50 protein-coding genes and 3 pseudogenes (2 of these 53 cut by a window edge) are annotated in these 57671 nt (G+C 36.2%); 40 read left to right on the forward strand and 13 right to left on the reverse strand.

Going from position 1 to position 57671, the window contains the following annotated elements; genetic code table 11:
* From CLO1100_RS06720 to CLO1100_RS20195, 27 genes are all read left to right on the forward strand, one after another.
* Window positions 1-115 carry the 3' portion of a hypothetical protein gene (locus CLO1100_RS06720; protein ID WP_014312999.1) on the forward strand. Its footprint begins 566 nt before the window's first position, so only the last 115 of its 681 coding nucleotides appear in the window; its start codon lies beyond the left edge, outside the window; the stop codon is at window positions 113-115.
* Between the two features lie 13 nt (window positions 116-128).
* A complete protein-coding gene (locus CLO1100_RS06725) occupies window positions 129-1295 on the forward strand; it encodes a hypothetical protein (RefSeq protein WP_014313000.1) in 1167 nt (388 codons plus the stop codon).
* Window positions 1296-1299: 4 nt separating this feature from the next.
* Entirely contained in the window at window positions 1300-2787 is a 1488-nt protein-coding gene (locus CLO1100_RS06730) for an ATPase (RefSeq protein ID WP_014313001.1), read from the forward strand.
* Window positions 2784-3755: a hypothetical protein gene (locus CLO1100_RS06735; RefSeq protein ID WP_014313002.1), complete on the forward strand. Its 972-nt coding sequence runs from the start codon at window positions 2784-2786 to the stop codon at window positions 3753-3755. The genes CLO1100_RS06730 and CLO1100_RS06735 overlap by 4 nt, the downstream gene beginning before the upstream one ends.
* Before the next feature lie 16 nt (window positions 3756-3771).
* Window positions 3772-4656, forward strand: coding sequence for a hypothetical protein (locus CLO1100_RS06740; RefSeq protein WP_014313003.1), 885 nt, complete (start codon window positions 3772-3774; stop codon window positions 4654-4656).
* Window positions 4657-4804: 148 nt separating this feature from the next.
* Entirely contained in the window at window positions 4805-4972 is a 168-nt protein-coding gene (locus CLO1100_RS20715) for a hypothetical protein (protein WP_014313004.1), read from the forward strand.
* A 14-nt stretch (window positions 4973-4986) separates the two neighbouring features.
* Window positions 4987-5145, forward strand: coding sequence for a hypothetical protein (locus tag CLO1100_RS20720; RefSeq protein WP_014313005.1), 159 nt, complete (start codon window positions 4987-4989; stop codon window positions 5143-5145).
* 76 nt (window positions 5146-5221) lie between these two features.
* Window positions 5222-5638, forward strand: coding sequence for a hypothetical protein (locus CLO1100_RS06745; RefSeq protein ID WP_014313006.1), 417 nt, complete (start codon window positions 5222-5224; stop codon window positions 5636-5638).
* Complete coding sequence (locus CLO1100_RS06750; protein ID WP_014313007.1) at window positions 5635-6126, forward strand: hypothetical protein; 492 nt, start codon at window positions 5635-5637, stop codon at window positions 6124-6126. Before CLO1100_RS06745 ends, CLO1100_RS06750 begins: the two co-directional genes overlap by 4 nt.
* Window positions 6127-6340: 214 nt before the next feature.
* Window positions 6341-6448 (forward strand): putative holin-like toxin, encoded by a 108-nt coding sequence (locus CLO1100_RS20995; protein WP_014313008.1) that lies wholly within the window; start codon window positions 6341-6343, stop codon window positions 6446-6448.
* Between the two features lie 181 nt (window positions 6449-6629).
* Window positions 6630-8072, forward strand: a complete 1443-nt coding sequence (locus CLO1100_RS06755; RefSeq protein ID WP_014313009.1) for an S-layer homology domain-containing protein — start codon at window positions 6630-6632, stop codon at window positions 8070-8072.
* 20 nt (window positions 8073-8092) lie between these two features.
* Window positions 8093-13366, forward strand: a complete 5274-nt coding sequence (locus CLO1100_RS06760; RefSeq protein ID WP_014313010.1) for a hypothetical protein — start codon at window positions 8093-8095, stop codon at window positions 13364-13366.
* 28 nt (window positions 13367-13394) lie between these two features.
* A complete protein-coding gene (locus tag CLO1100_RS06765; protein WP_014313011.1) occupies window positions 13395-13637 on the forward strand; it encodes an AbrB/MazE/SpoVT family DNA-binding domain-containing protein in 243 nt (80 codons plus the stop codon).
* Window positions 13638-13714: 77 nt separating this feature from the next.
* Window positions 13715-14458 carry a hypothetical protein gene (locus CLO1100_RS06770; protein ID WP_014313012.1) on the forward strand — a complete coding sequence of 248 codons (744 nt, stop codon included), beginning with the start codon at window positions 13715-13717 and terminating at the stop codon, window positions 14456-14458.
* A gap of 2 nt (window positions 14459-14460) precedes the next feature.
* Entirely contained in the window at window positions 14461-16293 is a 1833-nt protein-coding gene (locus tag CLO1100_RS06775) for an ATP-binding protein (protein ID WP_014313013.1), read from the forward strand.
* A gap of 12 nt (window positions 16294-16305) precedes the next feature.
* Window positions 16306-17238: a M23 family metallopeptidase gene (locus CLO1100_RS06780; protein ID WP_014313014.1), complete on the forward strand. Its 933-nt coding sequence runs from the start codon at window positions 16306-16308 to the stop codon at window positions 17236-17238.
* Window positions 17239-17249: 11 nt separating this feature from the next.
* On the forward strand, window positions 17250-17432 hold the full coding sequence (locus CLO1100_RS06785) for a hypothetical protein (protein WP_014313015.1): 183 nt from the start codon (window positions 17250-17252) through the stop codon (window positions 17430-17432).
* Entirely contained in the window at window positions 17407-18537 is a 1131-nt protein-coding gene (locus CLO1100_RS06790; RefSeq protein ID WP_014313016.1) for a hypothetical protein, read from the forward strand. Before CLO1100_RS06785 ends, CLO1100_RS06790 begins: the two co-directional genes overlap by 26 nt.
* A gap of 77 nt (window positions 18538-18614) precedes the next feature.
* The gene (locus CLO1100_RS19965; protein ID WP_014313017.1) at window positions 18615-19322 is read left to right on the forward strand and encodes a helix-turn-helix domain-containing protein; all 708 of its coding nucleotides are present in this window, start codon (window positions 18615-18617) and stop codon (window positions 19320-19322) included.
* A 213-nt stretch (window positions 19323-19535) separates the two neighbouring features.
* Window positions 19536-22493: an RCC1 domain-containing protein, alpha-tubulin suppressor gene (locus tag CLO1100_RS06800; protein ID WP_014313018.1), complete on the forward strand. Its 2958-nt coding sequence runs from the start codon at window positions 19536-19538 to the stop codon at window positions 22491-22493.
* A 35-nt stretch (window positions 22494-22528) separates the two neighbouring features.
* Window positions 22529-23398, forward strand: a complete 870-nt coding sequence (locus CLO1100_RS06805) for a hypothetical protein (protein WP_014313019.1) — start codon at window positions 22529-22531, stop codon at window positions 23396-23398.
* The gene (locus CLO1100_RS06810) at window positions 23395-28869 is read left to right on the forward strand and encodes an RHS repeat-associated core domain-containing protein (RefSeq protein ID WP_014313020.1); all 5475 of its coding nucleotides are present in this window, start codon (window positions 23395-23397) and stop codon (window positions 28867-28869) included. The genes CLO1100_RS06805 and CLO1100_RS06810 overlap by 4 nt, the downstream gene beginning before the upstream one ends.
* Before the next feature lie 15 nt (window positions 28870-28884).
* Window positions 28885-29136 carry a DUF1871 family protein gene (locus tag CLO1100_RS06815; RefSeq protein ID WP_014313021.1) on the forward strand — a complete coding sequence of 84 codons (252 nt, stop codon included), beginning with the start codon at window positions 28885-28887 and terminating at the stop codon, window positions 29134-29136.
* Window positions 29137-29400: 264 nt separating this feature from the next.
* Window positions 29401-29523, forward strand: coding sequence for a hypothetical protein (locus CLO1100_RS21225; protein WP_014313022.1), 123 nt, complete (start codon window positions 29401-29403; stop codon window positions 29521-29523).
* A gap of 1843 nt (window positions 29524-31366) precedes the next feature.
* Window positions 31367-32635, forward strand: a complete 1269-nt coding sequence (locus CLO1100_RS06820; RefSeq protein WP_014313024.1) for a metallophosphoesterase family protein — start codon at window positions 31367-31369, stop codon at window positions 32633-32635.
* Between the two features lie 313 nt (window positions 32636-32948).
* Complete coding sequence (locus tag CLO1100_RS20725) at window positions 32949-33116, forward strand: hypothetical protein (protein WP_187288913.1); 168 nt, start codon at window positions 32949-32951, stop codon at window positions 33114-33116.
* A gap of 265 nt (window positions 33117-33381) precedes the next feature.
* Window positions 33382-33516, forward strand: coding sequence for a cyclic lactone autoinducer peptide (locus CLO1100_RS20195; protein WP_014313025.1), 135 nt, complete (start codon window positions 33382-33384; stop codon window positions 33514-33516).
* 21 nt (window positions 33517-33537) lie between these two features.
* Here CLO1100_RS20195 and CLO1100_RS06825 read toward each other — a convergent pair whose 3' ends face one another.
* The 3 genes from CLO1100_RS06825 to CLO1100_RS06835 all read right to left on the reverse strand — a co-directional run bounded on the left by CLO1100_RS06825 (window position 33538) and on the right by CLO1100_RS06835 (window position 36672).
* Window positions 33538-34824, reverse strand: coding sequence for a GHKL domain-containing protein (locus CLO1100_RS06825; protein ID WP_242836693.1), 1287 nt, complete (start codon window positions 34822-34824; stop codon window positions 33538-33540).
* 14 nt (window positions 34825-34838) lie between these two features.
* Entirely contained in the window at window positions 34839-35552 is a 714-nt protein-coding gene (locus CLO1100_RS06830; protein ID WP_014313027.1) for a LytTR family transcriptional regulator DNA-binding domain-containing protein, read from the reverse strand.
* A 742-nt stretch (window positions 35553-36294) separates the two neighbouring features.
* The gene (locus CLO1100_RS06835) at window positions 36295-36672 is read right to left on the reverse strand and encodes a helix-turn-helix transcriptional regulator (protein ID WP_014313029.1); all 378 of its coding nucleotides are present in this window, start codon (window positions 36670-36672) and stop codon (window positions 36295-36297) included.
* Window positions 36673-36833: 161 nt separating this feature from the next.
* Between CLO1100_RS06835 and CLO1100_RS20730 the strand changes: the two genes are divergently transcribed.
* The 4 genes from CLO1100_RS20730 to CLO1100_RS06845 all read left to right on the forward strand — a co-directional run bounded on the left by CLO1100_RS20730 (window position 36834) and on the right by CLO1100_RS06845 (window position 39721).
* On the forward strand, window positions 36834-36983 hold the full coding sequence (locus tag CLO1100_RS20730) for a hypothetical protein (protein ID WP_187288935.1): 150 nt from the start codon (window positions 36834-36836) through the stop codon (window positions 36981-36983).
* A 16-nt stretch (window positions 36984-36999) separates the two neighbouring features.
* On the forward strand, window positions 37000-37200 hold the full coding sequence (locus tag CLO1100_RS06840; protein ID WP_014313030.1) for a hypothetical protein: 201 nt from the start codon (window positions 37000-37002) through the stop codon (window positions 37198-37200).
* A gap of 620 nt (window positions 37201-37820) precedes the next feature.
* Window positions 37821-37997 (forward strand): hypothetical protein, encoded by a 177-nt coding sequence (locus tag CLO1100_RS20735; RefSeq protein WP_014313031.1) that lies wholly within the window; start codon window positions 37821-37823, stop codon window positions 37995-37997.
* A 77-nt stretch (window positions 37998-38074) separates the two neighbouring features.
* Window positions 38075-39721 carry a recombinase family protein gene (locus tag CLO1100_RS06845; protein WP_014313032.1) on the forward strand — a complete coding sequence of 549 codons (1647 nt, stop codon included), beginning with the start codon at window positions 38075-38077 and terminating at the stop codon, window positions 39719-39721.
* A gap of 22 nt (window positions 39722-39743) precedes the next feature.
* Here the strand turns inward: CLO1100_RS06845 and CLO1100_RS20460 are convergent.
* Window positions 39744-39836: pseudogene (locus tag CLO1100_RS20460) on the reverse strand (manganese catalase family protein); the annotation flags it as partial.
* Window positions 39837-40075: 239 nt separating this feature from the next.
* On the opposite strand from CLO1100_RS20460, the gene CLO1100_RS06850 reads away from it, so the two are divergent.
* The 3 genes from CLO1100_RS06850 (at window position 40076) to CLO1100_RS06855 (ending at window position 44499) form a co-directional block, all read left to right on the forward strand.
* Window positions 40076-42661, forward strand: a complete 2586-nt coding sequence (locus CLO1100_RS06850) for a glycoside hydrolase family 44 protein (protein ID WP_014313033.1) — start codon at window positions 40076-40078, stop codon at window positions 42659-42661.
* A gap of 115 nt (window positions 42662-42776) precedes the next feature.
* On the forward strand, window positions 42777-42905 hold the full coding sequence (locus CLO1100_RS21230; protein ID WP_278244401.1) for a hypothetical protein: 129 nt from the start codon (window positions 42777-42779) through the stop codon (window positions 42903-42905).
* Window positions 42871-44499 (forward strand): recombinase family protein, encoded by a 1629-nt coding sequence (locus CLO1100_RS06855; protein ID WP_014313034.1) that lies wholly within the window; start codon window positions 42871-42873, stop codon window positions 44497-44499. The genes CLO1100_RS21230 and CLO1100_RS06855 overlap by 35 nt, the downstream gene beginning before the upstream one ends.
* 1 nt (window position 44500) lies before the next feature.
* Here the strand turns inward: CLO1100_RS06855 and CLO1100_RS06860 are convergent.
* The 3 genes and pseudogenes from CLO1100_RS06860 to CLO1100_RS06875 form a co-directional block, all read right to left on the reverse strand.
* Window positions 44501-44599: pseudogene (locus tag CLO1100_RS06860) on the reverse strand (manganese catalase family protein); the annotation flags it as partial.
* A gap of 5 nt (window positions 44600-44604) precedes the next feature.
* Window positions 44605-45072: a spore coat protein CotJB gene (locus tag CLO1100_RS20200; RefSeq protein ID WP_014313036.1), complete on the reverse strand. Its 468-nt coding sequence runs from the start codon at window positions 45070-45072 to the stop codon at window positions 44605-44607.
* Window positions 45062-45274: a spore coat associated protein CotJA gene (locus CLO1100_RS06875; RefSeq protein ID WP_014313037.1), complete on the reverse strand. Its 213-nt coding sequence runs from the start codon at window positions 45272-45274 to the stop codon at window positions 45062-45064. Before CLO1100_RS06875 ends, CLO1100_RS20200 begins: the two co-directional genes overlap by 11 nt.
* Window positions 45275-45463: 189 nt before the next feature.
* Here CLO1100_RS06875 and CLO1100_RS06880 point away from each other — a divergent pair, with 189 nt between their 5' ends.
* A complete protein-coding gene (locus tag CLO1100_RS06880) occupies window positions 45464-46402 on the forward strand; it encodes a DUF4825 domain-containing protein (protein WP_014313038.1) in 939 nt (312 codons plus the stop codon).
* A gap of 112 nt (window positions 46403-46514) precedes the next feature.
* Entirely contained in the window at window positions 46515-46931 is a 417-nt protein-coding gene (locus tag CLO1100_RS06885) for a sigma-70 family RNA polymerase sigma factor (RefSeq protein WP_014313039.1), read from the forward strand.
* On the opposite strand, the gene CLO1100_RS06890 is transcribed toward CLO1100_RS06885, so the two are convergent.
* Genes CLO1100_RS06890 through cooS form a run of 4 tightly spaced genes read right to left on the reverse strand, consistent with a single transcriptional unit; the run spans window position 46891 to window position 51410 of the window.
* Complete coding sequence (locus CLO1100_RS06890) at window positions 46891-47661, reverse strand: ABC transporter ATP-binding protein (protein WP_014313040.1); 771 nt, start codon at window positions 47659-47661, stop codon at window positions 46891-46893. The two genes, CLO1100_RS06885 and CLO1100_RS06890, sit on opposite strands and share 41 nt — an antisense overlap.
* The gene (locus CLO1100_RS06895; RefSeq protein ID WP_014313041.1) at window positions 47651-48418 is read right to left on the reverse strand and encodes an ABC transporter permease; all 768 of its coding nucleotides are present in this window, start codon (window positions 48416-48418) and stop codon (window positions 47651-47653) included. The genes CLO1100_RS06890 and CLO1100_RS06895 overlap by 11 nt, the downstream gene beginning before the upstream one ends.
* Window positions 48419-48433: 15 nt before the next feature.
* Window positions 48434-49396: an ABC transporter substrate-binding protein gene (locus CLO1100_RS06900; RefSeq protein WP_014313042.1), complete on the reverse strand. Its 963-nt coding sequence runs from the start codon at window positions 49394-49396 to the stop codon at window positions 48434-48436.
* Between the two features lie 22 nt (window positions 49397-49418).
* A complete protein-coding gene (gene cooS, locus CLO1100_RS06905) occupies window positions 49419-51410 on the reverse strand; it encodes an anaerobic carbon-monoxide dehydrogenase catalytic subunit (RefSeq protein ID WP_014313043.1) in 1992 nt (663 codons plus the stop codon).
* Between the two features lie 203 nt (window positions 51411-51613).
* Here cooS and CLO1100_RS06910 point away from each other — a divergent pair, with 203 nt between their 5' ends.
* From CLO1100_RS06910 to CLO1100_RS21000, 3 genes and pseudogenes are all read left to right on the forward strand, one after another.
* Window positions 51614-51802 (forward strand): hypothetical protein, encoded by a 189-nt coding sequence (locus tag CLO1100_RS06910; protein ID WP_014313044.1) that lies wholly within the window; start codon window positions 51614-51616, stop codon window positions 51800-51802.
* Window positions 51803-51810: 8 nt separating this feature from the next.
* Window positions 51811-53469: a recombinase family protein gene (locus tag CLO1100_RS06915; protein ID WP_014313045.1), complete on the forward strand. Its 1659-nt coding sequence runs from the start codon at window positions 51811-51813 to the stop codon at window positions 53467-53469.
* Window positions 53459-53584: pseudogene (locus tag CLO1100_RS21000) on the forward strand (flagellar biosynthesis protein FliA); the annotation flags it as partial. The gene CLO1100_RS06915 and the pseudogene CLO1100_RS21000, both read left to right, overlap by 11 nt.
* A gap of 107 nt (window positions 53585-53691) precedes the next feature.
* Here the strand turns inward: CLO1100_RS21000 and CLO1100_RS06920 are convergent.
* Window positions 53692-54546 carry an AraC family transcriptional regulator gene (locus tag CLO1100_RS06920; protein WP_014313046.1) on the reverse strand — a complete coding sequence of 285 codons (855 nt, stop codon included), beginning with the start codon at window positions 54544-54546 and terminating at the stop codon, window positions 53692-53694.
* A 121-nt stretch (window positions 54547-54667) separates the two neighbouring features.
* Here CLO1100_RS06920 and CLO1100_RS06925 point away from each other — a divergent pair, with 121 nt between their 5' ends.
* Window positions 54668-56899 (forward strand): beta-L-arabinofuranosidase domain-containing protein, encoded by a 2232-nt coding sequence (locus tag CLO1100_RS06925; protein WP_014313047.1) that lies wholly within the window; start codon window positions 54668-54670, stop codon window positions 56897-56899.
* A gap of 114 nt (window positions 56900-57013) precedes the next feature.
* On the opposite strand, the gene CLO1100_RS06930 is transcribed toward CLO1100_RS06925, so the two are convergent.
* Window positions 57014-57671, reverse strand: the 3' end of a protein-coding gene (locus CLO1100_RS06930) for a recombinase family protein (RefSeq protein ID WP_014313048.1). It continues 914 nt past the right edge of the window; the window shows 658 of its 1572 coding nt (coding positions 915-1572); the start codon falls outside the window, past its right edge — the gene reads right to left on this strand; it ends in the stop codon at window positions 57014-57016.

Genomic DNA, 57671 nt, shown 5'->3' on the forward strand with positions numbered 1-57671 from the left:
ACTTGACGGAACATCCCAAGTGTCTGCAATAGAGATAATATGTACCCGACAGGATACACAGGTACTGGAAAACAGTGTGCTAAGCGGAAAAAAACTAATAGTTGTTTACAGATAGAAGGGAGAGAAAAATGAATACAGTAACATTAATAACCAATGATATTGACTTATACAATGTATTTTCAAATTCAAAACTATTTGATGAAGTAAACATTGCATCCAGCCTTGATGAAAAAATAGAATATGATTACCTTGTAGTTTCAGATAGGCTATACAACATAAATGAGCTGATACAAAGTGTAGAAAGGGGCATCAGGGCAAAGAAAATAACGTATCTGCTAAGTTCGGCAAAGGGCAATCAATCGGGTTATTCCTCATTGACTGCTCTTTTAAAATCCCACGGAATAAGCATACTACCTCCTAAGCTTACTGAAAGTCAGCTGCTATTACGTTTCTGTGAAATAATAAACCTTCAGGAAAGAAAAACCAATAATGTAGTAGTACTATTTGGAGCTGATTCTAAGGTCGGAACAACCTTGACTGCATTGAGTATTGCCGAGAACATGGCAGAGCAGAGTGAAGGAAACATCGCATTTCTGAATATGTCCGGCCATTTGTCATATTCATATGTTGAAAACTGTGAAGGCAAGGGAATGGACAGTATACGGTCAAAGGTTTTTAATAAAATATTGTCAAAGGATGAATTAATGGAATCCATGGTAAAAAGCAGAGAACTTAAAAACCTGTACATTCTTCCTCCATGTAAAACACTGATTGATTTTAAATACTACAAAACAGACCACATTGAGTACGTAATAAACATGGCATCCAAAATCTTTGATGCAGTAATAGTAGACGCAGGCTGGTATCCCCATAATGAACTGTACTTCGGTGCATTGAATTCCACACCCAACAGGTACATGGTAACAACACCCCAGCAGTCAAACTTGGATAACCATAGAATAATTAAACAGCAAGCGTTGGATGAATACGGTATCACCGAGAGAAAAAGCAATGCCGAGAAACGGGATACACCCAATAATATTTTACTGATAGTAAACAAGCAGAGTGATGGTTTAGGTACAAACGTTACAAAAGATTATGACATGGTTTTTGCGGTGTCGCTGCCATATATTCCAAATGCATCCTACCTAACTGACATTCAGAATAAATCACTCAGAGGATTAAGAAAACAATATGATAGACAGCTGGACAAGCTTACAAACGTGATGGCATTACAGATTGAATACAAGCTGCAGCAAAAACAAAAGGCGAAAAGTATATTTAACAGGGGGTGAATAAATGAGTAATGTTATACAGAATCCCGACTACACCAAAATGAAGGAATTCGACTTGGAAGAACTACTGAGCAGGTCCCGTAATAGGAGAAAAAGGAGTTTGGGATACGAAGCTTTAGATAACAATTCAAGGTTCCTTTTACTTTGTTCCAGAATCAAAAAACACATTGATGACGAATGGATCAGAGAGCAGAACCAGAATAACCAGAAGTTACTTTTAGAAAGACACAGAAATGCTATACTTGGCAAACCCACAGAAGTAAATTACCTGAAAGATAGAATCAGGGAATATTTAAAAGCCAACAGGCTTGAAAATGAAGGATATCCTTCATGGTATAAAAACCTGGTGGATGCAATATTTCATGAAAATTGGGGTATAGCCGGTATTGCGGAGTGGATGGACATGCCGGAAAGCTCGTCGGCAAAGATAATAGGTGACAGGATATATTTCTTTATAGACGGTAAACAGGTACTAAAAGAGCAGAGAATAAGCAAAAAAAGGTTTGAACAGTTAAGACAGGCTTTTATGCTCAGTGATGAAACCAAAAGAGCCAATGAAAACTATTCAGAGCTTTATATGTATTCAGGAGAGCGTGTTACCGTTTATACCGGAAAAAGGGTTATTGACAGTCAGTCCGTTATGGTATTCAGAAAGTATGTAGTAAAGGTTCTGACCTTTGAAGAGCAGGCCAGGCGAGGTACTATACCTATCGAATTGGTACCGGCACTGGAAGCACTTGTGAAATGCGGTGTTAAAGTAGCGTTTATCGGCCCTGTTCGTTCAGGTAAATCAACCATGCTGTTAACCTGGCAGTTATATGAAGATCCGGAACTGGAAGGAGTACTAATACAAACCGATCCTGAAATTCGGATACATGAAGTAATGCCAAAGGCTCCTATCATGCCGTTGATTGCAGGAGGAAAGGAGCTCTTTGAGTTATCATCGGAAATATTGAAATCAGATGCAGACTACCTGGTAGTTCAGGAAGTCAGGGATGGCTACACTGCATACATTGCGGTTGAGGCAGCCAATAAAGGAACAAACCGCTTGAAGATAACTGCTCACCTGTCAAATCCGGAAGATTTCTGCTATGACATAGCCAACAAGATTCAAGGAGTGTTTGGAGGTAACATTGACTACCAGATGGTAAGAGTGGCAAACAGCTTTAACTTTCTCTTTGAAATGGTTCAGCTGCCGGGTAAAAGGTCACAAAAAAGACTTAAATCCATATATGAAATCCGTTACGATACTGAAGCCAATATAATAAGCTATCACAAAATTTGTGAATATTATAAAGATACAGACAGCTGGTGCTTTAATTACAGTGTTGGGAAGAAGGTTATGGAGCTTGGCGAGTTTGAAAATCCAAAAGCACTTGAAGTATATCAAAACACGTTGAAGTCACTTACCAAAAAGTATCCAATGCCTGACAAGGTAATAAAGCCTACTTATTCAAAGGTAGCTAGCAAAGAAGGTGAACGTGCGAAATGAAACCCAATATAATCGGGATTTTACTACAACACATTGTACCATGGGGTTGTGTTGGACTTCTTGCTGCCGGACTCTGGTTTATCTTTGGTACTTCAATAGTAAATATGTTCAAAGAAGTACAGCGTTATAGGCAATTGGAGAAAACCGTCAGTGCTACTAAAAAGAAAAGTCAGGGAATAATATTCAGTCATATATACAAGGTTTTGACTGCGACCTTATCAAAAGGAATATCTGACTTAGGGACTTATTCCTTTATGATAGGGAGCGTTTCATTATTTATTTTCAGTTTCCTGACTGCATTAAAGCTGTTCAACTTTATTATAAGTCTTGGTATTGCAATAATAATATCTGCTTCGCCCTATGTGCTGCTGCGACTAAAGCTCAGGTCAGTACAAATTGAAGGTTCCTATGATGCAAATGTACTGGTGCCAAGTATTACAAACGAATATAAGCAGCATTATTTCAATATGATAAATGCCATAGAAAACTGTGCTGTCCGGGAGGATATAGGGAGTTACTCAAGAAAGAATCTGTTCAGACTGTCTCTGGCTTTAAAGGCATATTATTCGGAGGAGGACTTGGACAAAGCAATCGAACGCTTTGTATTCGCATACAATACCGAATGGGCTGTGCTGCTGGGGCTGAATATCAAAATGGCAATCCATAAAGGAATTGCCGTCAGCAGCGGACTTGAAGATATATTGAAAAAGTTGAAGGACAGCAGTGAACAGGTGGAAGTAAGCAAAAGATATAATACTGATGCATTTGCAATAAAATTTTTATTAATTCCTCTATACATCGGAGGAATTTTGTTTTCAATAAGCACATTCGGTTTTACATTGAAAAAATACTTTGAATATCAGTTTTTAAATCCAGTGGGCCTGCGTACAGGGATTATATCGTTTATGGGTATTATAGTGAGCTTTATAGCTCTCAGAATGATTACAAAGCCCAAATACGACATATGAAGGGAGGGAATATATAGTGATAATACTTCCTTATATAGTGATTCTAATAGTGTTCTTTTTTGGAGCTGCAATATATAAGAGATCCTTCAGCTATGAAAGTGCAGGATTCAGGTTTTCAAGAGACGTAACCCGGAGAAGTCTTGATAGGATCACCAAATGGTATAAAAAAGAGTTTGAAAGTGAAGAGACTGATAGAGTACTGAAGCAGGCAGGAATTAAACTGTCTGCTTTTTCTTATCAGCTAATCCGTTATTCATTGCTTGTACTCTGGCTTGCCTATACAACGTATATCCGGTTGAACAGGGGATTAGGAGTAAACATTCATATTTTTCTATGGATAATAACCTTAGTTGTATCAAGACCAAGCCTGAAGTTTTTAAGTTTCAGAAGTCCATTTTCAATGTTATGTGATTTGATGAACAAAAGAAAAAGAGAAAAATGCGATGTTGAGATATTCAGAGTTCTTAGTCAGCTAAAGAATATGGTTATTTCAATGCCAGAAAAAGCACTTTCCTCAGAGTATTTAATAGGTGAAATTACAAAGTATACAAAAACGACTAGGCCATATTTCATGAGAATGTTAGCTTATTGGTACGAAGGAAGGTACAAGGAAGGACAGGAGTATTTTCAAAGCTCTATAGGAACAGAGGCAGCCAGGTCTATAGCCGGACTTATAGGAAAACTTGATTATATTCCACCGGAAGAATTCATATCACAGATTGATTTATATCAGAATCAGGTGGAAGACAAACGTAAAACAGCAGTTAAAAAAGTACGTGAACATCAGGGTAATGTAGTATTCGTGATTGCTATGCTATCAGGAATTGCTATTTTAATAAATTTTCTTGCCGTGGCGGTTGGAATTGATACTATTCCCATGCTCCAGAAGGTATCTTTCTAAGCTGTGCAGGCCAAAGGAGGTGAACATACTTGGATAAAAGGAAAGCAACAATTATAAAGTTTTTATTAGGTTTTGTAGGTGGAGCAATAGCAGTATCAATATACTTTGTAGCAAAATAATTTGCAATTTGGAAAGGAGATCTTCAATAATGAAGGATTTTTTAACATTACTGGCTGGAGTACTTATAGGAGCACTGTTTTTCGTATTAATATGGGGAACAGGCGGAAACGACAATTCGAGTCTGGCCGGTAAATCAAAAAATATTTTTGATAATGTGACAATTGAAATGGCAAATAAGGTCAAGGTGTCACCGTAAGGGGATGAGACGACATGAAAGAGTTTTTAGCTACCATGGCAGGAGTTATACTGGGGGCATTTCTTTTTACAATGATTCTGGGGCCGGGAAATACTACTAAATCCCTAAAATCGGAAACAGGTAATGTGATGAAATATACAGTTAAACAAATGCATGAGGAATTGGTTCCATAATTATCTGCATAAAACAGGGGTATGCAATAAACGTTTTGTTACATACCCCTGTTATTTATGTATTGGAGTGTGAGGTATGAAGAATTTTTTAGCTGGCTTGGCTATCGTAGTTTTACTGATAGTATTTCCATTGCAATCAGTACTGGAAATATCCAATGAGCGAAGAGTCCAAAGGTTCTCAGACATAGTATATGTTGCAGCACAAACAGCAAGATTGGACGGGTATTTTAAACAAACAACAATAGATAAGCTTAAATCAGACTTGATGAAAGAATTTCATGATCTTTCTGATGGAGATATATATATTAACGTAACAACAACCATGAAATACAGGACAAATGAATTTGATGAAAGGGAGGCAATAAACTACGATATCCGGATTCAAATAAGAAAAATAGTTGCAGTTCCGGCATATTGGGGAATATCAGAGAGCGAAAATCAGACTAATGCCAAAAGAGCAGGGTTTGTGTTAAGTGAGGTGTTGGCACCATGAAAGCATTTCTTTTCGGTATAGCAGCCTTCTTTTTTGGTTTGATAGTGTGGCTTTTCTGCCACGACTACAACCTGAACCATATGCACTATAACCAGTTGAGGACAGTAGCTGAAGAAGCATCGGTGGCAGCAGCACTGTTTACAGATAGTCAGGCTGAAAATGAGGGAAATATAGTATTTAATCAGACAGAGGGACATAAGGCCATAAAAGCAGTATTAAAATCAATGCTAAAAACCGATGAAAACCTAAATCCGGTGGAAGGAAGCTATTGGCAGGAACAAATTACATACAAAGCATACTTCTTTGACGATTCCAACACAACATATCCCAAAAGCTTTACCGATTCGGAAACGGGTTTTAAGTTTGAGATTCTGCGACCTTCGGTTGTGGTTACAATAAATGCCGGAAAAGCCAGATACACTATGGCAGGAATTATAGATGATACAGTAAATATCCGAAGTGCTGCACATGAGATTGTGGGGTGGTAAATAAAAAAACATGCAAAAAATCAGTTCCGGGGATACTGAAATAAAATGGGAAAAATCCCTGAAACACTTGAAAATACTTGATTTCAGAAGATTTTTATGGTAAAATATAGATGTAAAGTAAATAAAATCAATCGCCAAGTTTAAGGTGGTTGGATGTAAACAGGGTGGTAGTCATCTCTGAATCTCTTACAAAAGAGAAAGGAGGTGGCATGGTATGAATACTTATGAAGCAGTATCGCTAATGATAATGTTCTCAATGTTTCTCATATCGTTGCTCTCCTTGATTATTGCAATAATCAAGTTATACGAGCGAAAAAAATAATCACCCTGTATTCGCACTACAGAGTGATTAGATTAATAATCTGTTTATAATGTAGAGTGACTGCCACATCTTGTGGACATTCAATCACCTTAATTATATTATACCAAGTTTGATTAAAAAGTAAACCGTAAAACTAATCTTTAATTCAAGTATTTTACATTTATAAAGGAGAATAGAGCGTATGAAAAACAACCTAAGAAAAGCTTTATCAGTTATCTTAGTATTTTCATTTATACTTCTTGGAGTTTTTCCGGCCCTGGCTGATAGTACAGCAGACACAACAACAGCAATGCGCATGAAGCCTCTGTTTGACAAATACAATGGACTGACACAAGCAAGCCTTGATACTGAACTGGTTAAGTATACAGACATTAAAAGTCACTGGGGCAGGAATTTCATATCAAAAATATCTGCACTTGAAATAATATCAGGCTTTCCGGACGGAAGCTTCAGACCTGATGAAAAGCTACTGGGGGGACAGTACATTTTAATGCTCGTAAGAGCAATAGGCTATCGACCGGAAGTACCTGAAGGAGTTCCGTATTACAAGCCCTTCGTTGATATTGCCCTAAAAGAGGGTATTTTGGCAAAAGGCGAAATTTCAGATTATACAAAACCTATTACCCGTGAGCTTGCAGCAAGTCTTGCAAGAAGAACAATAGGAAAATATGAAACTGTTCCAAAGGACTATTTTGTAAAGGGAAGCGACCCATACCCATCCAAGGGTAACAAAGGTTTATTTGACAATGTATATGCAGGCTACCAGAAGCTTAAAATGACAGATTACCCTACTATCACAGGCAACTATCTACAGGATGTAATAGACTGCTACCGTGTAGGGCTTTTAACAGGCAGTAACAACAGATTCAATCCCAAGGGTACTCTTACCAGAGCCGAAGCATCTGTCATAATAATAAAGCTTCTGGATAAGAAAGTAAGGGTAGAAAGCGTTCCTTCAGCCGATGAAAGCTTTAAATGGACAAACAGCAATGCCAACAACGGTGCATATGACAATGAATCCGCAGGCTTCTACGAAAACAAGGAATACACCCTCTATAAAGGAATGTTTCCAATGATGGAGATATGGGAAACAGCACAAACAATGTACAACAACCGTAACATGATAACAGGAGGAAAGATAGACTTTACTTTCAGTGAGAAATACAAAAGCTTTGCAGTAAACTATTTTAATGGTGAGGATCACTTTAAAAAGTATATGAACTATAACTTCAACGGATTAATTTTACCGCAGAACTATGTTGGAATAGCCGTTGAGAAACTTCAAAATAAGAAAGGACAGGATCGGAGTTTATATGATAACTGTAACGGTTGGTTGTACGATATCACAAGCTACGAGGTTGATAAATATAACAAGGACTTAAAGAAATACAGCTATGAACTACTTAAACTCTGGTTTGGGAACGAGTACGAGCAAGCAAAGAAAATACATGACCAATACTTGGGGTATGCCTTGAATGACATCGATTGGAAACATCAAATTTATTTAATTAATGGAAGACAAATTTCTGTGGTTGGTGGTAACGGTGACAGTGGTAATGTTTTTTCGTTTCAGGTTTGGGCTAAAGGGTTCATTACAAAGGATACAATGCTAAAGTTAAATTAAAATTCGAGAAGGTGATTTAATTGAATAACAGATTAGTTAAAATGCTGTGCATGATAATGTGTACAGCTTTTTTTATTGCTTTTTTTCCTACGATTTTCAAGATAGATGCAGCAGGAAGCTATACATCTCTGAAATATGAAAAGGGTGGTATGGAGTTTTTTGACAAGACTATATACGACAGCTATAAAAAGAATAATCAGTTGCCTACACTTCCCAGAGAAGGTGCGGTACCATTTTCAATAAAAAAGGGTACTAATACATATTATCTCAACTACAGGCTGTTCACACAAAAAAACCTTGTAGTATATGGTAACTACAAAAGTGTTCCAGGAAACTATTTTAAATGCGGCTATCAGCTACATAATGATTTAGATAATAAAATGCCTGAAATTGAATATGACGGTGGTTACTTCTTAAAGCCTGAGGGAATCTCCTGCAAGGGAAAGGAGCAGAACCCCGAAACCCATGGAGACAAATGTAAAACGAATAGGGGAGAGTGGAAGTATCTGGGCTTTGATGCAAATGGCGAAGTATTCAGCAATATGTGGATGATAAATGTAGCAACAGTAACTACCTTCAGAGAGCGTAATTGGATAAAGGAGCCTTGGAGTGATAAAAATGAAGTAAACAAAAGGCTTACGGCTAGTACGAGTACATATAACAATGCAGCATATAATGATTCACTGCATTATAATCATCAGACAGTACAAAAGCTAAAAGACTGGATGTACAATACCTTTAATTCAGTAAATAAGTTTTCCGGAATACCGGACGGGAATGGACACTATGACCCAAATGTTTATCAATACCTGTATGTACAGTCTGCTCCGACAATCCAGTATTCCGGTAGCGGAAAGATGTGGCACGTAAGGCCGACTGGCTCTATCTGGTATCAGACGTTTTCAATACCAATACTGAAAAATAACAAGTATGATTTACCGGTAAAGTGCTACGTAACACTCGCTTCTTCCTTGCCAAGTATACCTGAAAGCGGAGAACAAGACAGTCAAAGGGTACGGCTTCAATTCAAAGTTCAAGGAGTTTTGGAAGATGATGAGTATTATAAGGATTCTGTTACCAGAAGTGCATTTTATACGAGACAGGATATAAAAAACTGGGATTTAAACATTGATAAAATCGCAGGCCTGCAGCTGACTGATGAGGAAAAGAAATCAGTTACAGTAGTACCAAAGAGTGCAGCTGATAACCAAGGTACCGCAACTATTACAATAGATATAACTGTAGCAGACATAAAAAAACTGCCAAAGTCAGGAGACAAATATCAATTGGTAGTGGAAGCTACTGCAAAAGTTGCATATAAGGATACACACTCTCAAAAGGCAGAAGGTAATAACAAGTTTCTTACAAACAATTTTAAGGCACTGGTAAAAAAAGAATCCTTAGTAATTGATATACCTACACTTCAAATTCGTAATCACATAGGAGAAACTGCATTTGACGGGGTTCCATTCCGGGATGCAACAGACAGTACCGATATGTCAGCTGTTAAAAGTACCGAGCTATATATTAATGGTGAAGCCGTTGACTATGACAAATTCTTTTCAGGCTCTTACACATTTCCGACCACATCTGATAAAAACGGATACTTCGCCGAGGTTATCTGCAGATACAATCTTGATAAAAGCAAGATTGTATTAACCGGGATACCGGAAGAAAAAAAGCAGGAGATATTGAGTGCTGCCGTGGTCGAATATGTATCAACGGATTATGTATATGTATACCCAACAAAGCCAATTGCACAATTTAAGCTTTCATCAAACTCTTGGAAACAGAACCGGATAATAAATGTTGAAAATACCTCCGTTGACGGGAACATACAACTGGTCCTGGACAAATATCCAATAGTTGAATACAGATGGTCTTACGGTGGCGACACTACTCACCTGTACAAAGGTACAGATAGCGACTTACGAAAGCAACTGCAATATAAAGAACCCGGTTCTTATTCCTTGACTCTTGAGTGCAAGAACACTCTGGGAAAATGGTCTGACCAATATACGGTAGAATTCCAAGTACTTGAGGACATTGCTCCGAATATAGAGCTGAACCTAGCTGACAGCGTAGTAACAAGAAATGATCAAATAAGTGCCTGGCACTATGACGTCAACAGTACAGACGGAGACAGAGTTACTGCTGCCAAGATAGAACTGTGGTATGACAACGACAACAACGGCAGTGTTGACACATTGATTCAGAAATGGAATGGTCTTGGTGATTTCCCCAAATATTCTCCAACACAGCTCGGATACTATAAATTCTTTATATTTGCCCAGGATGAGTTTATTGGAGTAAATGGACAGGATACACTATGTCAGTATGTTACCGAATCGGATAAAAAGTCAGCAAGTCTGGAATGTGATTTTTGGGTAGATAACTATCAACCACTTTCAGATATATATGTTGATGCCCCTATTGCAAGGCCTAACGTAGATTTGTATATCATGAGGGATAAGGAATTAGCACAGGATAAATACGAATACATTACGAGCAACCAAGTGGCAATGGAAAATGCTTTGCTGGGCAGGAATATAATTCCCAACATTAATATATGGGACATGAAAACTTATGAATATTCTACTCCGGCAAGTATATCAAGCAATACCGGAACAAGCTATCCTACAAATGAAATCCCATATACCAGTGCCGGTTACTCTGGAAAGCTGCAAAGGACAAGTGTAACAGATAATGGTGGGTATCATGATTTTGGCCATTATGAAACTCGGATGGAAACCAAGACTATAAGTTCCGGTGGTGGTTATTCTTCCGGACATGGGTATGGTGGTTCAACCCCATCATCGAGCATTTCCTACAGTGATGGGGAAGGCTATACAGGTAGTATGTCTATTCAAAACTATGTATACACAAGTACTCCTTGTGGACATCCCATAAGCCCTACTCATGGAGAAGGATATTTTAACTGGACAAGATCATGGTCGGGATATTCGGGAACCGCATCAAGAACAGTTTCGTACTGGGTTCCCAATATGCAGTGGGTTGCCAATTACATGGGATACTACAGCGGTACTATTTATAAATATGTACGTCAGCCTTACACTGATACGTGGCGAGGGAATAGCAGTAAATACATTCTATATATAAGTGATGGTAATATATCAGAACTTTCAGACTTCAATTCAGCTGCAGCAAAGACCGATGCAAAGGTTATTCTGGCAGGAACATACGACATACAGAAGCAATATCCGGACTGTGCAAAATTTATAGATGCAACAGACAAGACAGTTCAGGAGATTTTGAATGAAGCTCTGGAATACATTTCAGAGGAAACGCCGGAGATTGAACAGATATATCTTCTTCAGAATCAACAGTTTACTCTGAATGTCGGCGAAGATGACCTTGAAAATGATGAGATCATATCAGGCGAAATGCAGTATGTACAGGATAAGGACTATTTTGACAACCCTACAGGACAGGAACCCGATACCCAAACTGATTTCAACTCCGATACAGGATGGAAAGACGTTATAAAAAATTCATTTTCCAATGTAGGAAAGTACCAGATATACAGAAGAGTAAAAGACAAGCCTTCCGGTGCAAATGGAGAGAATTACTCATATTACAGCGGAGCTACAGAGGTTGACATATATATACACAGAAGGCCTATTGCAGATGCCGTACTTGATTGGAAATATGATTCTCAAACAGGAGCATGTAAAACAATCTGGATAGATAAATCCTACGACCTTGACCATAACATATCACGGGCAGATACGGACAAGGGTATTGTAGAAAGAAAAATAATGTTTCGCAAGGACAGTGGAGAATGGCAATACTTTATACCTGATACGCTCACATATGGCTCGTATGACGTAATTTATTACGTAAAGGACATGGAGGGTGCCTGGTCTGATCCCTGGACTTATCATTTTACCTTGGATGATAAACCTCAGTTTACTGCTTCAGCTAGAGCTTATGATTCTGCGTTCACTCTGAAAAGCATCCCGGCGTCAGAATACATTGAAGGGTATAACCTTTGGACAAGGCAGCCCAATCCCGTTCAGCTTGAAATAAATCTGACCCCGACAGTTTTAGATTTACCCTCAACAAAGACAGTTAACTATCAAGAAGGTGTTACGGGTACACAAGCAGGGCAGGATATTAATTGGAAAAACCAGATTCTACAGATTCCGGATATCTACCCGGACGGAATAAGAACTTTTACGATTACTGCCAGAGATAAGCTAACCGGAGCTGAAACACCCAAGACGTTTTCAGTTAATGTGTTTACTCCTATTAATTTGGTGCCTGCTCTTGGAGGAAAGACACTAAATACAAATGTTCAGACAAAAATCTATGCTACAACTACCAGATACCCCTATGTAACAAGGGTTAATATGCAATATGGTACTCCTTATCAGTCCTATACTTTGAATATGACACCAACACCGGATGGAAATATAAAAAGCTGGGCGGTAAATTACACGGTTCCCGACACTGTGCCTGACGGAACATATACCGCACAGTTTACTTCCATCAATCCCAGTGGTAAGGCGGAAACAAAATATGTTACATACAAAGTTAGCAGAAACCGACCTCCGGAGGTAAATATACTGAAAATATCACCGCAGTTCATTTACGAAGGCGATAGTGTTTCAATGACATTTGAAGTAACAGACCCGGACCCGGAACAGGTGCTAACCTCAAAAGTAACAGTGAAAAAAGGTTCAGAGGTTGTATATTCAGCAGAAAATGTCTCTATAGTAACAAACGGAGAAAAGAAAACATTTACAATGAAAACACCCAAGCTAACCGAAACGGGCACATACACAATAAGCATTACCACAACAGACCAGTACTTTGCGCAGGATGAGGATACAACGACTTTTACAGTACATGGGCTTACAATAAAGGGATGTGTAAATCACACACCTACATGGAAAACCAACTGGGACAAATATAACAAACATCTTGCCGACAAGGGAAAAGCCACATATGGAAATGATGCATTTTTTAATGATGAAAAGTATGTGTTAAGTGCAGTTACAACAGACATCAATTCAGGAAGTACTGTTACAGTATCAAATGTAAAGGTAAAAATATTAGAAAGAAGCTACGGCCCGGTTTCACTGGCCAGCCAAACTACCAATACTTTTAAGGGTGAAATGTGGAACGAGGATATGAAGAAAGACCGATGGAAAGGTACATATGCTACCTTCGTTTTTACGGTAACTTATAGTAATGGCACAATCAAAACAGACACTGTAAAAACCTACGTAGTGAATGATGACTATTGGAGAATCAGGATGGCATTTTAAGTTAATTATGAAAAGGAGGACTGTTAGCATGAAATCTACAGGAATAGTAAGAAGGGTTGATGAACTTGGAAGGGTAGTAATACCTAAAGAGACAAGACAAATATTTTCTATTAGCGAAAAAGATTCTTTAGAAATTTTTACAGATGAGGATATGATACTATTAAAAAAATACTCTCCCGGGTGCCTATTTTGCAACAATGTCAAAAATCTTACGGTATACAAGGGTAAGTACATATGTGGAGAGTGCAGGCAGGATTTAAAAACAAAATAATAACAGGTTGTTTTTTTGGTGGCAGAGTTAATAATTCTGTCACCTAATTTTATATCAAAACGAGAGGTGGTTTAAAAATGGATTTAATAACAATTATTTTCCCCATATTAGCTGTAATAGGCGGTGTTATAGCACTGTATGTAATAAACAAGGGTAATGTGAAAACGAAGAATAATTCACCGGTAAGCATTAACAAAGGTGCAAAAGCTTCCAAGAATAAAACAATGGAAGAAATCACTGCACAAGAGTTTGTCAATGTCAGGGACATTACGGACAAGTATTTGTATACCAGAGATGGGTTTGTATTTTCATATATCAGGATATACCCCATATCTCCGGATTTGCTGTCTAGAAGAGAAAAAAGGACATTGACCAGGCAGCTTACAGCGGAACTTTCTGCTGAGACTGATAGATTTGGTTTCCTTGCATTAAGCAGACCCGTTGATATCTCACCTCTGGTGAAGGAATACAGTGAGTTGCTTTCGGATACCAATGATCCGGTACAGAAAGAAATATTAAAAAGTGAAATGCAGGCCATGAGCAACTATGCATTGTCCGGTGAAGTTGTTGAAAGGCAGTTCTATATAAAGATATGGGACAAGTATTCAGAAGGAGTGGAAAACGAACTTCAAAAGAGATGTTTCACGCTATTAGGATATTTTACATCTTCAAACATAAACGGAGAAATCCTGATTGAGGAAGATATAATCCGTCTATCAAACCTTATTACCAATCCAGCATACGTTCACATAGAAAATACAGATGTCAGAGCTTCCATGCCGATTATTGAAAGTCTGGCAGCTGCAGCGAAGGAGGAATAATTATGTCAAGAAAAAATACTGAAGAAATACCCGTAAATGGAGCATTATTAAATAGCATTACGCCTATTGGTATGGAATTTAAGAAGAATACAATAACTGTAGGTGAAAGCATGGGGAGGGTATACGGGATAGTCAAATACCCTCAGTCTGCTGACTACGGCTGGCTGTCAAAACTCACCAATATACCCTCAACAGTAGCCAGTATTACATTTACACCCGTTGATGATTCTATTTTTCTGGAAAGTCTGTCAAATACAATAAAACAAAAACGTGGTGAAGCCGAAAGTGCAAAAGATGCCTTAACAGCCTCTAGGGCAAAACGTGCTGCTGACGATGCTGAAAAAATGATGATACAGGTAGACCAGCATGGTGAGAAAATAGGTGCTATGAGTTTGCTTGTGGCACCGCTGACACGGGATGAGAAGCTTCTCAAAAAGGCATGTCAGAAGGTAGAGAGTGCAATAGCCGTTGCCAAGTGTAAAGGTAGGCTTTTGTCCAGTCTCCAGAAGGAGAGCTTCAAGCAATTATCACCTTTTTATACATCTAACGAAAAGATAGAGCAGATTACTCAAAGAATACTGCCTCTATCCAGTTTCATAGGTGGCTTTCCATTTGCATCTACAGGACTCAATGATGGTCGAGGGTATTATTTTGCAAAGGATGCATCAGGGGGATTGGTTGTTGTAGACCCGTGGATGCGTGGAGGCGATAGAACCAATTCAAACATGGTAATAATGGGTGTCGGCGGAGTCGGCAAAAGTACTGCTATAAAACATATTATCATGGCAGAGTATATGCGTGGAACTAAGATAATCATTATTGATCCGGAATCAGAGTATAAGGAACTTACACGAAACCTGCAGGGTGACTGGCTCAACTGCGGCGGGGGCATCAAAGGGAGGATAAATCCGTTGCAGATAAAGCTGGTTCCCAAAGACGATGAGGATGAAGACGGCGAAAGGCTATACAAGGATGAAGGAAATGGCATGGGTGCGTTGGCCCTTCATATGAAAAGCCTGGAGATATTCTTTAAACTATACAAACCTTCATTTACCGACAAGCATATGGCACTGATAAAAATGTGTCTTATTGAAATGTACGAAAAATTCGGAATAACCTGGGATACAGACGTAACCAATCTCAAAAATGAAGATTATCCTATATTCACTGATCTGAATGAAATCATCGAAGAGAAAAAAACCAGGGAGCTAGACCCAAATCTGAAATCTTTATACGTAGATATATCATTACTTTTGCATGACCTTATTTTTGGATCTGATCAATTCCTATGGAACGGACACACAAGCATAAGTACCCAAACCAGATGCGTATGCTTGGATACACATGATCTTCAGGATACATCGGACAATATAAAAAGTACTCAATATTTTACAATCCTTCAATGGGCCTGGGAACAAATGACCAGAGACAGGGACGAAAGAGTCCTTCTGATTTCAGATGAAGCCTATCTGATGATTGACCACAGAGTGCCGCAGTCACTGATATTCCTTAGAAATGCCGTAAAAAGAGCCAGAAAGTACGAAGCAGCCATTGCAATAATCTCACATTCAGTAGTAGATTTTCTTGACCCAAGTGTCAAAATGTATGGTCAGGCATTGCTTGATATACCCTGCATAAAAATCTTGATGGGAACCGACGGTAAAAACCTTCAGGAAACCAAGGAACTATACAAACTTACGGAGGCCGAAGAAGAACTTTTGGCAGCCAAGCGAAGAAAAGTAGCACTACTAATCATTGGCTCAAAACGCCTTCAGATAGAATTTGATTTGCCGGAATATAAGATGAAATATTTCGGGAAAGCGGGAGGAAAGTAGAGGTGAGCTATATTGGCCATAAATCCTGCACTTATAAAAGCAGCAGTACAGGTGGTAGCGAGTGAAAAAGGGCGAAAGGGACTTGTGGTTGCCATATTCGTACCAATAGGTATATTAATGCTGATAATATGCTTTATTTTCTACATACTTACTTCACCGTTTCAATTTCTTACTGACAAATATAGTTTATCTGCTGATGAGCAGACTGCAATACAAAATGCCCAAACAGATTACGGATTTTATTTGATGCCGGAAAATAAAGTATTGGACAGGGGAGGCATATGCACATATCCCACTGAAGGAACAACCGGAAGCAGGGGATTCAGCCCTACACCTGTACATCATCCTGTTCTCGGAATCTCAAGACCACATTGGGGACAGGACTTTAATACGGATTGGCATTCAAATGTATACGCTATTGCCGATGGTCAGGTGTACAACATGGGTGTAAATGATGAAGCCGGAATGTTTTTAGTCCTGTATCATGACGTAAACGGAAAACAATTCTTTACTCGGTATCTTCATTTGTCAGCTATACATGTACAGCAGAACGGCCGGGTAAGACAGGGAGATGCAGTTGCTTCAGAAGGCGGTGAACCGGGAAAGGATATGTATCCCGGAACATCAACGGGACACCATTTGCACTTTGAAGTAAGAGAAGGTAGTACTTACGGTAGTGCCGTACCAGTAGACCCCAAATTGTACATAGACCCTGTACCTATTGAAATATCCTGTTTGTCCGGTAAAGGCAATATAAAAGTCAATATCACAGGGGGTAGAGATAGGGGATACGAGGTAAGCAATGATGGTGGTATAACTTGGATTGGTACATTTGAAAAGACATATACTTTCAGTAACCTTAATTCCGGCAGCTACAGTGTGGTGGCCAGAGATTGGTCGTATCAGGATAATATTTCAAAGGTGTCCGTTGTAATCGTAAATTAGGGGGGAGAAACTTGAAAAATAGCACAAGCAAAGTGTTTGAGCTGCTGTTCTACGCAGCACTCAGCATAATTTTTATAGTCCTGTATTTTATAAATAAGCCGTATGACAATAAGCCGGTACACGTAGATAGTCCGGCAAAAACAACAATAGAAAGTCAGGTGAGTCCATATGATGCTGTACCTATGCAGCCATAACAATGTCAATCTCTTTGATTGGCTCAATGAATCCAGTCTGGTAGATCAGCCCTTCATGCTAAAGAAAATATCTTCAACCCAGTTGGATTTATCCGCATTTGCTAAAAAAGAAGCAATAAGCATTAACTACTATAAATACCTTGCAATAGATTTAAGTACAGTTGTAAACGATAGCGAAACTTTTAAGCTTGCAATACAAAGTATTCATATAATGAACCCAAAGATAAAGTTTCTTTATGTTGATATAGGGAATAAGACCAGTGTATTGCAGGAGGTTCTTAAAACTTTTGGAGATGTACCGGTTATAACAGAAAATCCGGAAGAAGATATGTCACGGTTCAAAACACAGGTAACAGCCGGATTACAATACACACAGGAGTTCTTAGATACCGAAAAAGAAAGGCAGGATAACGCAAAAATTGCTTCAAATACTACATCACGAATAAACGAAGATTCCAAGAAACGAGAAGCTAAAAAAGAATACATATTCAAAAATCAGAAAGTCATGGTGGCTGTAATAAATGCTTACCAGAGAGCAGGAGCAACAACACTCAGTATAAATATGGCTGCGTATCTCAATTCTATTGGTGCAACAGTATCATGGGTGGAATTAAGTGAACTGGGGCATCTGGATAAGATAATAAACTCTACACCCGGTTTTACAGCCGTAACAGAAACCCGTTTTGAACGTGAGGGTGTAGTGTATTTTAAAGGTGAGATACCTGAAGAAGTAAACTTTGTAATAAATGATATGAGCAGGGTTATCCAAGATGAGAGTAGTGAAGGGGCGTTAGAATTTGCAAAGAACTGCAATATAGTAATACTCTGTGGGACAAGCAAGCCATATGAGCTGCAGGAGATAAAGGAAAAGATAGAGCTGCTTCAAAAGTATGGTTGCCACAAAATAAATCTTTCCCTGTCATTTACACCGGAGAAGGAAAAAGCTCACTTGGCTGATTTATTCGGAAACAAGCATGTCAGCGTATATTTTAACGAATACACTCCTGATATGTTCGCAGAGGATGTAAATAGTGAAGTATTCCAAAGAATACTTCAGGAATATATCACAGAGAAAACAAATGATAATATGGTTAAACTTTTTTAAATTTATCAAGGCTCCATGATTATAACGGTCATGGGGCCTTAACAATTACTACAGAAAAAATGGAGGCTTATATAAATATGTACATGAATGAGGCTTTTGACAGTATTTGTTTTAAAGGAAGTATCGTATCCCAAAGTGCAAGGTTCGTATATCTTTGTCTGTGCAAACATGCAGATAATACTAATCAAACCTGTTTTCCATCCCTGAACAGAATCGCTCAGATAGTGGGCAAATCACTCTCAACAATCAAGAGGGCCATGAGAGAGCTGTGCAAATACGGAGCAGTTGAAAGGACTCCACGATTCAGGAAGGACGGAGGTCAAACCTCAAATTTATACAAAATAGTTCCTTGTAATTTTGAAGAAGTGACAAAAAGTGAAGATGAAAATACGGTGGGGCAAGACCAAATTGAAATGTGTGAGACACTTCATGATGATATTTCTTATTCAGTACCTGAAGTTAATGAACCGGCTCGTGCATGTACGACATATATAGATAAAAATGAGCAGGAGAACAGAGAGCAAAAGGACGATGAAAACAATTCCTGTAAAGAACCAGAGGCAAATACTATTGATAACATGGGACATGTACATATTTTCAATGAAACTACAGAAAACACTTCCAACGGCTTTAAACTAAGTAAATATATAAATAGTACAAAAAACAGAGTGTCATATTGGTTTGAGTTCCTTAATCAAAAATTTAACAGCGCTAATTTAATTATTTTTAAGAAAAATGAACCGGGGGGAGGTCATGAGCGCCCCCCCAGGAACTTATCCATTTAACTAGGGTTACTGAAAAAGAAAGTATGTATATTTATGCAGGTAATAGTTATCATAACCTTAAAAAACATATACAATGCTAAAATCATAGTTAAAAAATACTAATCTTATAAAAATTAATAGAATAATATTATCTTATATAAATTGACATAAATTACAAATAAATGTTACAATGGAAAACATTATCTTTGTTATTATCTTGAAGGGAGTATTTTTATGTCAAAAAGGGTAAGGTATTTATCGGCTTTATTATTAATTTTCTTTGTAATTCAAACTAATTTATTTACGGTAGTTTATGCAAATCAAACAAATAATGTAGTTATGGAAGTTTCTGTTCCAATTCTATCACTTTCAACAATTAATGTTACAGATACAAGTGTTGAATTGGTATGGACTACTAAAAATAATAGTATTACTGAAGTATCATACGATATTTATCGGAATGAAAGCATTATAAAATCAATCGAAAGTTTTACATATACTGATTTGGACTTGGTTCCGGATACAACCTATCAGTATAAAATTAAGGCTAAAAATAAAGATGGAATAATAGTTGCGGAAAGTAATGTATTAAGTGCTACAACCAGTGTAAAACAAGGACATTTGCAAAACGAAACTAAAAAAACTAATACCGGGACTACACTTCCATCCGAAGAACTAATTAATGCAAATACTATAGAAACTCAAACGCTTGATTCAAGTTCTAATGGGGGTAATTTATCTTCACCAAAAATAGAAGGCCCAATAATTAAAGTTTCCGGAGGAGAATCCCACACTCTTGCATTAGAGAGTGACGGGACAGTTTGGGCATGTGGGGAAAATGATTATGGTCAGCTTGGAAATAATAATACGATAGACATAAATTCACCAATACCAGTGGAGGGATTAAATAAAGTTAGTTCTATTAGTGCCGGTAAGTATTACAGCATGGCACTAAAGTCTGATGGAACAGTTTGGACATGGGGAGAGAATGATTATGGTCAATTGGGAGACGGAACAACAGCAACAAGACTTTCCCCGGTACAAGTACAGAACCTTTCTGGAATTATTGCGATATCAAGCGGGAATTCTCATAGCTTGGCACTGAAGGATGATGGAACGGTTTGGGCATGGGGGGATAACGAGAGTGGTCAATTAGGAGACGGGACGACCAATTCAAAATATATACCATCACAGGTACAAGGACTTTCAGGTATTGTTTCAATCTCATGTGGGTTTTATTATAGCATGGCACTAAAAAATGATGGAACGGTTTGGGTATGGGGAGACAATACTTCTGGTCAATTGGGGGATGGAACAACGACTGACAGGAATACAGCAGTACCTGTAAGCGGACTTGATGGAGTAATAGCAATCGCATGTGGGGTTAATCATAGTATGGCACTAAGAAATGATGGAACGGTTTGGACATGGGGGTTCAATGCTTTTGGTCAATTGGGGGACGGAACAAAAGTATCAAAGAATACAGCAGTACCGATAAGTGGGCTTGATGGCATAATAGCAATAACATGTGGGACTAGTCATAGCATGGCACTAAAAGATGACGGAACGGTTTGGGCATGGGGAGACAATCAATATGGTCAATTGGGAAACGGAACATTTATATCTAATACAACGCCATCACAGGTAAGTAATCTTAGTGGGATAAAATCAATTTTTTGTGGATACAGTACCAGTTTTGCTTTAAAGCCCGACGGTACAGTGTGGGCATGGGGTAATAACGAATATGGAGAGTTAGGAAAAGGGTTTACAACAAGAGTGATATATCCAACAGAAACATTAAATATAGGTGATATTAAAGCCATTAGTATAGGAAGTAGTCATTGTCTCGCATTAAAAAATGATGGGACAGTCTGGGCATGGGGAGATAACCGCTATGGACAGCTTGGAGATGGAACTACAACAATAAAATCATTACCGGTACAAGTGAGTGGAATCTCTGGAATAACAGCAATTTCAGCGGGTGGATCTCATAGTCTTGCATTAAAAAGTGACGGTACAGTGTGGGCTTGGGGACAAAATAATGTAGGACAATTGGGAGATGGAACAAAAGAAGATAGGAATACTCCTGTACAGGTAAGTGAATTAAGCGGGATCACTGTCATTTCAAACTGTATTTACCGCAGTTTTGCATTAAAAAACGATGGAACGGTGTGGGTATGGGGAAGTGATTCTTATAATTTACCACTAGAAAAAATGACAATGCCCATACAGATAAGCGGGTTGAGCGGGATAATTGCTATTGAGTGTGGAACTTATCATAATCTTGCATTAAAGAATGACGGTACAGTGTGGGCATGGGGAAAAAACAATTTTGGTCAATTTGGAGATGGAACAACAACAACAACGAATATTCCTGTACAGGTAAGCGGATTGAGTGGGGTCAAAGCCATTGCTGTGGGAGGAAACCGTAGTATTGCACTAAAAAGTGATGGAACAGTCTGGCAATGGGGTCGTATCTTGGTCTCAGTTTCCCCAAGCACAGTAGAAACATGGACAACAGCTAGGCAGGTAGACGGTTTGAGTGAAATAGTTTCCATTAGTAATAATGTAGCATTAAAAAATGATGGTAAAGTTTTCACATGGGGAGCGAACGATTATGGTCAACTTGGCGATGGAACGACAACGGCAAGGGTAACAGTGGCACCGGTAAGTGGACTGGAAGGAGTGGCAGGAGTTGCAAGTTCAGATACTACCTCAATGGTTTTGATGAATGACGGAACAATCCGAGCATGGGGTAAAAATAACTTTGGACAGTTGGGCAACGGAGAAAGAGGGTTTTACGATTATGCTGAATACTCATTTGGTAGTACTAATGGAGCTATCCCTATTTCGGCATCATGTACAGCGGTATGTACAAAAGATAGAGAATTTAATCTCGTTCTTAAAATCAAAAACATAAATGATTTTACCAAACGCTCTTTTACTATTACATATGATGGTAATGAGATAAGCACCGTATCTGATTTAAGCAAATTTACATTTGTTAAGGAAAAAGGAATTGGAACTATAGCTGATACCGGAATAACAGTCTTAGAAAATGCCCCTGGTATTATAAGATTTATTGTTGATAAACCCATACCGGTTGACAAAAGCTGGTCAGGAATATTAAATATCATAACTCTTAAAGCTGCTGTCAGCGATAACGTTGTATTGCATTTTGATGCAAATTAAAAATTGAAGCAATTGAAAATGGAGGTCAGTATAAAATGAGAAAAGCTAAAACATTTATAAGAATTGGTATATGTATCATTATACTTGGAATAATCAGTACCGCAGCTATATACGCAATGTCTCAAACAAATGTTAACAAAGAGAATGAGAAAGCTGAATCATTGGATTCACTTAATATATCAAGCAAACTTGACAGTTCAAACTATGAGAAATGGAAGGAATCTCTGAAAAAAATAAATGATAGAAACAAGGTAACTACCTTAACTAAAGAAAAATTGAATGAATTATATGATAGTGGGTATAGCCTTAATGATATAGAAAAAGCAGAAAAACTGTCCATTTCAAGTCACAAAGCCATAGAAGATATCCTAAATTTAAAATATAGTCACAAAGGTAAAACCCTAGTTCAAACCGACAAATCATGGGACGATATCGAATCTGATCTCTTAGGTTCTACAACTAAGGGTAATGAATTAAAATCAATAAATGCTGAAGAAGAAACTTTGAAAAATAAAAAGTTGTCTAAGGAACAGGTAAGTCAAATAAATATTCTTTCTCTTAATTATGGGAAGGATACTAATCTGATAATTAGTGATATGGAATCAGGCAAGACCTATGAGGAACTTGATAAGCAGTATTGGGAAGAACATCAAGCTGAATTGAAGAAAGTAGATACTCAAAAGAGCCAAATGGAAATAGAAAGTAATGCCAGGGAAAAGAATAATATAAGCGATGAAGATATTAAGTTAGCAAAAAAGTATGGAATGCAAAATATTATTGAAATAGGATATGCCAAAAGTTTGACTCAAAAATTTAATTCTTCTCTTAAGCATGTTTTAGAACTAAAAAGCAAAGAAAAGAAATGGAGTGCAGTTGAAAATATACTTAAGGAGGAGGCAAAATGAAATTAAAAACAATTTTTATATCCATTTTTAGTTTTATATTTATCCTATTATCTGGTTTTAATTTTGTATTTGCTGAGGAAGTACAAGATAAAAGTGGAGAATATAACGGACTAGGCTATGCTCGCTCCATATTAAAGGAAGGTATAACGCCTCCATATTCTATTAGTAATGCATATGATGAAGATATTGACACATCCACAGGTGCCATTACCTTAAAGCAAACTGATATAAGCTTAAAAGGGAGAAATGGTTTGGATTTCTCTCTGACAAGGTATTATACTCAGAATAATAGTACTTTGTATGAGCCGTATGCAACATCATCCCCAGTTTATGGAAATGTACTTGCGGGGTATTGTATTGATACTAAAGTTACAGTATATACATGTGTTAATGGTATTGTAGTATCAAGTTATGTAGCATCCTCAGATACATTAATTGCAAATAGTTATTCCGATGCACAAAATGTTTCAAGTTATTATAATTCTATTTCCGATGAATATGGGAGTGAATATTATAGTACAAGGCATCAGGCATATGTTTACGATGTAACATCTTACTCAGCCGGCAGTCCATATGCATATTATGTACAGGCATGTACTGGTTACTCTTATTCAAATAATTTAAATAACGTGACAAGCAACGAAAAGTATTCATACTTGGGTGCAGGTTGGGCATTTGACCTTCCATACATTGAAAATATAAGCGGATATCTATATCTAAACTATGGGAGTGCAGGAACATGGCAAATCGATTTTGGATCAAGCGCTGGGCAATCTCACTTAAAAAATTATCCGTTGATTGATATGAAATTGAACAGAGACAACCAGTCATATAGCAATGGACAAGCGTCTTCATATTATGTGCTTGAGCAGAAGGATGGAGGAAAGACATTTTTTGGCAATGACGGAAGACTTTTAGGAATAAAAGACAGGTACAACAATGAAATCAAATTTCAACATGATACTTCCGCAACTGGATATCCGATTGTAAATAAAATAATTGATAGTGTCGGAAGAGAGATTAATATTAGTTACACTAAAAGTCAAGTACTTGTGACAGTTAATGATGCGATAAATTCAGCCAATAATAGAACTGTTAAATACAACAAGACTGCTATTTCAGGATATTCAAATGATTACGTTCTTGATAATGTAATAGACCCACTTGATAGACAGACAACATATAGATATACAATCAATTCTGCAAAAGTTGATTTACTATACAAGAGCATCAGTAGTGGAATTACAAATCAATTTGCTTGTCTTACAAAAGTAATTTCTCCAACTGCCGGAGAAACTTGTTATGCATATTCAAAAATAACAAAGAATTGCGGCACAGATGGTGTAATGGAAGCCTATAAGCTTTTTGAAAGATTTGACTCGAAAAATGATGGAGAAAAGTTAAAATACAGAAAATTAAATTATCTATATGGTAACACAGGAGAATATGACGGTTATCCGAATTATCGCAGTGATGCAGCTATTCCGGATACCTATACATATAAAACGCAGATAGTTGACAATTTGAATAACAGTGAAATCTATACATACAATAAAAAACTGTTACCGCTTAATATACTAAGGGAGGGTGCAGATCATAAGAATGAGACAATAAATGAATATGACCCTGTAACCAGGTTGTTATTAAAAACGTGTAATAAAATATTCAATAAGGCCACAAATGAATTCATGCAGAAAAATGAAAACTATCAGTATGATTCGTCAGGCTATAGGGATTTGGTAGGATACTGGGATTGTCAGGCAACAAGAGATAATAATAATATGCCTTTAGATAATAAACATAAAGTAACTTTTACGTATGGTACATATCACTATACTTTAGCTAAAGAATACAACCAAGATGCCGCAACAACAATAAAAGAGGAATATACACCTACTAGTGACAATAAGGCTGTTCAATGGAAAAAGATTTATCTAAATGGAGTCTTAAAAAGTAAAACATACTATGATTATGATGTTTACGGAAATGTTAAAGAAGAAAAAAGATTTTGGGATGACGGTGTAACTTCAGTATCTACAAAATATGACTACAGTGACAATCAGACTGATAGAAATGGAAAGTTTAACGGAGTATATTTGACACGTATATGGGCTGACGTCAAAGATATTGATCCGGTCGAAAGTAATGAACCAGGATCAACAGTTCAGGAAACATATAAGTATGATTGGTATGGAAATATTGTAGAAAGCTTTGATGCTAAAAATGGAAACCCGACTAAGTATGAATTTGACAAACTAAATAGGGTTATAAAGGAAACACATCCTGATGCAAGTTATAAATCATGGTCTTATACTACAAGAAGTTCAGAAAATAGTACAATAGTTACTGATGAAAAAGGTACTAAGATTAAGTATAATTTCGATAAACTTGGAAATCTTGAGAGTGAGCAAGACTTCAGTTCAGGAGAGTTTCTTAATCAATATACTTATGACAGTGAAATGAAACTAAAAGCCGAGAATAATCGGAATTCAAGTCCATCATACAGAAGCATAACATATAATTATTTAAGCGACGGCAAATTAGCTGAAAAGGAAACTACAGATCAGTCCAACGTTGTAATTGATAAAGAATCATATACATATAATGATGCAAGTGAAAATGGTAGCTATACAAAAGTGACCAAAACTGTAATGGGAGATGTGAATTCACCTTCAATAATATCAGTTACATATACAGATAAGACGGGCAGATTAGTAAAACAGGGTAATGTACACAATGGAGCAGAATACTTGGATACTTTTAAGTATGACTATGTAGGTAATAAAATAACTGAAAAAACTGCCCGTGCATATGATGAGCCGGAAGTATATCTAAATCGCGAATACACAACTAAATTTGACTATGATCATGCAGGAAATGTAATAATGACCACAAACATAGATGGAACCTATTCAAGAGCAGGATATGATACACTTGGAAGATTGGCTTGGACATCAGATTTCAAAGCTAGTCTCACAGGTGACTATTGTACATCCTACGAATATGATAGCCTGGGAAGATTAATTAAAGAAACAGTGCCATTTCAAAATGAAAATGGAACCTTGTACTCTACTATAAAAAAGCATTATTATGATGAAAATGGAAATTTGCTGTGCGATATGATAAGTAATAGCAAACCGGGCGAAGCACTGACTTTTTCAGAGACCAGATATGACTATGATTCTCGTAATATGCTTACTAATGTTACTAAGTATGAAAATAATTCTCCTGAAAACTATACTCAGTACTACTATGATCCTACAGGAAATAAACTTAGGATGTATACGGGACTCAGCAGTAGCTTAAATATTAAGGGATTGGACGATCTGTCTTCTGATGATGAAAGTTTTTCAACCAATAAATATGAATACGACAGATTTAATAACCTTGTAAAAATGACAGACCCAAATGGAAATTCTGAAATTTATTCATATGATTTAAATGGGAATCAGCTACAAAAGAAAGATAAAAACGGTAGTTTAATAAATATGACATATGATGGAGATGGAAGATTACTGACAAAATCAGTTGAAAATACCGAAAATCCATCTCTAAATGCATCATATACATATACTTATACTTTGACCGGTAAAAAGAAAGAGATGAATGGTGGAGGCACCAATACAGAGTATTTTTATGATGATTTGGGTCGGTTAGTAAAAGAAGTTTCATCAAATGAAATTCAAAAGGAGTATACTTATGACGCGGCTAATAACTGTAAATCCATAGTTATAAAACAAAACGGGTTAGTCAAAACAAATACTACTTATACATATGACAATATGAATAGACTGGAAAAGGTATACGAAAACGGGGTTTTAACTGCAACCTACGAGTATGACGCAAATGGAAACAGACAGTCATTAACCTATTCAAACGGAAATAAAACCACGTATATGTATAATGCTGATAACAAGTTGGACTCCATTACAAACATTAAGAATGGGACTCTTTTATCAAGCTACATTTATCAGTATTATCTTGACGGTAATCAGGCGTCAAAAACTGGTAATAAAGGAAAAACTACATCATATAAGTATGATGGTTTAGGAAGATTGACGAATGAAATTCCATCAGATGAACCTGCTGTCTCTTATGCTTACGATGACAGTAACAATCGAAAAACAATGACGATAAACGGGAAGTCTGTGACAAATTACACTTACGATAAAAGTAACAGGCTACTTGCTGAGACTACAGAAGAAAATTCTGAGTTAAATATTGCAAGATATAACTATGACAACAACGGAAACACGATTTGCAAAACAACGGAAAAAATTTCACCAACTATACAGGGTCAAACAACAGAGGTTAGCTTATCAACAGATGAAGAACAAGAAACCGCGGATTTAACATTAAATGAGTACGACGGTTTTAATCAACTGATAAAAACCAGTACAGGGGACGTAACGGCAGAATACACATATGACGGTACAGGCCTCAGAACATCTAAAAATGTAAACGGTACAGTTACAAATCACATTTGGGATGGCGACCAGATAGCCCTGGAAACAGATGAATCAGGAAACATAAAAAACAAATATGTTCGTGGAATAAATCTAATATATGCTGAGGACGAACTTGCAAATAAAAAGTTTTACCTGTTCAATGGCCACGGAGACGTAACCCAGTTGACTGATGCATCTGGAGATGTTATAAAGAATTATGACTATGATGCATTTGGTAATGAAAAGAATCCAGACGTAAATGATGCTAATGTTTTCAGGTACTCTGGTGAGTATTTTGATAAGGAAACGGGGACTATTTATCTTAGGGCGAGGTATTATGACCCGGAGATTGGCAGGTTTATTAGTGAGGATTCATACTGGGGGAAGGATAATGACCCGTTATCGTTGAACTTGTACACATATGCTATGGATAATCCGATAATGTTTGTAGACCCGAGTGGGCATGCAGTTACATCTTGGGATATAGCCCATTGCACTAGAGATGAGATAAAATTGCTTTGGAAATATGGTAATATGTGGGTGGAAGCCAAAGAGGTGAATAACTATAATGATATGACATACTTGCATAATGAATGTGAGAGAATTAGAAACAGACATAGATTAAGCTTTGAAATTGGTACCGGGGATGGTAACACAAAAAATGATATTTTAAAATTAGTTGGACCAGCACCTAAACAAGAATTCATAAAATGTGAAATGCCTTTTGGAACAGTATTTGGCAATTTCGGTACTTTAGTTAAAAATCCCGGTATAACGGTTGCTTGGAAAAATATAACGAAGCATGGCTTGGAGAGAATGGCAGAAAGAGGTGTTACAAAGGAATTAGTAGAGAGTATTGTATCAAACGGAAAAGTTTTGGCCCAAGATGGAGGTAAAAAGTTCTTTTATATTACAAAACAAGGTGTAGTTATTCTTGGAAAGGGCGGAGAAATAATAACTACTTATACTAAAAATGATTTCTATCCCAAAATAGTAAATTTAGTTAAAAAACTTTTTAATTAATAGGAGGAATTGGATATGGAAGAAAAGATGGAAGAAAAGATTAAAGAAATAATAAACGAGTGGGACCCGATAGGTTTAATGGCGCACGCACCAAGTGACGAATATAAAAATGAAATAAATCAAATATTTTATTGCTATCAGAATTATTCGGATGTCAGAACAATTGCAAAAACTATCAAAGAAATTTTTACAGAACAATTTGGGCATTTTTTTGATAAAACTTATGAGGACTGTTTTATCATAGCAAATAAAATATTAAATTCATAAAAAGTTGGGGCAGCTCACTAATAATTAGTGAGTAGATCCCTTTTACTGTAAACAAATAAATCCCTAACTCTGAATTGATAGGGCAAACACACTCTGTAGGGCTTGTTCTTTGATTGGAGTGATTGCGCACGCTACCAATAAATAAAGGCAATCCCTTTAAACTGTTTCTGCCAAGGTGGAGATATACAAAACAGGACTTGCATCATTTTACATTATAGCTTTAGAGTTATGATGGAGCCAAATTTATAGTTTGGTGGTGAATTAATGAGCTTTATAGAACTGTTCTTTAAAGGTGAACTAAGCCCTTTTAAAATATGGGCTACTCTGATAATACTGATTAGGAAAGGTATAATGAACAGGCTAAGAAGATGGAAGATGCCTTATTGAGTGGATTAGATGAAACAGATAAAGCCTTGTACAAAGTAATTATGACTGTCAGTGAGAAACTTTACATATGGCTAAACTGGGAAGTAAAATAATAATTGATGTATATAACAATGATTGATATAGAGCCACTACCGAAAAAGACTGTGAAAGCAACCACCGCTGCTAATATACCTGTTTAGTAATTCAATTTAAATATGGTAAGTACTGAAGTGGCCTATACTCCATCTAACAAAATGGTGTATAGGCTATTTCTGAAAACTACAGTTATAAAATCTAATGAATATAAGTGTAAAAAGGTGGACACATTGCAAGGGACATAAAACATGAATAGTAGGTATAAGGTATCAATAAAAATAGAGACATTGAAGAACAAAGAAAAGTCACTCCGGGGAATGATATTGGAAAACACAAAAAGCCAAGGGAATCACTAGGGTATAATAATAAGAAGCCTTATATGACACAGAGATGCAGCCATACCATATATGATATTAATTTTACAATATGGTTCAGTTAAGCAACTTTGGCATTTATAAATTACTTATTTCTGTATAATTACCCTGAACATCAGTAAACTAAGCTAATTCAGGGTGATTTATACCCCGAACAGGAGAATCAAAAGATTTCTGAAAGTAATAAACTATGAACCTTTTATAGCGAATCCCTTTCATTATAAGCAGAATGTTTATTCCGGAACAGTTTTTGCAAGTTTTTTAAAATTATGACCGTATATCAAGCTTTTTACCACTTTTGCTTATACCCACAAAATATGGAAATTGACTGTTAAAAAAATTGAGCTCCTTGCAATGACAAGGATACCTGGGCAAAAAAAGATCGTAAAGTTCGTATCTATAATTTGCAACTTTTGGGAATTGGGTGGGCAGAAGCAAAATTAAAAGAAAGGGACTTTTCTGATACATAAATTTTTAGCCCATTCATACTTAATATACCACATAATGGGAATTTGTATGCTGTTATTATATGTATAGTTGGGTATTAATGCTTTTTAATTTGGTGTATGATTAAGATAATACTAAGTGTAAATCCAGACTAGATATTCCTTGCAAGTTGGTAATTGAAATATGCAGTGCAATGGATTTAAATGGGATGTGAGCAATTATAATATAATATCATAGTGTTTACCCAAGAAAGGGTAAGTACTATTTTTTTGTCCTTTTCAAGGTTGCTAATCTTCTACATGCGTTTAAATCGTATCTAATAATCAGGCAGGTACAAGAGTAAGTACAGAATTCTTACTCTTAAATAAACTGAATATTTTAAGTCTTGTAAATATTGACAAATGTCCTGTATTTCAAGGTATTTACCACTTTCGTAGTAACCCTGTGGGAGGTGTTCCAAAACTCAGTCATATCAAGGTTTTTGGGGTATTCTTAAAAAAGGGTATAAATCATATGCTTTTACAAATTCCAAACGGTAAAAATTAAGAAGATTATAACCTGTATTTATATCTACCCCGTTATAAAATATGTCCAATGTTTTATAAAATGTCCCTAAAAAATTTTATAAATATTTGTGGTGCTTGGAAACCGGTATAAATTAATCCCGTTGGATACATATAATGATACATGTGTGACAATTAGGGGTATGGGCAGATTTTAAGTTGAAAGGACTCCACGGTCAGGAAGGATGGAGGGCAAACCTCAAATTTATATAAAGCGCAACATATTCAATTAGTATTCCGAAATGAAAAAATCGATTTAAGCTAACAATTAATTTACATGGTTTTAATAACAAACCAATACTGATTAGTTATAGTTAAGTTGGTAATTACCTATAAATAAAATTTATACTAAATTATTCCAACTTAAACATAGGAGGGTTATTTATGAAAAAAAAATCAAATTTATTTCGTCTTACCCCAATTTTAGCGGTAGTTTTGGTTATATTTCTTACATTTATATCAGCTCATGCAGCAGTTTATAATGCCTTAGATATCGCTTTAACCCCTGGCAAAAGCATATCAGAACTTAATATTTCCTGGTATTCCACATCCAGAACTGAGAGTCTCGTTCAGATTGCTTTGAAATCTTCCATGACAGGTTCAGAATTTCCCGCTGATATAGCTAATTCCTTTTACTGTACATCCAACTCTGCAGCTTCCGGTTATTACAGCAATAAAGCAACTGTAACTGCTCTTTCTCCGGCAACTTCGTATGTTTACCGTATTGGTGATGGCCTAGGCAACTGGAGTTCCAATTATTTCTATACAACCGGTTCTGAAACACAGTTTAGCTTCTTTGCAGTCGGAGATCCTCAGATTGGAGCTGGTAGCATTGCTTCAGACACAACTGGATGGAATGAAACAATAACAAAAGCAATAAACCAATTTCCTAATGCTTCCTTTATTATGTCAGCTGGAGATCAGGTTAATACCAATAACAGCGAATCTAATTTTACCGGTTTCTTTTCGCCGACAAATTTTACAAGTATCCCTCTTGCACCAGCTCTGGGTAATCATGATAACGGAGCTTTAAACTACGGATACCACTTTAATCTTCCAAACATCTCCAATGTTTATGGAATTACCTCTCCCGGTTCTGGTGATTATTATTATACTTACGGTAACACACTCTTTATGGTACTTAATACAAATAACACCAGTGGAACTACGCATCAAACATTTATAAAAAATGCTGTTGCTGCTAACCCAAATAAGACATGGAAAATAGTAACATTTCATCATGACATTTATGGTTCAGGAAGTCATGCATTAGAATCTTCTATTATAAAACTCAGAAATGCACTCTACCCCATATTTGACAGTTATGGAATTGATATCGTAATAACAGGGCATGACCATTCATATACGAGAACTTATGTTATGAAAGGCAATGTGCCCCAATTGACTCAGACATACGACACAAACGGAGCTGTAGTAAATCCTTCGGGTACAGTTTATTTTACACTGAACTCTTCATCAGGAAGCAAATATTACGACCTTAACGGAACTCAGGCAAACTATGTTGCAGTCAGATCCCAGGTCAATGCCCCCACGTTCTCATATGTAAGTATAAATGGCAGCAGCCTTTCATTTGATACATACAGAACAGATTCTATGACAAAAACAGATAGTTTTTCAATAGTTAAAAAATAGCGCTATTTATATTATTAATACTCCTAAATACTAACAAAGTCCATGGATCAGATATTTCAAATCTCTATGGGCTTTGTTACTGCCTTGCTTATCTTTCCTGTAATTTGATTAATTATTTTATATATTACCGTAGCCAGACAGGAAACCAAAAGAAACCGCAGCAGGAGCGCAATAAAGCAATATATTCGGTATATCTCCTAATTTGTACCATTCAAACATTAATAAAACCAGTGCCATGTGAATAATATAAATAAACAAATGACCTCGCACAAGTCTGAAATTTTTATATATGGAATAGGGGTTTGAAGTATGTATGAAATATGGCTTGTGGGGAGAAGAAAAAATCAGCCATCAAGAAATGGAAAGCTGGGGATATTCTTTATTTATTCTTGTTCAAGTTGAAACTCAAGTTATAATATCTGAAATACCATTATCTACAGCAGTATTTAATAATTTTGAACTTCCAACGTTTTACTTTTAATTTCATTTTTTGACTTAGCAAACGTTTTTCCTGTTTTCTGCATTGCTTTTGCGTGCAAGTATATCGGTTCTTGGAAATAGTTCGGCCAATTAAAAAATACCATTCAAAAAGCTATTTCATACTTTATACTAAAAGTTTCAAAATACAATAGCAAAAATATGAGATTTATTATAAAATATTGGTGATAGAGTGAATTTTGTTAAAATTTATCGAATTTTACTAATAATTAATATATAAAATATAGTTAAATATTGGAGGTGATTTTATGATTAAACGCCTTAAATTTGTGGTACTGTTACTTTTGTCAGTACTAGGTGTTTTTGCAGCAACGACATCAGCAGGAGCTTGTTGGATTTGGGCCTTTTATCAAAAGGAATGCCCAAAATCTTTGTTGAAGTAACATAAAAATAGAAAGACATGATTAAATATGTCTTTCTATTTTTATGGCCTGAATAAATTTATTTTCGATGTCATCATACATTGTTGAGTTTAAGACGGTTTTATATTTGCTTAGTATTTTCTCTGCTATAGCCAATCCGTGTCCACGATCTTCGCCCTTTATTGAAAATCCATCTTCTTTTATCCTCCCCATCGGAGGCATATTGTCGCAACTGTTACTAATTTTAATATCAATGCATGTATCAAAACTAAAGATATTCACACCTACAGTTTTTTTATCGCTGAGTTGTGCGGCCTCAATAGCATTATCTAAGAAAATACCAATTATTTCACATAAATCAGATACCTTTATATTTGGTATAGAGTCTATTACACCTAAGGTTTTTAAATCGATTTCTATACCTGAAGATTCAGCCATATCCATTTTTGAGGAGATTATTGCAAATAACGCAACGTTTTTTATATTATAAATCGTTGTATTTATAGTGTTAATGGTAGCGGAAATTTCAGATATGTATTTAATCGCTTCATCACATTTCTTATTTTGTATCATATAATTTAAGACAGACAAATGGTTATTTTGGTCATGTTTAACTCTTCTTAACTCCTGCAAAGTATTACTAAGAGATTCATTGTAAAATATTTGTTGTCTCTGTTCCTCTTTTAGTTCTTCGCTTTTTTGGTACTTATTAATAAGGATTATTACCGTAATAAAAAATAGCAAAGAAGATAATAGTGCCATTATCGATGAAAAAACTGATATGTTCCGAGAAAAATATATGCTGTTGTTAAAAACCATAACAAGGATTGTTATACCAAGTAAAACAGAAATTGACTTAAAATTTTTCACTTTTTTTAATCGTGAGAATACAGGGTATATAAATATTATAATAGCAGCTATAGTGTGAATAACTATATTAACTAAAAAATATAATGTTACATTTTCACTTACAGATTTTGTTGTAATACCTAAACCGAGGGAATTAAATAGTACGGGGGCTACAAAATTGCCGACACCTGTGGCAATCATAATTATAAATAATGATAAAACTGTTTTACTCCAGTCTACTTTCAACACGAACCGAATTGATTCAATACTTAACAACATTATAATAATTGGCTTTATAAATTGTAATTCGTTAGGCATTTCAATGAGTTGTGTCCATGCAGTTGACATAGCACCATTAATAAAGCCAAACAAAGCTAAAAAAACTAACAAGCGATTTCTGGAACAGTTAAAACCAAAATTAATTTTTAAAAATACATACACAAGGATTGCTGACAAGGTTGAAAAGAGTGTATTTACCAATAAGTACCATATACTCATATAGATTTAATCCTTTCAGTGGAATGAAAATCACTAAAAAATTTAGGTCCGATATCACAGGTCGTACTGTCTTGTAAAGTAATTATTTTGCGTTTAAGGTCTATACAATAGATTTTGTCAGAATTAACAAAAACAGATCTATGACAACGTTTAATCTTCTTGCTTCCAATCCTACTGGCAAGATCTTCGAGTCCTTCATAAGTAACAAAATCACCTGTTCTTGCATGTAAAATAGTTCTTCTTTTTAAGCGTTCTATAAAATTTATATCATTAATAGGAATGAAATAGATTTCTGAGTTACATTTGATTTCTACATGATCTTGATTAAGAGATTCCTTTTCATTAGCGAGTTTGACTATTGTCTCTTCTAATAATTTCATATCAGGTTTCTGAATGAATTGATAAGCTCGCACTTCAAAGGCTCGTTGAATAAAATCCAAACAACCAGTTACAAAAATAATTTCTATTGTAGAGTGGCTTTTCCTAATTTGTTCCGCTATGTACATACCATTGACGTTATCCTTTAGATTTATATCAATAATGCATACATTGGATGTATTACTTTTAATTTCTTCTAAAAACTTGGTATGGCTTGTTGTTGCAATAACTAATTCACCATTTAGATTATTTCTTTTAAACCATTCGGGAATTATGTTTTCATACTGTTCAATCATTTGGGGATCGTCATCAAGGACTGACAATTTTAACACTAATACTACCTCCTTAATAGGGTGATAGTACAATAATATATGTTAAATTATGTGAACGCAAACATAGACTACCATATTTATAGTAGCCCTAGTGAAATTAAGTTCATATTTTATCAAATATCGTCAAAAATCAGAATATTTTCAAATTTTAGACATAAAATCAAGCTATTTGGTAAATAAATGTAGACATAGTAATAAACATCAATATATACTCTAGGTGAATAAAAGTAAATAACCCCTGAAAGGAGGTAAAATATTATTACTAAGTTATTTATTCCTTACAATTTTGAGCTTTGGAAGAAGCTTAAAGTTGCATAGCCCGTATCGCTTTTATATTATACCACCTTAACAATTATTCATGTAATATCTTGTTATATTTGCAGCTAATTATTGCCAATTAATGAGTTTTTTCAATCTTGGACAATAAATAGATAGTTTTGAACAATGATTAACTTAAATATAAATGCGGACTGATAAATAAGCTTTTAGAATAAATAACTACAATTCCGAATCATATACTTATAATTTTAAAAGAAGGGAGAATTTTATAGATAATATTATAAAAGTTATTTAGGAGATAGGATACATGATTACGAAACAAATTACAGAACCTCAAAATATAAAAAGTATCCAATATAAAAAATTAATTATTGAAATGCTTACTAACATAGATAATGTTAGTATCTTAAAAAGAATATATTTATTTATTAGTATGATAAAAGGCTAGTTATGTGCTTATTAACTAGCCTTTATCTTTTTCCTCTGCCATTAAAGTAACAATTTTTTCAAGGACTTTCCAATCATCTACATCCAATTTACTTAAAATGTGTACGAACTTTTTCATAAATGCGTTATCATTATTAGGGTTAACCAATGAACCAGCCCATTTTGCTAATTCATCTTCTCTATCTAATTGGAGGAACATTTTGTCTTTACCAGTTCTAAGCCAATTTTCGTTGACGTTATATATACGGCAAATATCAGATATAGTTCTATCGGTCAATTCTCTTAATCCATTTTCCAAAGAAGCGATATGCGATCTTGATAAATTTATACTGTTACCGAAACTTTCTTGGCTTAGACCTAATTCTTGCCTAATTATTTTCAATCGTTCATTCACAAAAACACCTCCCTTATTTTAGCATAATATATAATTTGTTTCTTTGCAACATTTTAGGTAACAAAACTATTGACTTATGTCCTTTTGAATCATATAATTGTCTCATAGAGACATAAAGGTAATAATAGCCATTACTTAAATTAAGGGGAGTGGTATACATATTGTCAAATTTGTCAGCAGAGGAAAAGAAGATCATTGAAACCTTTGTAAAGGTGCTACCGTTATTAGAAGAAAGGGAAAGAGACCGACTGCTTTGGATATGTGAGGGAATTTTATTAAAATCAAAGCCGCGGGAAGAAGAAAATTCATAGAAGGGAGGTAGCATTAATGCAATTTTACACGTTTTCTCACGTTCTACAGGTTTTCATTCTTGGTTTTATAGGTGGCTTTTTCATAGGAGGCTTGCTGGTATCCAGCATTAGGTTTAAAAAGGTTACTGATAGAAGAATTGTTATAAGACCTACAAAACGAAAAATACCCAGTGTTTCGACCACTGAGTATCCGATAGTTTCTTACAAAAACTATTAAGTTTAGGTGTACTCTCTCAAAAGTAACCTTTGATATTTTCAATTATAGGGCGTTTTCCTCTAAATTGCAATAGCAGTTTATGAAAATAAAAAAGGCGACTGCCAATCGTTTTTCACACTCATTGTGCTGCCGCCCACCCTTGAACCTTGACAACATAACTCTGTCATCAAATTATATTATATTGGTATCTTAATTGTATCGGTGTCTCAGGCGTCCGTCAACAGCAAAGGAAATAAATAGTTAAATGTGAGATGGGTTTGCTTGGATATTTGACAGCAGATGAGGAGTGGAATATATACGCCAATTATACAGCAGTGGAATTAATTTGTGTTCCATGTATAAATAGAACTGCATTCGGCGGTTCACATGGATAATGGCAATATGCCAGTCACAAATAGCTGCTGATAATACCGGAGCGGAGCCAAGAGGTTAAACCCTGCGAGGAAATTATAATTAAAATTTGAATTGGCGGAAAGAGAAAAAATTCATAATAAACTATGTACTGGAGTTCCTTTAAATTGAAGTGACTCCAGTATGTAGATGTGTTATGAAAAAGAACTTAAAATAGAGAACCCGATTCTTTCTTTTGAATATCATGTAGGTATAGGGAGGCGAATTAAGTGAGGACTGGGAGACAGCTATATTTATTGAGAATCAGGGATACGAAAATATCAGATAAGCAATTATCAGAATTACTGGACGTGAGTGTAAATGACATACTTATTTACGAATATGGCTTAAAACCAATTCCTAAAGATATATATAATAAATGGGAAAGAATTGTCTGTAACCATTGAATCTTGAATTATCTGTTCATGTATAATATTATTAAACCAATATAAGGTATATTTAGCGATATTGGAGAAGATTATATATGAGATGTGTTGCATATTGCAGAGTAAGTTCTGACAGTACAGAGCAGATGAATAGTTTGGAAAATCAGATAAAGCATTATACGGAATTGTTTAATAAGAATGGTTTTACCAGAGCAGAATGTGGAATGTATTATTCAAAAGATAAGAAAAATGAGGTTGTTAAATATATACCATCCATTTTTGCGGACGAAGGAATTTCCGGAACAAAGCTCAAAAATAGGGGAGCTTTTAACTATATGCTCGAATGTGCATATAGAAAAGAGTTTGATGCTATTCTTGTAAAAAATGTACAGCGTTGGGCCAGAAACGTGGAGGACGGTGCAGGAATTCTAAAAAAGCTCAAAGTAATGGGAATTAAAGTTATTTTTGAAGACGGATGGCTTGACAGCTTGAATCCGGCAAATGAAGCTACCATTAATATATTATTTGTTATGGCGCAAGAAGAAAGCAGGGCCAAAAGTACTGCGGTTCAATTCGGAATAAGAAAAGCTCAGGAAGCAGGTAAATTTACAAGTGCCTTGCCCTATGGATATAAAAATAATAAAGGTTACCTGGAACCTGTAAAAGAGCAGTTGGATGTTGTAAAAAAGATATTCGATTTGTATTTGGAAGGTTGGGGAAGCACCAAAATAGTAAAATATCTGAATAGTGAAAAGATACTTACACAAAAGGGGAGAAGATGGTCTACATCACAGATTTTTGGTATCATATCAAATGAAATATATACAGGAAAACAAATAACACATAGACAAATTAATACAGATATTAATTTAGACAGATTTGTCCATGATGGGCAAGTTTACAAAAGCAGAAAACCGGTACCAGAAGACGAATGGATAATAAACCAAAGAGAAGAGCTGAGAATTATATCTGATGAAACTTTTCAGGAAGTACAAAGAGAGTACTCTAAAAGAAAAGAGATGTATAGTAAGGCATCAAGACCCAGTAATGCGAATATTTTCAGCAATCTCCTTTACTGTAGAAATTGCGGAATAGCAATGAGAAGGAAAAAATTGTGGGGCTGGAAACGTAAGGATGGAACAAGAAAATTCGGAGTTGAATGGGTGTGTATACAACATGACCAATATCACAATGACATATGCCAATACAGAAATTCATGGCATGAGGATGTGTTGATAGAAAGAGTAAAAAAAGAAATAAAAAAACTGAGAACAAACAAGGATTCACTTGATAAAATGTTTAGTGAATATATGCAGTCCTTTTTCAGCAGTGAGGAAGTAGAAGGAAAAATTACGGAGCTTCAGGCAAGGCTGGATGAGATTAAAGCAGAAGTATCAGCAAATTTAAAGCTATTTTCAAAAAATATTATTGATGAAGAACAGTACAAGCAGCAAAACGATGAGTTACAAAACAATAAAAAAATGATAGACACCGAGCTTGCTAAAATTAAAAGAATAGATCATGCAAGAAATGAAGTAAAAAGAAAATATAATAACTATCTTGATTTCATTAATAAAGTTGATGTTGATAATCTAAATAATGCATTGCTTAAAAGAGTTATCAATAAAATCGAGGCATATACCATAAAAGATGAGAAAGGAAACGAAGTAAAGGATATATATATTGATTGGAATATGCTTGATAAGTCCTTTGATGATGTTTTCTATTTAAGAGCCAAAGAATAATTTCCTATATACATTTATACTATATCTCTTTCGCTTGCTCATATGGCATTGTATATCTCTGATTAAGGTAACGTAGGGATGCAGCAAGTTCTCCATCAGGCCCGCCGGATTTCAAGTTTTTATAAATCGCCCATTTATCACAGTACTTCTAATAAGCAGAAATTTTAACAATATATTACTTTTATTTATGATATAATTCAAGTTACAACATATTAAAGATATGTTAAAAACAAGAATTAAATTATCATTTGCAACATAGGGTGAAAATTCACAAAAGAAAGGAGGATAAGAATACTAACCATTTACCGGAATGTCAGCGAATGAGTAAAAAACATAAAAGGAGACTTGAGTTAAATGGCGAAAGTAACAAAAATGAGAAAGGTTGGGGCATTAGTTGTTGGATCCGCATTGCTTTTTACAACTATGATTCCTGCAAGCATCTCTTCCGTAGCTGCCAGCGAAGCAATCAACGTAAGTATAGACACAACTGCTGAGAGAGCTGCAATCAGCCCATATATTTATGGAGGAAACTGGGAGTTTAATAATGCTAAATTAACTGTAAAAAGATTCGGCGGAAACAGAATAACCGGTTACAATTGGGAAAACAACTTCTCCAATGCAGGTAGTGACTGGCAGCAGTCCAGTGACACTTATATGCTGACAAGCAACAACATCCCCAAAGAAAAATGGAGTGAACCGGGCGTAGTAATAACTGATTTTCAGGATAAAAACCTTGCAGCCGGCGAACCGTATTCATTGGTAACCTTGCAGGCAGCAGGATATGTTACTGCGGATGCAAATGGAACTGTAGCAGAAGATGAAGTAGCACCTTCAGCCAGATGGAAAGAGGTAAAATTCAAAAAAGATACACCTTTATCACTTACTCCGGATACAACTGACAACTACGTGTATATGGATGAGTTGGTAAACTTCCTTGTAAATAAATATGGAAGTGCCTCTACAGCAACAGGAATAAAAGGCTACGCTATTGACAATGAGCCAGCTCTATGGCCAAGTACACACCCAAGAATTCATCCTGAAAAGCCAACCTGTGCAGAGTTGGTTGATAAGAATATCAACCTTGCAAAAACTGTAAAAGGCGTAGATCCAAGTGCAGAAACCTTTGGTCTCGTAGCATATGGATTTGCTGAATATAATGAATTCCAGTCTGCAACAGATTGGCCGGAATTAAAGGGCGATTACACATGGTTCCTTGATTATTATCTGGACAGCATGAAAAAGGCTTCTACTGAAGCAGGAACCCGTTTAATAGATGCTCTCGACCTGCACTGGTATCCTGAGGCAAAGGGTGGAGGACAAAGAATATGTTTTGGAGAAGACCCAACAAATATACTATGTAACAAAGCACGTCTACAGGCAGCCAGAACATTATGGGATCCTACATATAAAGAAGACAGCTGGATAGCACAGTATTGCAGCTTCGGACTTCCTTTAATACCAAAAGTAAAAGCGTCCATAGACAAATACAATCCGGGAACAAAGCTTGCCTTCACAGAGTATTCATATGGTGCAGACAACCATATAACCGGTGGTATAGCCGAAGCTGATGTATTGGGTGTATTCGGTAAATACGGTGTTTACCTTGCAACAGTATGGGGTGGCGGAAGTTACACAGCAGCAGGTGTAAACATGTATACAAACTATGACGGTAATGGTTCGAAATATGGAGATACAAAGGTAAAAGCAGAAACTTCCGACGTAGAAAATACTTCTGTATATGCTTCAGTTGACTCAAAAGACGATTCAAAATTGCATGTTATCCTGATAAACAAAAATTATGATAGTCCTATGACAGTTAACTTTGGTATAAACGGCGACAAGCAGTATACATCAGGAAGAGTATGGTCATTTGACAGAAGCAGTGCAAACATAACAGAAAAAGCTCCAATAGATGCTATAAGCGGTAACAAATTAACTTACACAATACCTGCATTAACCGTATGCCACATAGTGCTTGACTCAAGTACTCCAGCTACACTTTACGGTGATGTAAATAAAGATGGAACTGTAGATGCTATAGATTATGCATTATTTAAGAAAATTTTATTAAACCCTGATTCTAATTATGAAAAAACATGTGATTTAAACCTTGATAATGCTGTTGACGCAGTTGACTATGGAATACTAAAACAATACCTACTTGGAAAAATACAAAGTCTACCTTACAAAACAATAACAGAGAACAAACCGCCGGTAGCTGCCTTTACAGTATCACCAAAAGAAGCATTTACCGGAGATAATATAAATTTTGATGCAACAGCTTCAACTGACCCTGACGGAAATGTTCATATTTATTCTTGGGATTTCGGTGACGGTACAGAAGGTTCCGGCTCAAATATTATTCATAAGTACAAAGCCCCGGGAACATATACAATAAAATTAACAGCTATTGACGAAAAAGGTCTGTCAAATTCAGTAACAGACACAGTTACCATAACTTCAGCTACTGGTGATAATGCAGACGTCAACTTTGAAGACGGAGAATTAAACGGCTTTACAACAAATGACAGTACAACAACAAAATTATCAGTTACCTCTGATAAGGCTTTCCAGGGAAACAAGTCCCTTAAATGGGAGGCTGTAGGTTCAAAAGACGGTAAAGTAGATGCTGAAATAAATAGCAGCGTACCTGTTTTAAAACCGGGCCAATCAATGACATTCAGAGTTTGGGTTCCTGAAGGAGCTCCAATAAAATCCATTCAGCCATATGTTATGCCACATAACCCTGATTGGACAGCAACAGAATGGAATTCTTCATGGAAGGGCTACGACATGATAAAGAAAGGTGATTGGAACGAATTCACAGTAACACTTCCTCTCACTTCCGATGTTAACTTAACCCAGTGCCAGTACGGTATACAGGTTGAAACATCAGCAGAAGGCAACTTTACATTGTATGTAGATTCAATAGACTGGTAATATAGGCATAGTCAAAAGCTCTGAAGCGGCTAAAATCGCTTCAGAGCTTTTTTGTATAAATATCCTTATTCACCAAAACGTTTTACACCCCATATTATAAATATGGGGTGAGTTTATGACCAAAAAGGAAATACTTGATGAAGTTATAGAAATTCTGATAAAAAAAGCCTTGGAAGAAAAAACAATAAATTCAAGGGGTGAAAAAGAAAATGGAGTATATTCCTCCTCTGGTTATGGCAAATAAATTTGAACAGTATAATGATATAAGAAATTCCATAGGAGAAGTCGGCTTGGAAGTAGGAGGATACATACGAATATCTACTAAAAAGGACAGTCAAATAACTTCAATTGAAAATCAAAAAAAATATATAGCGGAATGGGCAAGCGTTAACGGTTATAAAATAGTTAATTTTTATATAGACATGAAAACCGGTGCGTACAGTTACCTAAGACAGGAAATGGTAAGGATGAAAAACGATATTTCCTCAGGAAAAATAAAAGGAATTGTTTCAAAAGAAATATCCAGAACCTCACGTGACATACTTGACATAATTGAACTTAAAAGGAGCCTTGCAAATCAAGGTGCTTTTTTTATTTCAATAAAAGAAGGTTATGACAGCAGGACTGACGATGATGAGTTCCTTTTGATAATACATGCAGGACTTGCGCAAAAGGAGAGAAAAGTAACCGGGTCTAGAGTTAAAATAACACAGATGTTAAAAGCACGAGAAGGAAAAACCAATGTACCAAAACCCGCTTTTGGGTACAAGCTGTCTCCTGACGGACAGCATCTTGTTATAAATCCTTTAACAGCAGAGATATATAGAATGATAGTCGATAAATTTCTTGAAGGTTGGGGAAGGCTGAAAATATGTAAATACCTCAACTCACAAGGAATAAGGACAAACAGGGGGAACGCCAATTGGAGTACCAATTCCATATATGCGATTTTGACAAACCCTGTATACCTTGGTATAACCATGTACAACATAACTCTGACAGTACGGGATGATACTGGTAAGGCGAAAAGAATGGTAAGACCCCGTGAACAATGGATAGTAAGGGAAAATACTCATCAGCCGCTTATTACCAAAGAAAAATTTGATAGAATTCAGCAGTTGATTCAAGATAAAAAGCAAAAAGAACTAAAAGAATGGAGCTGTACGAAGAAGTACCTTTTATCAGGGCTTGTTTACTGCGGGTCCTGTGGTAGTAAATTATACGGGGGAAGGTTTCTTAAAAAAGAGGCAAAGTCAAAAAGCAAGTCTGAAAGAACACAGGAGGATTACTATTACTATTACTTTGACAGAAAGACATCCGGGGTCTGCGGGAACAGTAAGGCTAATTATCATATGGATATTATTGAAAAAAAGGTAATTGAAAAGGTAAAGGATATTCTTTTGTCCTACGACAAATTGGATGAAAAAATTATTAAGAAACAGTACCTTTACGACACAGGGTTTACAAGAGAAAAAATGGAACATCAGCGGCTTCAAGACAAGCTTCAAGCAATTGCAAATGCAATGAGAAGAGAGCAGGCTGCATACGAAGAAGAAGTAATTACCATAGAAGAATACAAAACACGGTTGGATGAGCTTCGCCGCCAGAAGCTTACACTGGAGAGCAGACTTGGAAAAATAAACTCCACACCTGTTGAAGCAAGTTCCTTGGTGTTAATAAACAAGGTAAAAGAAATCATACATAATTTACATAATGCGGAACCGGAATTTCAGTATGAGATAATTAGAAAATTAATAAACAAAATATATATTAATGATAATTATTTTCTAGAGTTTGATTATACTTTCAATGATACAAAAGAATTTATAAAAACGTGAAATCCGGGCCGCCAAGTTGTGTTATTATAACTTTTGCAAGAGCTGCATTTGGTCTGGTAATTTTTACAGGGTATTCCAATTTCTTTTCATAAATCCACATGTATATTACACCTCCCGTCCTATTTCCCACGGCCATGGATTCTCAATCCATCTCCATGTCGATAAATCGTTATCCATGTGAGTAGCGGTTAGAGGACCAAACCTTTTTGTAAATTCAGACTCCAACTGGTTTTTCATTTCACGATACTGTTTAAAATATGCCAACGCTGTCTTATCGTTGGGATTTGTATTGAGAAACAAGCCTACTTCGATACAGGCAAATTCGTAAGCCTGGACCTTCCAAAGCAGCGCTTCACGTTCATTCATAGGCTTCATACCGCTGGTCATACCCGTATTGCCCATGCTACCCATGCCGCCCATATTGTCGCAATCGTCCATACTTCCCATATTGCCCATGCCACCCATATTGCCCATGTCGCCCATATTGCCCATGCCGCCCATGTTGCCCATGCCGCCCATGTTGCCCATGCCGCCCATGTTGTCCATGCCGCCCATACCAGTGTTAGTATTCATACCTGTTTCCCCCTCCCAAGAAAGGCTTGTCAAGTGACGGGAAAAGAGTACCTCTGTCTAGTCCTTCATTTACATCAAATGGTCTTTCCCAAAGCTGTGCAGGAACAAAAGCCATAGCAAGAGCTATTTTAGAAGGATTAAAGGGTTTTATAACACTTTTGTCTCTTTCCTGATAATCGTATTCATTTACTAAGTCATCCATTATTCTTCTCCTTTCAAATAAAACGAATAACTTCCTCTATCTTTAGAATATGAAGACACAATCGTTTAAGTTACATAAAATTGAATAAATTGAATTTATGGATGGCAATTAAGTAGCTCTTGACAGGAAATATCTTACAAGTGTAATATTTAATATAAAATATCAGTTCTTTATGAGGGGGAATATGTTTTGAAAAAGTCTGCAAAAAAAGTTGTGACATTACTTGTTTCTATTATATGTATTTTTGCTTTAGTCATTATTTTAGTATTTGCTACCAAGGGGAATACTCCCGGCACTATTGATTCTAATATGAGTACAAAGATAAATGCAAGTGGACAAGTTTACAATGCAGATTACTTATTTGAAAACAAAACTCCCTACGTAGGAAACAACAGCAAGGTTTTACATATTATTGATAACTTACAGTTTGCAAACTACAGAGGACAAGTATCTCTTCAAACTGAAAAAACACCTTATGGAGTAACAGTTAACTATGATTTTGAGAATTTAGCAGAAGAGGATTATCAAAAGTCGAAAATAGAAAATGAAGAACGTTTAAAACTTGCTTTTAAAAGAAATGCCGCATTGATGTTTTCTCTGATAGGTAATTTGGACAACCTTACCTTTATCTGTCACCAAAATAATGGGTCAAAAGAGTACATATTTACCAGGGCAGAAGTACAAAAAGATTATAATGAAGATTTGAAAGAATATTCAAAGGATAAAAATAAGTTCGGCAGCTTTGCAATTACATTAAATAATGACAATATTATTGTACATTCAATGAAAAAATATTCTCCAGCCATGTCCAGTGTATTTGGCTTGAAAATTATGTCTACCTATGAGGGGAAAGCAGATAATATAAGATATACAGCGACAGAGGGCACACTAATGAGAAACATTAGCTCCGAAAATCGGGGAAAGACACTGTCAGTTCCGGCGAATACATATATTTATTGGAGTCCTTTGACCGGAGATGACACAAGTTTAAAAGCTGATAAAATTATTATTAAAGTTGAAGCACTAAACCAGGGGATAAAGATTGCGGAACAAAAGTTTTGTATTAACAAGGAAGGTTTAATATATACTATAGAAGAAAATACCAATGTAGTAACAGATGTAAAGTAAAAAATAAAAAATTTATAATTGGACACGCATTATTTTTTAATTTAATCATAGAATGGAAAGGTACACTATTTTTGAGGTATTAATTACTTCATTATCATAGGGGGTGCCTTGCTTGATAGATATACTATTTTCTACAATCTTTGATGTATTAAGCAATTTCTTTGTAATGATTGGCTACGTATCAAATGTGAATTCCTTCCCCCAGCCTTTAAAGCCGGAGGAGGAACAATACTATGTTGAGGCATACAAAAATGGTAGTGAGGAAGCAAGAAATATTCTAATCGAAAGAAACTTGAGACTTGTTGCACACATTGTAAAAAAATACGGTTCGTGCGGCAGCGACAGTGATGACCTTATCTCAATAGGTACAATAGGCTTGATTAAGGCAATATCTACATTCAACATGGATAAGGGAACCCGTCTTGCAACCTATGCTGCCAGGTGCATAGAAAATGCAATTCTCACACTACGGAAACATTTTATATATGTTAAATATAATATTCTGTTTTATCAGGGTTTTTCATATTAAATTCAGAGAATACCCGGTCACGGATTTTCAAAAAATCATGACTTGTTCGATCACGTTTTCTTGCCAATGGAACACTTATAATTGATTTAATTTTACCGGGATTAGGTGTCATAATAACAATCCTGTCCGCAAGAAAAACAGCTTCTTCAATATCATGAGTAACAAAAATAATAGTCTTTTTCTGTTGTTCCCAGATATTTGAGATTTCATCCTGCATTTTAAGCCTTGTTAATGCATCCAAGGCACCGAAAGGCTCATCCATAAAAATAATTTCAGGATCAACAGCCAAAGCACGGGCTATCGCAACACGCTGCTGCATACCGCCTGACAGCTGTGAGGGATGGCTTTTGCTGAATTTTGAAAGTCCCACTAAATCAATGTATTTACTGGCTATATCGTGTCTTTCTTTTTTTGAGAGTTTTTTACTTTCCAAACCCAACTCAACATTTTTTTGCACTGTCCTCCAAGGCAGAAGACCATAGTTCTGAAAAATGGTTACATTGCTGATGCAAGGCTCCAAGACCTGTTTACCGTCTATTTGTATACTGCCGCTACTAACCTTTTCAAAGCCTGCAACGGAATTCAGAAGTGTAGTCTTACCGCAGCCGCTTGGGCCAAGCAGGCATAAAAACTCACCTTTTTCAATTTGCAAGGAAACGTGGTCCAAGGCTTTGAAGGTTGAATTATTTTGCAAATATTCCTTTGAAACATCCTTAATATCAATGAACATTGTTACCTCCAATAACTCCCCATCTTTTCAAGAGTTGTTTCTCTGCGAGACCAATCAAACTGTCCAGAATAAGTCCTATAAGACCGATAGATAATATTCCTGCTAGTAATAAATCTGCTCTTAGATTGTTTCTTGCATCAATAATCATAAAGCCTAATCCTGTCTGAGCTCCAACCATTTCGCCCGCCACCAGAAACACCCACGCTGTACCCAAAGCTATATGTAGCCCTGAAGCAATGACAGGAAAAGCGGAAGGTAGAATTATTTTTGTTAATAGATGAGGTTGTCTGATACCAAAATTCTTTGCAACCTTAATATAGATTTGGTCAACCTTTCCTACAGCGTTTATGGTAGTTAAAAGTATAGGAAAGAATGCTGCAATGAAAATTATAACAATGGCGGGAAGGTCTCCTATTCCAAAAAGAAGTACAATAAAAGGAAACCATGCTATTGGTGAAATAGGCCTTACCAATTGTACTACAGGATTTACAAAGCTCCATGCATTTCTAAACCAACCCAGAACAAGACCCAATGTAATTCCTGTAAGGGCAGCCAGAAGATACCCTACAAAAAATCTGTACATACTGGCTTTAACCCCCGTAAAGAGGGTTCCGTCTAGAATAAGCTCCCAAAATCCCTTTCCCACGTCTAGGGGAGAGGGAAGTAGAGCTTGATTCCAGTGTCCAAACCACACGACTACCTGCCAAAAAATCAATAATAATGCGAATGATGCTATAATATGAATCAGTTTCTTCATGAATTATTCTCCATTCTATTTTCCTGAAAGGCTCGAATCTACAAAATCATCATAAGCCGGAGGATTTGAAGATATCCCGAATTCCTTGATTTTAGAAGTAAGACTGTCATATGCTTCTCTGGTAATCTCAAGGTCATTGTAAGAAATCCATTTCATTGATAAATCCAGAACTTTGTCGTCAAGATTAAGATATTTCTTTGCAATAGCATTTGCCTCATCTTTGTGAGAACCAACGTATTCGCCTGCTTCTCTATAACCGGAAACAACCTCTTTTGCCGCATCCTTGTTGCTGCTAATAAATTTGTCGGACAAAACAAGAGAGCAGCATATGGAATCCTTCCATAGTTCATTGGATTCAAATAGTACTTTTCCTGTGCTTAAAGCCACTGACTTTGCACCAAATGGCTCGGCAACACTATATCCGGCTATTTGACCTTGCGCAAGAGCTGCTGGCATCTCAGGGGGAGGAAGTTCAACTATGTTTACATCCTTGTAGGAAAGTCCCGCATTTTTGAGCATTTGTCCTAAAAGGATGTTATGAGAGGACTGCCTGTGGGGAATTGCAAATTTCTTTCCTTTTAAATCGGACACATTATTAATTTTATTGGATACAACAACAACATTACCATCCTTATGTCCAAGTGCTACCGCCTTAACTCCGATACCCTGTTCCTTTGCTTTCATGGCAAGCTCTATAAGCACTGAAGCACCGTCGACATGGCCTGTGTTTAAGGCATCCATCAATTCCGGCCATGATCCGTACTTGACCAGTTCAATTTTATATTTTTGACCTGACTTATCCTGCAATTCATTCTCCACAAACACAGGCAGAGCATGTGTTAACGGAAGGTAAGCAATTTTTACGGTTTTTGCGTCTGAAGAACTTGATTCTTTTACATCTGCAGATTTTCCACAGGCGGCAGTACCTAAAATTAGTCCAAAAACCAAAGCCGCTGCGATAAACTTTTTTAAATTCATAGTTATCCTCCATAAAATCATTTTAATCCCATCCCAGAGCTTTTCTCTGCTCCTTGAGGTTATTGACAATCTCCTTTGCCAATTCAGTGTGATTAACATTAACAATCATTTTTGAACCCAGAATATCCTTGGTTCCATTATTCATAAATTCTGTAACATTATCTGAGCCTTGAGTCGGTGCATATACACAGTGGTAAGAATCAATACCCAGCAATCTGAAACTAAGGGCCGCACAGATTCCTTTTTCGTTAGACCATTCCGGACTGGCAAAAGCATAAGGCATATCTTTGATGTGAATATCCGAAGCCTCAGCCACAGCCTTAAAAAGTGCGGATGCTCTTGCATTATCCAAACATTCGCCCATGTGCCATACAGGGGGAAGCTCCTTCAAAAAACCTTTTAAGTTATCGCCTGTACGTTCCAAAGCAGCTGTAGAGCAGTATCCAAGCTTCATCAGCGGAAAAGAGGCACACCCGTTGGTCAGAACCAGAACATTATTCTCTAAAAGAATGTCTGTAAGCTCAACAATGGCTTTTTCATAAACAATACGTGGGTTGTTGCAGCCAACCAGGTTAACAATTCCAAGAATTTCTCCGCTTTTCAGTGCTTCTGCAATAGGCCTGACGCTTCCGAAATGCTTGTTAATATATTCAACAGAAAAACCTACTTCAGCTTCAATCTCATAAGGCGGAATATAAACCGGAACTTCTCTTCTCTGTGTAAAGCTCTCAATAGCCCTGTTTAGAATCTTCGTTGCAAGCTCAGCAGTCTGATCCAAATTGGAATGATGGTGGTCAAATCCGTAATGCTCGGCACCGGGCAGTCTGGCAGAATCATTTGTGGTAACCACAGTTGTTTTAAAACAGCTTGCAACCTCCATAATGGAAGGAAAAACATCCTGAACATCAGCTACCCATAAATCCAAAGCACCTGTTCCCAGAACAAGTTCAGCTCCTATAGCATTAGAAAGGGGTATAACTCCGCCATATCTGTACATTGCGGAAAGTCCGGAACAACAAATACCATAAAACTTTATTCCTAAAGCTCCGTTTTGCCTTGCCAATTCCTGAAATTCATCTGAATTACCAAGCTTCACGATTTCGCTTACCAAAACCGGAGAGTGGCCATGAATTCCTATGTTAACATAACCTTTTTCCAAAGCACCTATATTAACCTTTGAAGTACTTCTTACAGGCAGTCCGAACAGACTGTCCATAGCAATAGATGACCCAAGAACACAGGACCATGCAAAGGCTACACCAGTACGCAGCATTTGCTTCATAATATTATTCCAATCACTGTCGTTTCCCGTACCTGTTCTATTAAGACTTTCAAAAACTTCGTGGTAAGGACTGATAGGAAGAATATCAAGATCACTCCATACTTTAATTCGTTCTTTCGAAGCAAACGCATTAAGAGTATGGTGGGGGCCGGGAATAGTTCTGGACAAATCCTCCAAAAGAATATCAGCAATTAGCCCTGCAAGTTCCTTAATGCTTTTATTTTCAGTGTCAAGACCGAAAGCCTTGGCTGTGGCTAATATTTTACTATCTCCCTCAATAGGAATATTGATTAAACCCTCAGAGGCGTACTTCAAAGCCAGCATACTTTCGCGTCCTCTTGCACCATGTTCTGCGGCACCGGCAGCGACGCTCCTTAGAATATTTCTGGCTACAATTACGTCGGCATCAGCACCACAAACCCCTTTTGGACTTTTTTGGGTAATTTTACACGGCCCCATGTTGCATATTCTGCAGCAAACTCCTGCAAGACCAAAGCTGCACTGGGGCTTCTGAGCATCAAATCTGTCAAAAACAGTCTCGCACCCTTTTTCTTCCATATGTAAAAGCATAGCTTTAACGGCAGGGTCGGGTGTTTGTTCAAGAACGTCCTTCTTAGAAGCAAAACTTTTTCTATATTCAGCTACGGCAGTTGCATAATCATTACAGCCGGAATCATTATGGTGATGATTTTCTGAATGATCAAATTTTGCGTGATGATATCTAAAATCCATTAGTATCGCTCTCCCCTTAAATAATTCATAGAATTCCGGTAAAAATAGTATGAAATGATTATAATAAGCAAATAATAAAAAGTCAATATAATTTTATATAATTCATATATAAATACTATGTAATTAAAAAGAATTTTGTGAACACATTTGTACGAGTAGTACTGTCATATAGTTAAACAGCGAGTAAATCAGGGAGTTCAAAGATGGGGAAGCACAAAAAAGAATATGAAATTATTATTTTTACTCCTGAGACTAATGAACAAGAAATGTATCTTAAAAATGAAATAGGAAGAGCATATGGTGAATTTATAATAAAACATCTGATTAATTTGGGAATTCCTGATAAACAAATGTCTTGTATATTCAGAAAAATAATAAAAGAAATCAGGTGATTTTATTTATGAGGGCTGCTATCTATTCAAGAAAAAGCAGGTTTACCGGGAGAGGAGAGAGTATAGAAAATCAGATTCAAATGTGCAAAGAGTATGCCATAAACAATATTGGACTATCGGAAAACGAATTTTTAATTTTTGAAGACGAGGGGTTTTCAGGAGGGAATACAAACAGGCCGGAGTTCAAGCAAATGATGCGGGAAGCACGGAGTAAAAAAATTGATATAGTAATTTGCTACAGGCTTGATCGTATAAGCAGAAACGTATCTGATTTTTCTCAGTTAATAAATGAACTTGAAAAATATAACGTAAGCTTTATTTCTGTTAAGGAACAGTTTGATACAACAAAGCCAATGGGGAGGGCCATGATGTATATAGCATCTGTATTTTCCCAGTTGGAAAGAGAGACCATTGCAGAAAGAATCAGAGATAACATGCTGCAGCTTGCAAAAACCGGAAGGTGGCTTGGAGGTGTTACCCCCACAGGCTATAAATCTGAAATGTTGGATAAAAAGGATTCGTCCTTGAAACAGACCAGAATTTTCAGGCTTAAAATTTTACCTGAGGAAGCCGAGCTTGTAAAAGATATTTACGATAAATTTATTATTTTCAAATCAATAACCAAGGTAGAAAAAAACCTTCTTGAAAACAGACTTACAACCAAAAACGGGGTGGATTTTTCAAGGTTTTCCCTTCGATTTTTACTTACAAATCCTGTATATGCAATTGCTGACGAGGCTTTATACCACTATCTATCTGGGAAAGGGTATGAGGTATATTCGGATATAAAGGAATTCAATGGTGTTAATGGCCTTATGGCCTACAACAAAACAAGGCAGGGCAAGAACACATTAGGGGAAAAGTACAGGGATCCAAAGGATTGGGTAATAGCGGTAGGAATGCATCCGGGAATCATACCGTCAGGTAAATGGATAGAAGTTCAGAAATTGTTGCAAAGAAATAAAACAAAAGCCTATAGGAATGTTAAAAATACCAATGCTCTGCTGTCAGGGATACTAAAATGTGAAAACTGCGGCAGCTTTATGAGGCCTAAAACAATGTCAAGGGTGGATTCGGAAGGGAAAAGGGTTTATTACTATATTTGCGAGTTAAAGGAAAAAAGTAATAAAACACGTTGTGATACTCCAAATATAAACGGTAATCTATTGGACTCCTTAATACTTGAAAGGTTAATCAGCCTCATAAAAGATTATTATCCGGCAGTCAACCCCGGCTTACTGTTGACCCTGCATGATAGCACACAGACTGCTCAAAATCCTGAAATAAAGCTAATTAAAGGCAAACTCATGGCAGCAGAGACAGAAATGAAGAACCTTATAAGACTTGCATCCAAACAAGCAGATGAAAAGGTACAATCATTAATATTAAAGCGTATGGAGAATATATCAAAAGACATCAACATATACACAAACAGAATCAAACAGTTGGATGGTCTTCCTGAAAAAAAGGACATTGAAGAAGCCGACGAAGAAAAAATCATACAAATACTGTCAAACCCCGGTTACTGCATTATGAATCTAATGGATATAAAGCAAAAGAGAGAGATTTTAAAAAGTTTAATTGAATTTATTGCATGGGACTGCACACAGGTAAAGGTTTGGCTTAACAGCAGAAAAATGTTGCCTGAGTGTAAGGATTGCAAATGAGATTCTAATGCAAATCAGGGCATCTAAGAAAATTCAGAATGAGGTTTCTTTGCAAGACCCTATTGGTGTCGATAAAGAGGGTAATGAAATAACATATTCATGTTATATACCTTGATGTCCGCACCCCTGCGTCAATAAAATAAATGATTATACGCTCTTAGTAGTATATCAGATATGGCTAATCTGCTTAAATAATTATCTTTTTTATTCATGTTGAAACAGCTATTTATAAAACAATAACCTTTTTGAGTATGCATTCCGGTATTGTGTCGGTGTAAGTCCTACTGCCTTCTTGAATACCTTCATGAAACTATGGTTGTCATTAAACCCTACACTGTAAGCTATGCCACTTATATTATCGTTTGTCTCGCACAGCAAATATTTGGCAAGGTCGATTTTTTCCTGAATTATATACTGCTTAAGGGAGAAGCCTGAAATATTTTTGAAAAATTCAGATAGGTATCTCCTGTTATATCCAAAATGTGCTGCTATTTCTGATACCCTTATATCAGTATTTCGATGCCATTTTATATAATCTTGTATATCATTAAACAGCTGCTTTTTCTTCATGTCCGAATTTTGAGGAGTATTGTTTTCCAAGAATTGGCAAAACAATTCACATAGAACGGCTGTACTCAGATAATTGTTCTGAAGCTTGTTGTGGTAGCTTCTGACACTGTCCTGAAGGTGCTTCATAATAACTATAATCTTCTCAAGGTTTGTTGTTTTGCCATATTGGGGAATATATATTTTTTCATCCGGCATATCCCTCGGAATTTGATCGAAAGATATTTTACGGTATGGATTTTCATATGAAAAGTGCAGCCAATAAAAAGCACAGCTGCTGTTTTTATAGCCTGATTGCCTGGAAGACGGCGGAAAGAGCAGAAATTCACCCTTGCCTATATCAAAGAACTGATTGTCCAACTGTAAATAAGCCATACCTTCTGTAACAACAATAAGTTCAAAATTCTGCATGTACCTTGTAAAGTGCATCCATTCATAAGATGGAGCTTGAAACTTGCCTGTTAAATCGTATTTTAATGGGGTCTCAAGTGAAAATTCATAGCATGTCATATGACTTTTTACCACCTATTCTGCAAAAAATCCATTTAATTTATATATATTAATTGGTACACTGAAATTAAAGTACAATTAAATTATTAAAGGGGCGTTTACTACGATTAAATCATTTTCTATGTCACAGGTGAAGCTTATTGATCCCTATTTGGTAAATGCATTCAAAAAGGAAATAGAGTATCTGGAATCCTTTGACTGCGACAAATTATTATCCTGTTTTTATAAAACAAAAGGCCTTGCACCTAAAGCGAAAAACTACCATGGATGGGAGGATACCGAGATCAGAGGTCACACCATGGGCCACTATCTGACGGCTTTGGCACAAGCTTATTCTGCTACTAATGATAGCAAAATTTATGAACGGCTGCAATATTTGCTGAAGGAGCTCTCTTTGTGCCAATTCGAAAGCGGTTACCTTTCTGCATTTCCAGAGGAGTTTTTTGACAGGGTTGAAAACAGGAAACCTGTGTGGGTGCCGTGGTATACAATGCATAAAATAATTACAGGATTAATATCTGTTTATAAACTCACTAAAATAGAAACAGCATTAAATATTGTTTCCGGGCTTGGAGACTGGGTATTTAGCAGAACTGACAAATGGACACCTGAAATACATGCAAACGTTTTGGCTGTAGAATACGGCGGTATGAACGATTGTTTGTATGAGCTTTATAAGATAACCGGCAATGAAAAACACAGTGCTGCTGCACATATGTTTGATGAAATAGAGCTTTTCAAGGAAATTCATGACGGAAAAGATATACTTAATAACAGACATGCAAATACTACAATACCAAAATTCCTAGGTGCTTTGAACCGTTTTCTGGCTATTGGAGAAGAGGAGCAGTTTTACCTGGATACATGCAAAGAATTCTGGAGTATTGTAACAAATAACCATAGCTATGTTACCGGCGGCAACAGTGAATGGGAACATTTCGGCGAACCCAATATCCTGGATGCAGAGCGTACTTCAACCAATTGTGAAACCTGTAATACATACAATATGCTTAAAATGACAAGAGTACTGTTTAAAATTACCGGGGATAAAAAATATGCCGATTTTTACGAAAATACTTTTATCAATGCAATATTATCCTCACAAAACCCGGATACCGGAATGACAATGTACTTTCAACCTATGGCAACAGGTTATTTTAAGGTTTATAGTAAACCTTTCGAGCATTTTTGGTGCTGTACAGGGACGGGTATGGAAAATTTCACTAAATTGAATAACAGCATATATTTTCATGAAGAAGATAGGTTATACGTTAATATGTATTATTCCACGCTGTTAAATTGGGAGGAAAAGTGTGTAAGGATTACTCAAAATTCTGACATACCCGGTACTGACAGAGCAAGTTTTATAATCGAAGCAGAAACTGAAACAGAGTTCACATTATGTTTGCGTATTCCTACTTGGGCAAAGGATGTAAATATTAATGTAAATAAAAATCCTAGCTTATTCACAGAAGAAAGAGGTTATGCACTTATCAATCGTACTTGGAAAGATAATGATACTGTTGAAATCAATTTTAAAATTGAACCCGAATTGGTATCTTTACCCGATAATCCAAATGCAGTTGCATTTACTTACGGTCCTGTAGTATTAAGTGCAGGCCTTGGAACAGATAAAATGGAAAAGTCAACTACCGGTATCATGGTAAGAATACCAAGCAAGCACGTGGAAATAAAAGACTATTTAGTTATTATAAATCAAAGCATAGATACATGGAAAAAGGATATCGCATTAAATCTGGAAAAAGCTGAGGGCAAGTTGGAATTCAGGTTAAAAGGTACCGATGAAGATGAAAGGCTAGTATTTACTCCTCATTACAGACAGCATAGCCAGAGATACGGAATATACTGGGTTCTTGTTCAGGATGGCTCAGATGATCTGAACAAGTACATTGAACAAAAGAAACAAGTTGAACGAATCAAAGAGGCAGAGATTGACAATATACAGATTGGCAATGACCAATATGAACTGTCCCATGATATTAAGGGTCAATATACCGAGTCAGGCGATAGGGATGGATTCCATTATAGATTTGCAAAAGAGAATGGCTGGTTTAGCTACAATTTAAAAGTAAGAAATGATGATAATTCTTTTCTGCAAATCAATTATATGCCGGCAGACTGCAGAGAAAGTTTTGATATATTGATTAATGATACCCTGCTTTTACGGGAAGTTATAGGAGAAACACCTTGGAATAAAACAGTTTCTAAAGTATACCCTATTTCGAAGGAATTGATTGGGGAAAATGATTTTGTTACAGTTAAGTTCATGGCTTCAGCACACGAAGCAACTGCAAGGGTAGTTGATATTATCCGTACAATAAAAGAAGTGTAAGCAAGGGTGTTGTTTGATATTAAGGAATTGCTATGATATAAGGAGCTGTTCAAAACAGAAAACTTTCTGTTGCAACAGCCCCTTATATATTTATTATCATTAAAGAAATTCTGACTATGGTGCCTCAAGTTTTTGTGCTATGGCATGAAACGTCGGGCATTGTATTTTAGGGTGCAATGCAATTTTAAAATCATCAGCTTTTGCATCATGTGATTTGTTATATACAACCTTATCCAGTACTAATTTTATAAGTAGATTTTTATCTGAAGGAGAATCTATTTTTTTATAAGCATCCAAAACGCTTCTCAGGTTTATGATATAATCCTGATTAGTTGTAAATGCCAGATCAATTTCTTTTAAATGTTTTTTTGATTCTAAAATAGAACTATTAATTTGATTGATTTTTCCTAAGATATAGTTTGTTCTTTCCGTAAAGGTGTCTATTTCATATACACCTTGTTCCAGTAAATCAAATGTTTTTACTTTTTGTTGTTCCAGTTTTTTTAATTCATTTTCCAACGAAATTATATTTTTTTCAATCAATAAGGATTTTGTTGCATCTCTCTTATGAGGTGTTTTTTTTGCACTAAGCAGCATATTAGAATAATAGTTTTCAAGTTTATCAATCAATAAGGCTTCTACAGTTATAAACTTGTTGCTTTTCTGTCCGCAGTTTTTTGGACACATAATTCTAGAGTCTTTGTTGATTACAGGACGTTGAATCATTTTGCAGCCGCAAATGCCGCAAATAACAATACCGGCAAGGGGATTT

Source organism: Clostridium sp. BNL1100 (genome assembly GCF_000244875.1).
In the GTDB taxonomy this organism is placed as follows: domain Bacteria; phylum Bacillota; class Clostridia; order Acetivibrionales; family DSM-1351; genus Ruminiclostridium.

Excerpts from the sequence above, each read along its gene's own strand:
- CLO1100_RS06840 (WP_014313030.1), top strand. The coding sequence starts at position 37,000 with ATGCAATTTTACACGTTTTCTCACGTTCTACAGGTTTTCATTCTTGGT.
- CLO1100_RS06820 (WP_014313024.1), top strand. The coding sequence starts at position 31,367 with ATGAAAAAAAAATCAAATTTATTTCGTCTTACCCCAATTTTAGCGGTA.
- CLO1100_RS06845 (WP_014313032.1), top strand. The coding sequence starts at position 38,075 with ATGAGATGTGTTGCATATTGCAGAGTAAGTTCTGACAGTACAGAGCAG.
- CLO1100_RS06900 (WP_014313042.1), bottom strand. The coding sequence starts at position 49,396 with ATGAATTTAAAAAAGTTTATCGCAGCGGCTTTGGTTTTTGGACTAATT.
- CLO1100_RS20195 (WP_014313025.1), top strand. The coding sequence starts at position 33,382 with ATGATTAAACGCCTTAAATTTGTGGTACTGTTACTTTTGTCAGTACTA.
- CLO1100_RS06725 (WP_014313000.1), top strand. The coding sequence starts at position 129 with ATGAATACAGTAACATTAATAACCAATGATATTGACTTATACAATGTA.
- CLO1100_RS06775 (WP_014313013.1), top strand. The coding sequence starts at position 14,461 with ATGTCAAGAAAAAATACTGAAGAAATACCCGTAAATGGAGCATTATTA.
- CLO1100_RS06765 (WP_014313011.1), top strand. The coding sequence starts at position 13,395 with ATGAAATCTACAGGAATAGTAAGAAGGGTTGATGAACTTGGAAGGGTA.
- CLO1100_RS06850 (WP_014313033.1), top strand. The coding sequence starts at position 40,076 with ATGGCGAAAGTAACAAAAATGAGAAAGGTTGGGGCATTAGTTGTTGGA.
- CLO1100_RS06895 (WP_014313041.1), bottom strand. The coding sequence starts at position 48,418 with ATGAAGAAACTGATTCATATTATAGCATCATTCGCATTATTATTGATT.
- CLO1100_RS06855 (WP_014313034.1), top strand. The coding sequence starts at position 42,871 with ATGGAGTATATTCCTCCTCTGGTTATGGCAAATAAATTTGAACAGTAT.
- CLO1100_RS21225 (WP_014313022.1), top strand. The coding sequence starts at position 29,401 with ATGAGCTTTATAGAACTGTTCTTTAAAGGTGAACTAAGCCCTTTTAAA.
- CLO1100_RS06755 (WP_014313009.1), top strand. The coding sequence starts at position 6,630 with ATGAAAAACAACCTAAGAAAAGCTTTATCAGTTATCTTAGTATTTTCA.
- CLO1100_RS06770 (WP_014313012.1), top strand. The coding sequence starts at position 13,715 with ATGGATTTAATAACAATTATTTTCCCCATATTAGCTGTAATAGGCGGT.
- CLO1100_RS06730 (WP_014313001.1), top strand. The coding sequence starts at position 1,300 with ATGAGTAATGTTATACAGAATCCCGACTACACCAAAATGAAGGAATTC.
- CLO1100_RS06800 (WP_014313018.1), top strand. The coding sequence starts at position 19,536 with ATGTCAAAAAGGGTAAGGTATTTATCGGCTTTATTATTAATTTTCTTT.
- CLO1100_RS06925 (WP_014313047.1), top strand. The coding sequence starts at position 54,668 with ATGTCACAGGTGAAGCTTATTGATCCCTATTTGGTAAATGCATTCAAA.
- CLO1100_RS06920 (WP_014313046.1), bottom strand. The coding sequence starts at position 54,546 with ATGACATGCTATGAATTTTCACTTGAGACCCCATTAAAATACGATTTA.
- CLO1100_RS06875 (WP_014313037.1), bottom strand. The coding sequence starts at position 45,274 with ATGGATGACTTAGTAAATGAATACGATTATCAGGAAAGAGACAAAAGT.
- CLO1100_RS21230 (WP_278244401.1), top strand. The coding sequence starts at position 42,777 with ATGACCAAAAAGGAAATACTTGATGAAGTTATAGAAATTCTGATAAAA.
- CLO1100_RS20725 (WP_187288913.1), top strand. The coding sequence starts at position 32,949 with ATGAAATATGGCTTGTGGGGAGAAGAAAAAATCAGCCATCAAGAAATG.
- CLO1100_RS20200 (WP_014313036.1), bottom strand. The coding sequence starts at position 45,072 with ATGAATACTAACACTGGTATGGGCGGCATGGACAACATGGGCGGCATG.
- cooS (WP_014313043.1), bottom strand. The coding sequence starts at position 51,410 with ATGGATTTTAGATATCATCACGCAAAATTTGATCATTCAGAAAATCAT.
- CLO1100_RS20715 (WP_014313004.1), top strand. The coding sequence starts at position 4,805 with ATGAAGGATTTTTTAACATTACTGGCTGGAGTACTTATAGGAGCACTG.
- CLO1100_RS06750 (WP_014313007.1), top strand. The coding sequence starts at position 5,635 with ATGAAAGCATTTCTTTTCGGTATAGCAGCCTTCTTTTTTGGTTTGATA.
- CLO1100_RS06915 (WP_014313045.1), top strand. The coding sequence starts at position 51,811 with ATGAGGGCTGCTATCTATTCAAGAAAAAGCAGGTTTACCGGGAGAGGA.
- CLO1100_RS06910 (WP_014313044.1), top strand. The coding sequence starts at position 51,614 with ATGGGGAAGCACAAAAAAGAATATGAAATTATTATTTTTACTCCTGAG.
- CLO1100_RS06890 (WP_014313040.1), bottom strand. The coding sequence starts at position 47,661 with ATGTTCATTGATATTAAGGATGTTTCAAAGGAATATTTGCAAAATAAT.
- CLO1100_RS06790 (WP_014313016.1), top strand. The coding sequence starts at position 17,407 with ATGATGCTGTACCTATGCAGCCATAACAATGTCAATCTCTTTGATTGG.
- CLO1100_RS19965 (WP_014313017.1), top strand. The coding sequence starts at position 18,615 with ATGTACATGAATGAGGCTTTTGACAGTATTTGTTTTAAAGGAAGTATC.
- CLO1100_RS06810 (WP_014313020.1), top strand. The coding sequence starts at position 23,395 with ATGAAATTAAAAACAATTTTTATATCCATTTTTAGTTTTATATTTATC.
- CLO1100_RS06745 (WP_014313006.1), top strand. The coding sequence starts at position 5,222 with ATGAAGAATTTTTTAGCTGGCTTGGCTATCGTAGTTTTACTGATAGTA.
- CLO1100_RS20720 (WP_014313005.1), top strand. The coding sequence starts at position 4,987 with ATGAAAGAGTTTTTAGCTACCATGGCAGGAGTTATACTGGGGGCATTT.
- CLO1100_RS06735 (WP_014313002.1), top strand. The coding sequence starts at position 2,784 with ATGAAACCCAATATAATCGGGATTTTACTACAACACATTGTACCATGG.
- CLO1100_RS06805 (WP_014313019.1), top strand. The coding sequence starts at position 22,529 with ATGAGAAAAGCTAAAACATTTATAAGAATTGGTATATGTATCATTATA.
- CLO1100_RS20995 (WP_014313008.1), top strand. The coding sequence starts at position 6,341 with ATGAATACTTATGAAGCAGTATCGCTAATGATAATGTTCTCAATGTTT.
- CLO1100_RS06815 (WP_014313021.1), top strand. The coding sequence starts at position 28,885 with ATGGAAGAAAAGATGGAAGAAAAGATTAAAGAAATAATAAACGAGTGG.